This is a genomic window from Candidatus Solincola tengchongensis (assembly GCF_015711935.1).
GTDB lineage: Bacteria > Actinomycetota > Geothermincolia > Geothermincolales > RBG-13-55-18 > Solincola_A > Solincola_A tengchongensis.
In genome coordinates this window covers 1-57,671 of the sequence record NZ_JACVJJ010000056.1, presented here as the reverse complement: position 1 = coordinate 57,671, position 57,671 = coordinate 1, and the positions used below count along the sequence as shown (strand labels likewise).

At 64.0% G+C, this 57,671-nt stretch carries 54 protein-coding genes and 1 other RNA gene (1 of these 55 running past the window's edge); 1 reads left to right on the top strand and 54 read right to left on the bottom strand.

Annotation, left to right across the window (positions count from 1 at the left end; all coding sequences use genetic code 11):
- The 48 genes from H7007_RS05075 to H7007_RS04845 all read right to left on the bottom strand — a co-directional run.
- Window positions 1-164, bottom strand: the 5' end (the start) of a protein-coding gene (locus tag H7007_RS05075; RefSeq protein WP_287153593.1) for a type IV pilus inner membrane component PilO. Its footprint begins 436 nt before the window's first position; 164 of the gene's 600 nt are visible here — the first part of the coding sequence; its start codon is at window positions 162-164; its stop codon lies off the left edge, out of view.
- Window positions 165-168: 4 nt separating this feature from the next.
- On the bottom strand, window positions 169-1,002 hold the full coding sequence (locus tag H7007_RS05070; protein WP_287153591.1) for a PilN domain-containing protein: 834 nt from the start codon (window positions 1,000-1,002) through the stop codon (window positions 169-171).
- Entirely contained in the window at window positions 999-2,063 is a 1,065-nt protein-coding gene (gene pilM / locus H7007_RS05065) for a type IV pilus assembly protein PilM (protein WP_287153589.1), read from the bottom strand. The genes H7007_RS05070 and pilM overlap by 4 nt, the downstream gene beginning before the upstream one ends.
- Window positions 2,064-2,078: 15 nt before the next feature.
- Window positions 2,079-2,276 carry a helix-turn-helix domain-containing protein gene (locus tag H7007_RS05060; protein WP_287153588.1) on the bottom strand — a complete coding sequence of 66 codons (198 nt, stop codon included), beginning with the start codon at window positions 2,274-2,276 and terminating at the stop codon, window positions 2,079-2,081.
- 272 nt (window positions 2,277-2,548) lie between these two features.
- Window positions 2,549-3,772, bottom strand: a complete 1,224-nt coding sequence (locus H7007_RS05055; RefSeq protein ID WP_287153586.1) for a type II secretion system F family protein — start codon at window positions 3,770-3,772, stop codon at window positions 2,549-2,551.
- Window positions 3,773-3,922: 150 nt separating this feature from the next.
- A complete protein-coding gene (locus H7007_RS05050) occupies window positions 3,923-4,654 on the bottom strand; it encodes a tetratricopeptide repeat protein (protein ID WP_287153584.1) in 732 nt (243 codons plus the stop codon).
- A gap of 308 nt (window positions 4,655-4,962) precedes the next feature.
- Window positions 4,963-5,754: an ABC transporter permease gene (locus H7007_RS05045; protein WP_287153582.1), complete on the bottom strand. Its 792-nt coding sequence runs from the start codon at window positions 5,752-5,754 to the stop codon at window positions 4,963-4,965.
- A gap of 1 nt (window position 5,755) precedes the next feature.
- Complete coding sequence (locus H7007_RS05040) at window positions 5,756-6,679, bottom strand: ABC transporter ATP-binding protein (protein ID WP_287153580.1); 924 nt, start codon at window positions 6,677-6,679, stop codon at window positions 5,756-5,758.
- A 6-nt stretch (window positions 6,680-6,685) separates the two neighbouring features.
- Window positions 6,686-7,750 carry a type IV pilus twitching motility protein PilT gene (locus H7007_RS05035; RefSeq protein WP_287153579.1) on the bottom strand — a complete coding sequence of 355 codons (1,065 nt, stop codon included), beginning with the start codon at window positions 7,748-7,750 and terminating at the stop codon, window positions 6,686-6,688.
- A gap of 39 nt (window positions 7,751-7,789) precedes the next feature.
- A complete protein-coding gene (gene pilB, locus H7007_RS05030) occupies window positions 7,790-9,460 on the bottom strand; it encodes a type IV-A pilus assembly ATPase PilB (RefSeq protein ID WP_287153578.1) in 1,671 nt (556 codons plus the stop codon).
- Window positions 9,461-10,336, bottom strand: coding sequence for a shikimate dehydrogenase (aroE, locus tag H7007_RS05025; RefSeq protein ID WP_287153577.1), 876 nt, complete (start codon window positions 10,334-10,336; stop codon window positions 9,461-9,463).
- 166 nt (window positions 10,337-10,502) lie between these two features.
- Window positions 10,503-11,036, bottom strand: coding sequence for a GTP-binding protein (locus tag H7007_RS05020; protein WP_287153575.1), 534 nt, complete (start codon window positions 11,034-11,036; stop codon window positions 10,503-10,505).
- Between the two features lie 15 nt (window positions 11,037-11,051).
- Window positions 11,052-14,564, bottom strand: coding sequence for a DUF4388 domain-containing protein (locus H7007_RS05015; RefSeq protein WP_287153573.1), 3,513 nt, complete (start codon window positions 14,562-14,564; stop codon window positions 11,052-11,054).
- 306 nt (window positions 14,565-14,870) lie between these two features.
- Entirely contained in the window at window positions 14,871-15,269 is a 399-nt protein-coding gene (locus H7007_RS05010) for a roadblock/LC7 domain-containing protein (protein WP_287153572.1), read from the bottom strand.
- 54 nt (window positions 15,270-15,323) lie between these two features.
- Window positions 15,324-15,698: a roadblock/LC7 domain-containing protein gene (locus H7007_RS05005; protein WP_287153570.1), complete on the bottom strand. Its 375-nt coding sequence runs from the start codon at window positions 15,696-15,698 to the stop codon at window positions 15,324-15,326.
- A 54-nt stretch (window positions 15,699-15,752) separates the two neighbouring features.
- On the bottom strand, window positions 15,753-16,106 hold the full coding sequence (locus tag H7007_RS05000) for a roadblock/LC7 domain-containing protein (RefSeq protein ID WP_287153568.1): 354 nt from the start codon (window positions 16,104-16,106) through the stop codon (window positions 15,753-15,755).
- Window positions 16,107-16,542: 436 nt separating this feature from the next.
- Window positions 16,543-16,809: a 4Fe-4S binding protein gene (locus H7007_RS04995; protein WP_287153566.1), complete on the bottom strand. Its 267-nt coding sequence runs from the start codon at window positions 16,807-16,809 to the stop codon at window positions 16,543-16,545.
- A gap of 18 nt (window positions 16,810-16,827) precedes the next feature.
- A complete protein-coding gene (locus tag H7007_RS04990; RefSeq protein ID WP_287153564.1) occupies window positions 16,828-18,138 on the bottom strand; it encodes a nickel-dependent hydrogenase large subunit in 1,311 nt (436 codons plus the stop codon).
- A gap of 51 nt (window positions 18,139-18,189) precedes the next feature.
- On the bottom strand, window positions 18,190-19,086 hold the full coding sequence (locus H7007_RS04985; protein WP_287153562.1) for an NADH-quinone oxidoreductase subunit B family protein: 897 nt from the start codon (window positions 19,084-19,086) through the stop codon (window positions 18,190-18,192).
- Window positions 19,087-19,089: 3 nt separating this feature from the next.
- The gene (locus H7007_RS04980; RefSeq protein WP_287153560.1) at window positions 19,090-19,578 is read right to left on the bottom strand and encodes a hypothetical protein; all 489 of its coding nucleotides are present in this window, start codon (window positions 19,576-19,578) and stop codon (window positions 19,090-19,092) included.
- Between the two features lie 210 nt (window positions 19,579-19,788).
- Entirely contained in the window at window positions 19,789-20,967 is a 1,179-nt protein-coding gene (gene mltG / locus H7007_RS04975; RefSeq protein ID WP_287153558.1) for an endolytic transglycosylase MltG, read from the bottom strand.
- A complete protein-coding gene (gene ruvX / locus H7007_RS04970; RefSeq protein ID WP_287153556.1) occupies window positions 20,960-21,388 on the bottom strand; it encodes a Holliday junction resolvase RuvX in 429 nt (142 codons plus the stop codon). Before ruvX ends, mltG begins: the two co-directional genes overlap by 8 nt.
- On the bottom strand, window positions 21,381-24,029 hold the full coding sequence (alaS, locus tag H7007_RS04965; protein WP_287153554.1) for an alanine--tRNA ligase: 2,649 nt from the start codon (window positions 24,027-24,029) through the stop codon (window positions 21,381-21,383). The genes ruvX and alaS overlap by 8 nt, the downstream gene beginning before the upstream one ends.
- 338 nt (window positions 24,030-24,367) lie before the next feature.
- Window positions 24,368-24,733, bottom strand: a complete 366-nt coding sequence (locus H7007_RS04960) for a DUF948 domain-containing protein (protein WP_287153552.1) — start codon at window positions 24,731-24,733, stop codon at window positions 24,368-24,370.
- Window positions 24,734-24,744: 11 nt separating this feature from the next.
- Entirely contained in the window at window positions 24,745-25,131 is a 387-nt protein-coding gene (nifU, locus tag H7007_RS04955) for a Fe-S cluster assembly scaffold protein NifU (RefSeq protein ID WP_287153551.1), read from the bottom strand.
- A 288-nt stretch (window positions 25,132-25,419) separates the two neighbouring features.
- Window positions 25,420-26,784 (bottom strand): replication-associated recombination protein A, encoded by a 1,365-nt coding sequence (locus H7007_RS04950; protein ID WP_287153549.1) that lies wholly within the window; start codon window positions 26,782-26,784, stop codon window positions 25,420-25,422.
- A gap of 137 nt (window positions 26,785-26,921) precedes the next feature.
- Window positions 26,922-27,100: non-coding RNA, 6S RNA (gene ssrS, locus H7007_RS13795), on the bottom strand.
- Between the two features lie 285 nt (window positions 27,101-27,385).
- A complete protein-coding gene (gene ispH / locus H7007_RS04945) occupies window positions 27,386-28,300 on the bottom strand; it encodes a 4-hydroxy-3-methylbut-2-enyl diphosphate reductase (RefSeq protein WP_287153547.1) in 915 nt (304 codons plus the stop codon).
- A gap of 15 nt (window positions 28,301-28,315) precedes the next feature.
- Window positions 28,316-30,085, bottom strand: coding sequence for an aspartate--tRNA ligase (gene aspS / locus H7007_RS04940; RefSeq protein WP_287153545.1), 1,770 nt, complete (start codon window positions 30,083-30,085; stop codon window positions 28,316-28,318).
- A gap of 121 nt (window positions 30,086-30,206) precedes the next feature.
- Window positions 30,207-31,532, bottom strand: coding sequence for a histidine--tRNA ligase (hisS, locus tag H7007_RS04935; protein ID WP_287153543.1), 1,326 nt, complete (start codon window positions 31,530-31,532; stop codon window positions 30,207-30,209).
- A 262-nt stretch (window positions 31,533-31,794) separates the two neighbouring features.
- Complete coding sequence (locus tag H7007_RS04930; protein ID WP_287153541.1) at window positions 31,795-32,427, bottom strand: MBL fold metallo-hydrolase; 633 nt, start codon at window positions 32,425-32,427, stop codon at window positions 31,795-31,797.
- 413 nt (window positions 32,428-32,840) lie between these two features.
- Window positions 32,841-33,305 carry a D-aminoacyl-tRNA deacylase gene (gene dtd, locus H7007_RS04925; RefSeq protein WP_287153540.1) on the bottom strand — a complete coding sequence of 155 codons (465 nt, stop codon included), beginning with the start codon at window positions 33,303-33,305 and terminating at the stop codon, window positions 32,841-32,843.
- Between the two features lie 99 nt (window positions 33,306-33,404).
- Window positions 33,405-35,564 carry a RelA/SpoT family protein gene (locus H7007_RS04920; protein ID WP_287153538.1) on the bottom strand — a complete coding sequence of 720 codons (2,160 nt, stop codon included), beginning with the start codon at window positions 35,562-35,564 and terminating at the stop codon, window positions 33,405-33,407.
- 505 nt (window positions 35,565-36,069) lie between these two features.
- On the bottom strand, window positions 36,070-37,260 hold the full coding sequence (gene secF, locus H7007_RS04915) for a protein translocase subunit SecF (RefSeq protein WP_287153537.1): 1,191 nt from the start codon (window positions 37,258-37,260) through the stop codon (window positions 36,070-36,072).
- Window positions 37,260-38,648 carry a protein translocase subunit SecD gene (gene secD, locus H7007_RS04910; RefSeq protein ID WP_287153535.1) on the bottom strand — a complete coding sequence of 463 codons (1,389 nt, stop codon included), beginning with the start codon at window positions 38,646-38,648 and terminating at the stop codon, window positions 37,260-37,262. The genes secF and secD overlap by 1 nt, the downstream gene beginning before the upstream one ends.
- A 267-nt stretch (window positions 38,649-38,915) precedes the next feature.
- Window positions 38,916-39,305, bottom strand: a complete 390-nt coding sequence (gene yajC / locus H7007_RS04905) for a preprotein translocase subunit YajC (protein ID WP_287153533.1) — start codon at window positions 39,303-39,305, stop codon at window positions 38,916-38,918.
- A 41-nt stretch (window positions 39,306-39,346) separates the two neighbouring features.
- Entirely contained in the window at window positions 39,347-40,459 is a 1,113-nt protein-coding gene (gene tgt / locus H7007_RS04900) for a tRNA guanosine(34) transglycosylase Tgt (RefSeq protein WP_287153532.1), read from the bottom strand.
- A 71-nt stretch (window positions 40,460-40,530) separates the two neighbouring features.
- On the bottom strand, window positions 40,531-41,625 hold the full coding sequence (queA, locus tag H7007_RS04895) for a tRNA preQ1(34) S-adenosylmethionine ribosyltransferase-isomerase QueA (RefSeq protein ID WP_287153531.1): 1,095 nt from the start codon (window positions 41,623-41,625) through the stop codon (window positions 40,531-40,533).
- A 151-nt stretch (window positions 41,626-41,776) separates the two neighbouring features.
- A complete protein-coding gene (locus H7007_RS04890) occupies window positions 41,777-42,391 on the bottom strand; it encodes an epoxyqueuosine reductase QueH (RefSeq protein ID WP_287153530.1) in 615 nt (204 codons plus the stop codon).
- A 299-nt stretch (window positions 42,392-42,690) separates the two neighbouring features.
- Window positions 42,691-43,740 carry a Holliday junction branch migration DNA helicase RuvB gene (gene ruvB, locus H7007_RS04885; RefSeq protein WP_287153529.1) on the bottom strand — a complete coding sequence of 350 codons (1,050 nt, stop codon included), beginning with the start codon at window positions 43,738-43,740 and terminating at the stop codon, window positions 42,691-42,693.
- A 384-nt stretch (window positions 43,741-44,124) separates the two neighbouring features.
- Entirely contained in the window at window positions 44,125-44,724 is a 600-nt protein-coding gene (ruvA, locus tag H7007_RS04880; protein WP_287153527.1) for a Holliday junction branch migration protein RuvA, read from the bottom strand.
- A gap of 647 nt (window positions 44,725-45,371) precedes the next feature.
- A complete protein-coding gene (gene ruvC, locus H7007_RS04875; protein ID WP_287153525.1) occupies window positions 45,372-45,902 on the bottom strand; it encodes a crossover junction endodeoxyribonuclease RuvC in 531 nt (176 codons plus the stop codon).
- A gap of 12 nt (window positions 45,903-45,914) precedes the next feature.
- Entirely contained in the window at window positions 45,915-46,670 is a 756-nt protein-coding gene (locus H7007_RS04870) for a YebC/PmpR family DNA-binding transcriptional regulator (RefSeq protein WP_287153523.1), read from the bottom strand.
- A 23-nt stretch (window positions 46,671-46,693) separates the two neighbouring features.
- Complete coding sequence (gene pdxT, locus H7007_RS04865) at window positions 46,694-47,293, bottom strand: pyridoxal 5'-phosphate synthase glutaminase subunit PdxT (RefSeq protein WP_287153521.1); 600 nt, start codon at window positions 47,291-47,293, stop codon at window positions 46,694-46,696.
- A gap of 246 nt (window positions 47,294-47,539) precedes the next feature.
- Complete coding sequence (pdxS, locus tag H7007_RS04860) at window positions 47,540-48,424, bottom strand: pyridoxal 5'-phosphate synthase lyase subunit PdxS (RefSeq protein WP_287153519.1); 885 nt, start codon at window positions 48,422-48,424, stop codon at window positions 47,540-47,542.
- A 527-nt stretch (window positions 48,425-48,951) separates the two neighbouring features.
- Window positions 48,952-49,212 carry a DUF6448 family protein gene (locus H7007_RS04855; RefSeq protein WP_287153517.1) on the bottom strand — a complete coding sequence of 87 codons (261 nt, stop codon included), beginning with the start codon at window positions 49,210-49,212 and terminating at the stop codon, window positions 48,952-48,954.
- An 11-nt stretch (window positions 49,213-49,223) separates the two neighbouring features.
- Window positions 49,224-49,481: a DUF6448 family protein gene (locus H7007_RS04850; protein ID WP_287153516.1), complete on the bottom strand. Its 258-nt coding sequence runs from the start codon at window positions 49,479-49,481 to the stop codon at window positions 49,224-49,226.
- Between the two features lie 108 nt (window positions 49,482-49,589).
- Window positions 49,590-50,309, bottom strand: a complete 720-nt coding sequence (locus H7007_RS04845) for a hypothetical protein (RefSeq protein ID WP_287153514.1) — start codon at window positions 50,307-50,309, stop codon at window positions 49,590-49,592.
- Window positions 50,310-50,941: 632 nt separating this feature from the next.
- Here H7007_RS04845 and H7007_RS04840 point away from each other — a divergent pair.
- Window positions 50,942-51,517: a hypothetical protein gene (locus tag H7007_RS04840; RefSeq protein ID WP_287153512.1), complete on the top strand. Its 576-nt coding sequence runs from the start codon at window positions 50,942-50,944 to the stop codon at window positions 51,515-51,517.
- Between the two features lie 9 nt (window positions 51,518-51,526).
- Here the strand turns inward: H7007_RS04840 and H7007_RS04835 are convergent, their stop codons facing one another.
- From H7007_RS04835 to H7007_RS04810, 6 genes are all read right to left on the bottom strand, one after another.
- Window positions 51,527-52,504 (bottom strand): M48 family metalloprotease, encoded by a 978-nt coding sequence (locus H7007_RS04835; protein WP_287153511.1) that lies wholly within the window; start codon window positions 52,502-52,504, stop codon window positions 51,527-51,529.
- Between the two features lie 97 nt (window positions 52,505-52,601).
- Entirely contained in the window at window positions 52,602-53,165 is a 564-nt protein-coding gene (locus tag H7007_RS04830; protein ID WP_287153509.1) for a LemA family protein, read from the bottom strand.
- Between the two features lie 719 nt (window positions 53,166-53,884).
- Window positions 53,885-54,520 carry a LysE family transporter gene (locus tag H7007_RS04825; protein ID WP_287153508.1) on the bottom strand — a complete coding sequence of 212 codons (636 nt, stop codon included), beginning with the start codon at window positions 54,518-54,520 and terminating at the stop codon, window positions 53,885-53,887.
- A gap of 10 nt (window positions 54,521-54,530) precedes the next feature.
- Complete coding sequence (locus H7007_RS04820; RefSeq protein WP_287153506.1) at window positions 54,531-55,493, bottom strand: inositol monophosphatase family protein; 963 nt, start codon at window positions 55,491-55,493, stop codon at window positions 54,531-54,533.
- Window positions 55,494-55,815: 322 nt separating this feature from the next.
- Complete coding sequence (locus H7007_RS04815; RefSeq protein ID WP_287153505.1) at window positions 55,816-57,060, bottom strand: glycosyltransferase family 4 protein; 1,245 nt, start codon at window positions 57,058-57,060, stop codon at window positions 55,816-55,818.
- Window positions 57,061-57,361: 301 nt separating this feature from the next.
- Window positions 57,362-57,496 carry a hypothetical protein gene (locus H7007_RS04810; RefSeq protein ID WP_287153503.1) on the bottom strand — a complete coding sequence of 45 codons (135 nt, stop codon included), beginning with the start codon at window positions 57,494-57,496 and terminating at the stop codon, window positions 57,362-57,364.
- Window positions 57,497-57,671: the final 175 nt, after the last annotated feature.

Here is a 57,671-nt window from a genome sequence, read left to right as displayed (position 1 = left end):
TGCTCTGTCTGGATCCCGGTCTCTACCTCGGCTATGCGGTCCTCCACCTCCCCCACCTTGTTCTTCTGAGGAAAGACGATGAGGAAGAGGCCCAGGATGAGTACGATGATGCAGATGATGGCCACCGCCAGCAACCACAATCCCGCGCCTATTCTAATCCTCATACCCTCAGCCTCCCGTGGTCGCGGAGGTGGCCTCCGCCTGCCATATGGCTTTCTCCGGGTTCCACTGACCGGTGATGGTGAACTGGATGGCCCAGTCGCTGAAGGTCTCCTCCTGCACCTGGGTCACCCCCTGCGCGTCTGTGGTGGTCACCATCCGGGTCTCGGAGATGGTGGTCTGTGTGGATTCGGTTATCCACAGATTCGACCATTCCTCCATGTTCTGCAGCCTTACGAAGAACTCCGCCACCTTGGGGTGGCCGCGGAAATAGTAATAATAAGGATAGGCATCCAGAAATCCCTTGGCCTTGAAGTCGCTCGCCCGGGGCAACCAGGTCTGGATGCACAGCCATGCTGGGGTGGCGTAACCCCTGATCTGGATCGGGGTGCCACCGGCGGCCTGCTGCCCCACGGGTGCCCCGCCGGCCATGGCCTCCAGGGGCTGAGCGTCGATGGTCAGGCTGGTGAGCCAGATGGTGGGTGCCCTGGGGTTGGATGCCGTGGCCAGTCCCTCGGGCACGTACATGGCCAGGTCATTCAGCATCTGGGCCCAAGCCACCCTCCCGGCATTGGCCTGCTGATAGAGGGCCTGCAGGGCTTTCAGTTCCCTCTGCTGGGCCTCAAACCTCTCCATTGGCTTGGTCTGCTTTTTCAATTCCTCGAGCTCCGCCTGCTTCTGCTTCAGGGTCTCCTCCTTCCCCGACTTCTGTGCATGGAAGAGGAAATAGAGGCCGGCGATTATCACCACCGTGACCAGGCCCATGAGCACTATCCAGGGCGCCAAGCGAGGTTTGGCTACCTTCTCCTTTATCTCCGGCGGCAGGAGGTTGACCCTGGTCATCCCTCAACCACCTCCCGCAGCGCCAGGCCCACGCACACGGCCACCGTGGGCTCGATCTCCGCCAGTTCCTCCGGAGTATAAGGCAGCCTCCCTAACTGTACGTTCTGGAGGGGCTTTCCGACCTCCACCGGTATGCGGAGGCCGCGGTTCATCTCCTGGACCAGGTTCACGGTGAGGGAACCACTCCCGGAGAGGATGACTTTGCGGAAGGCCCTCTCCTGGGTCTGGGCGATATAATAATCGATGGAACGTCGTATCTCGCCCACGAAACCGAAGATGTCCTGCTGCAGGACCTCCTGGGCCTCGGGGTTGGTAACCTTCCCCCGGCGCACCGCCTCCGCTTCCTCCCACTGCATGTCCAGGCGGTTGACCATGTTCCTGACGAAATCGTCCCCACCACGGAGAAGGAAACGTGCGAAGCGGGGGACGTTCTCCTTGAGGATGGTGATGTTGGTTATGCCCGCCCCCACGTTTATCAGACATACGGCCTCCGCCTCCTCGTAGGCGGCCTGCAGTTCTGCCAGGGGAATCAGGGAACGGGGCAGGGCGAAGGCCTTGAGGTCGATGGCTGAGGGCGTAAGGCCTGCTTCCCGGAGCACCTCGATGAAGGTGTTGATCATATCCTTGTGGGCCGCCACCAGGAGCACGGTGAGCATCCGCTCTTCCTCAGCGGTCATGAACTCCTCGATGATGTCATAATCCAGGATGGCGTCCTCGATGGGTATGGGTATGAACTCCTGCACCTGGAAGCGCAAAGCGCTGTCCAGTTCCTCCTTCTCCATATAGGGCAGCTCTATGGGCCGCACTATGACCTTCTGGTTGGCAATCCCGAGGATGACCGATTTTTCCTTGATGCCGGTTATGGACCAGAGTTCCTTGAGCGCTTCGGCCAGCGTGACCCCGTCCTCCACCTCGCCGTCCCGGACCACCCCTTCAGGTATGGGAACCGTTCCTAGGTTGGTAAGAACCGGCGCTTCCTTCCCAGCGGTCACCTCGGCCACCTTCACGGAATTGGAGCTGATGTCCAGGCCGACATAGACCTTGCTCTTCCTGGGGCTCATGTCAACCCCCCGATCCTATCCCTTCTCCACCCTCTGGGTGCCCCTGGAGAGGTACTCGTTGACGTCACTTTCCTTTATACGATAATTCTTGCCCACGCGTATGGCGGGTATCTGGCCGCTCTTCACCAGACGGTACACGGTCATGTTGGAAACCCTGAGGATGTTGGCCACCTCGTTGACCGTCAAGAGCTTGTTGCCGCTTTCCCCAGCCACTTATCCTCCAAACTATACACTTCCACGCGACCGGTACACAATCCTTTCCCCTCAACCGGGAAAGCCCGCAGCTGCATTGTTCAACAATAAGCGGCATTACATTAATTCGCCCACAACCGCAACAAACTTTAGCACTTTTTTATAATTTTCACATTTGACTAAAATCTTATGATTTTTTGTTTTTAATTGTCAATAGTTAAAGAATTCAACACACACAACAAGAGCATTCAGCCGCCCAAACGATTTACCCCCAAGCTCTTCCCTTTTACGGATCAGCCCTTGGAGAACTGGGATATGAGGGAGAATATGGGCATGTACAGAGACACCACGATGGTTCCCACCACCACGCCCAGAAAGACTATCAACATGGGCTCCAGTAGGGAGGTGAGTGCCTCGACGGTCGCCGCCACCTCGGAGTCGTAGAAATCCGACACCTTGTTGAGCATGGTATCCAGGGCGCCGGTCTCCTCCCCAATAGCCAGCATCTGCGTGACCATGGGGGGGAAGAGCGGGCTCTGACCCAGGGGCCTGGCGATGGATTCTCCTTCCTTAACCCCCGTACGGACGTTGTCCACGGCTTCGGCCACCAGTACGTTGCCCACCGTATTAGAGGTGATCTCCAACGCCTGCAGTATAGGTACGCCACTGGCCACCAGAGTTCCCAAGGTGCGCGAGAAACGCGAAAGTGCCATCTTATGGAAAAGCGGGCCGAAGACCGGCAGGCGCAACTTCAGAGAGTCAAGCTTTTTGCGCCCAGCGGGCGTCCTCAGCCAGCGACGCAGGAAGACGACGCCCACGATGACCAGTACCAGCAGTATCGCGCCCTTCCAACTGGCCAGGAAATGGCTTATGCCCACGATGATCCTGGTGAGGAAAGGCAATTGAGCCCCCATGTCCCGGAACATCTTCTCAAAGATTGGGACCACGAAGATGAGCATGACGAAGAGGAGGAGGATGGATATGGCGAACATGGCCGCCGGGTAGGTCATGGCCGATTTTATCCGCCGGCGGATTTCGTCCTCCCCCTCCAAGGTGGTTGCGATACGCAGCAGCACATCGTCCAGCACACCGCCGATCTCCCCGGCCTTCACCATGCTCGTGTACAGGTCCTTGAAGATGTGGGGGTGCTTGGAGAGGGCGTCGGAGAGGGATCGCCCCATCTCCACCTCGTGCTGCACGTCGGTGATGACCTCGGTGAGCACCGGGCTCTCGGTTTGCTCCGAAAGGATACTGAGACACTTGACCAGCGGGAGGCCGGCGTTGATCATGGTGGCGAACTGCCTGGTGAAGACGGTTATGTCCTTCGACTTGACCTTGGGTTTGAATAGACGGATCTCCCGCTTGGTGATGGGAATTCTTTCCTCTTCAACACCTATGACGAAGTATCCCATTTCCCTGAGGCGTTGGGATACCGCAGCCTCATTATCTGCCTCTAGCTTGCCGGTGATTATCTTGCCCTGGCGATCTCTGACCCGGTAAGAATAGGTGTGCGCCACAACCCCTCTCCTTTTCCGCGCCCCTCTTACTCCATATTAAAACATATAGAATTTATAAACAATATTGTCAATAGATTACAATCCTTAACAATTTACAACTCTTACAACAATCGTTTTTCTAATCTTATATCGTATTTATGGCAACAAACCTTAATTCCCTTTAGCCTCATCCCCTCCCTCGGTTGTCCTCTTTCCTCGGGGCAAGGCTTCGCCGCAATCATCATTGATTAATTTGACGAGTAGGCTCTGGCCAACTGAATCCCTTTGCGTGACCAATCTCAGCCGGTTGTAAAGGACTGCTTCGAGATATACGCGGAGAGCCTCGCCTGACCTTCCGGAGGCTCCGTAGATCACCGCTAGATCCTTGATAAGTGTATAGTGTGGCACTATGCGTGGTTTTAATTCCACTGCCATCTCGAACGCCTCTGCGGCTTCGTCGATCCTCCCTTCCCGCAGATGGATATCCGCCAGGCTCGTGTAGAGATCGGCGGAATCGGGGTTGGCCTCTATTCCTCGTTCGTTGAGCTCCAGTGCCTCTCGCGTCCTGCCCGCCTCGTATATCAGCCCGCAGACCACATAGTAGGCATCCACATAATGCGGGTCGAGATAAATGGCCAAGAGATAGTAGGGTACCAGTTCCGGATCGCTGCCGTACTCGTGGTAAAGCCTATCCGTCTTGATGAAGAAGGTGTAGGCGAGATATTGCCGGATGCCTCCCATGAAGCGGGCCAGGCTGGCCGCGGAGGGGAAGTTTCCCGCCCTCTCCGCGGAACCGGCGGGAGTGCGGTCCAGGCTTATCTGGAAGAAGGCGGCCAGGCACAGAAGGATGACCGCCGGGACCAAGACCTGTTTCCAAACGCCGTTCTTTGGTGCGCCTTTCATCTTCCGTTTCCCTGCAACCAGAGCACGGCGGGGCTTCCGTGTTCGCCGCCCTTCGGGGAAGCGAATCCATAGACGGATACCGGGGTCTGTGCCCTCTTACCTCGCTTCACCGCAGGACACCCCCCTCCACCTCGCGCTCCCGCCGAGTCCCCATCCCATTCCTCGAGGCACCGCCGGGTGTCTGGGAATCCCTCCTCCACGGCGGCACCGCTGGCCGGACCCGCCGGTGGGGCTCGGCCCTCCGTTTCTCGCGCCCCTTTCCGATGCCGGTGTTCCTCCTATGGCCCCGCCCGACAGCGATGCGTAGCTCACAGGTCCTTCCTTTCCAGAATGAAGGCGCCCAGGACCAGGAAGATGACCACGAAGGTCGCTGCCAGGCCCAGCAGGAGGAGGAACTCCACGGCACCCACGCGGAAGACCCTCTCTCCGTGGGCCACGGTCTCGTTTATGTTCAACCTCTCCAGATTGGGCAGAAGGTAATAGGCCAGTCCCGCCATGCCCCTCAGCACCGCAGGATGTCCGGAATCGGTCATGGTGCGGTAGAGAAAATCGCCCTTCACATGACATACGACGTAGAAGAGGCCGGTGATCAATATGCAGACCACGGGGCTCAGGTGAACGGAAGCCAGCATGGCTACCGCGGCCAGCACCGCCGCCTCGAGGAAGATGGCAAACACCGCCTTGACCAGCCCCGGGCTGAACACGCCGAACTTCACGCCCACCAGTGCCAGGATCACCAGATAGGCGACGATGAGACTTACGGCCAGGACGGCCAATATCCCCAGATATTTTCCGATAAAATAGCCCTTTCTGCTCACCGGGCGCGACAACGTGTTGTAGATTGTCCTCTTTCTCATCTCCCCCGAAAGGATGTTGGAGCCCATGACCGTCGCCAGGATGAAAGCCATGATGCTCACCAATCCCAGGGACGCTTCCCTGGCCAGGTCCAACTGGACCCCGACCTCCGCAGAGGGGAGCATTGGGACCAGGAAGATGAGGATGACGGTGAAGGCTAGGACGGCGTAAAAGACCTTGCGATGTACGGCGTCCTGCACCACCCCCCAGGCCACGGTGAGGAGGTCGGTGAACTTCTTGCTCATCTCACCCGCCTCCTTCCCGGCCCACCCGCTCCAGGAAGAACTCTTCCAGGCTCATGCGCCTTGGCCCCACCCTCTCCACCGCAAGCCCGGCATCCAGGAGCGCGCGGAGGACGGCCTCCAGCGACTGCCGGGGCACCACAACGCCGCCGCGATCCCCGGTCCAGGCCGCCGCAGGAGGAAGTCGCGGTTCCGTGCCTTCCCGGGGAGGGGAAGGGAGGGAGACCAGGAACTCGTCGCGGGAACGCAGGAGTTCCTCCAGGGCCCCGGATGCCACGTTGCGACCCTCGGAGATGATGGCCACCCGATCGCAGATCTCCTCGATTTCCGATAACTGGTGCGAGCTCAAGAGCACGGTGACCCCCGAGCGGCGGAGGCTTTCCAGGAGGTTTCGCACCTCTATCTTTCCCAGGGGATCAAGGCCCGTGGAGGGCTCATCCAGGATGAGGAGCTCCGGCTCGCTCAACAGGGCCTGGGCCAGCCCGACGCGCTGCAGCATCCCCTTGGAGAACTTCTCCACGGGAAGGTCCGCCGCCTCTTCCAGGCCCACAAGGCTGAGGAGGTGAGCGGTGCGGGCCGCTATGCTCTCCCTGGACATGCCCGAGAGCCTCCCGTAAAAGTGGAGAAGCTTCCGCGGGGTCATGTAAAGCTCGTAGTAAGGCTGTTCGGGGAGAAAGCCCACCCGCGCCCGCGCCCTGGGGTCCGAGACCTCGAGGCCAAGGAGGCGGATCCGACCTGAATCCGGCCTCACCAGCCCCATCACCGCTTTAAGGGTGGTGGTCTTCCCTGCCCCGTTGGGCCCCAGCAACCCCACCACGCTGCCCCGGGGGACCTCCAGGTCGAGGCCCCTTAGAGCCACAAGAGGAGGCCGGCCCCACTGAGATGGATAGCTCTTGTGCAGATCCTCTATGCTGAGGACCGTCTCCATTGCCGTCTACCCTATAAGCCTCTCCATCTCATCGCGGTTGTTGCAGCGGGACATGGCCACCTCGTAGGAGATTATGCCCCGCTTGTAGAGGGCGGCGATGGACTGGTCCATGGTCTGCATCTTGTACTGGCCGCCGGCCTGCATGGCGGAGTATATCTGGTGCACCTTGGCCTCCCGGATGAGGTTGCGGATGGCCGAGGTGGCCACCATGACCTCCACGGCGGGGACCCTGGACTGGCCGTCTTTTGTGGGCAGCAGCTGCTGGGTGACGATGGCCTGGATGGTGGAGGCCAGCTGCATGCGCACCTGCTGTTGCTGATAGGTAGGGAAGACGTCGATGATGCGGTCGATGGTCTGCGGCGCGTCCTGGGTGTGCAGGGTGGCGAAGACCAGGTGTCCCGTCTCCGCGGCGGTGAGGGCCGTGGAGATGGTCTCCAGGTCCCTCATCTCGCCCACCAGGATGACGTCCGGGTCCTGTCGCAGCACGTACTTGAGGGCGTTGGAGAAGGAATGCGTGTCCCCTCCCACCTCCCTCTGATTGACGATGCACTTCTTGTGCACGTGGAGGAACTCGATGGGGTCCTCCACGGTGATGATGTGCAAGTTGCGGTTCTCGTTGATGACGTTGATCATGGACGCCAGGGTGGTGGACTTCCCCTGCCCCGTGGGCCCGGTGACCAGGACGAAGCCGCGGGGCAGCATGCAGAAGTCGTAGAGCACCGGGGGCAGGTTCAGCTCCTCGATGGTCTTGATGCGGTAGGGGATGATGCGGAAGGCGGCCCCGATGCTGTTCCTCTGGAAATAGGCGTTGACCCTGAAACGGGCGCTCCCCGGCACGGAGTAGGAGAGGTCGAACTCCAGGTTGCTCTCCAGCTGCTCCCGTTGCCGGGCGGTGAGGATGCTGTAGACCATGTCCCGGGTGTCATTGGAGGTCAGCCTGGGATATTCTTCCAGGCGGACCAGGACCCCGTTGATGCGCATCACCGGCGGCGCCCCCACCGTGATGTGCAGGTCGGAGGCGCCTCTCACCAGGACTTCCTCCAGCAGCTCGTTGATGTCCAGCTTTGCCACTATCCTCTCCTCCTCTCGGACGGTTTTTGCGGCGAACGCCTACATGATGACCCTCAACACCTCTTCCAGTGAGGTTATACCCTGCCTGACCTTTATGAAACCCTCCTCACGCAGTGTGCGCATGCCCTCCGACCTGGCCATCTCGGCGATCTCCACGTGAGGGGCGTTTCGGGCCACCAGGTGCTCGATGTTCTCCGTAACCTCCAGGACCTCGAAGATGCCCACCCGCCCCCGGAAGCCGGTGTTGTTGCAGGCTGGGCATCCACGGGGGCGGAAGAGGACGTGTTCTTCCTCGTCCCCCCAGCGGAAACCGATCTTCTCCAGGTATTCCTCGTCCGGCTCGTAGGGCTCCTTGCAGCGCTCGCAGAGGCGCCGGGCCAGCCTCTGGGAACTCACGCAGTCCACCGCGGAGGCGATGAGGAAGGGCTCGATGCCCATCTCCAGGAGACGGGTCAGGGCGCTGGGGGCGTCGTTGGTGTGCAGGGTGGAGAGCACCAGGTGTCCGGTGAGGGCGGACTCGATGGCTATCTGCGCCGATTCCGGGTCGCGGATCTCGCCGATCATCACGATGTCCGGGTCGCACCGGAGGATGGACCTCAGCGCGGCGGCGAAGGTAAGCCCCGCCTTGTAATGCACCTGCACCTGGTTGATGAGAGGCAGCCGGTACTCGACCGGGTCCTCCACGGTGATGATGTTCTTCTTGATGGTGTTGAGCACGTTGAGGGTGGCGTATAGGGTGGTGGTCTTCCCGCTTCCGGTGGGACCCGTGACCAGTATGGTCCCGTAGGGCTTGTTGAAGCTCCTGGAATATCTTTCCAAGTTTTCCTCGCTGAACCCCAGCTCTTCCAGGCTCATGAGGGAGGCGCTCTTGTCCAGGATGCGCAGCACTATCTTCTCCCCGTGGATGGTGGGCAGGGAGGCCACGCGAAGGTCCACCGGTTTGCCCATCACCTCCACCGAGGTACGGCCGTCCTGGGGAAGCCTCTTCTCGGCGATGTTCATGTCCGCCATGACCTTTATCCTGGCCACCACCCCGGGATGGATCTGCTTGGGGTTGCGCCTTATCTCGTGAAGTACGCCGTCGATGCGGAAACGTATGCGCACGTCGCTCTCCATGGGCTCGATGTGCACGTCGCTGGCCCGGTCGGCCACCGCCTCGGAGATGAGCAGGTTAACGTATTTCACGATGGGGGCGTCCTCGGCGTCCGCCGTCTCCCCCGCTTCCTCCACCACCTTCTCCACGAACTCCTCCGTCCCGAGGTCCAGATCGGCCTCCGAACGGCAGTAGCGGTTGATGGCCGACACGATGTCCTCCTTGGTGGCCACCACCGGCTCCACGTCCATCCCGGTCATGATGCGCACGTCATCGAGGGCGAAGACGTTTGTGGGGTCGGCCATGGCCACCAGCAACTTGTCCCCCTCGAACCCGATGGGGATCAGGGTATAGCGGCGAGCCAGCTCGGCGTCCACCAGCGAGCAGGCGGAGATGTCCACGTCGTAGTTGGCGAGGTCCACGTAGCGCAGTCCTATCTGCCTGGCCAGGATGGAGGTCAGCGCGCCCTCGCTGACCATCTTCATGTCCACCAGGACCCGGCCCAGGGGCTCACCGGTCTCGCGCTGCCTCTCCAGGGCCTGCTGCAACTGTTCCTCGGTGATGACCCGGTTCTTGACCAGTATCTGTCCTAGTCTCTCCTTCTTGGGCTTCTCCATCTACCGCTCCGCCTCCATGCCGCCACGTCTCCTCACCGCCTCACGGTAGGCCTGGCGCATGGCCTCCAAGGGGGCGGCTATGCCCGTCCACAGGGTGAAGGATGCCGCCGCCTGATGGACGAGCATCTCTCCCCCATCCACCACCCTGGCCCCCCTCTCCGCGGCACGACGAAGAAAGGGTGAGACGCCGCCGTATTTCAGGTCTATGGCCCATTTCCCACCGCTCAGGTCCGCGTAATCGAGGGGCAGCTCCTCCCCCTCCTCCCCGGAGAGGGGGGTGCAGTTCACCACCAGGTGGCATTCCCGCAATACCCTGGCGCCCTCCTTATCCAGCTTCTCAACCCTAATTTCGGTAGAGGCATCCACGCCCTTTAACCTCTCCCTGAGTTCGTGTGCCCTGGATTCCGTGCGGTTGAGCACGTATATAATGCGGGCGCCCTCCCGCATCACGGCGAGCGCCACCGACCTCGCCGCGCCGCCCGCCCCGATGAGGGCCACCGCCCTCCCGCCCACCTCCGCCCCCACCTCCCTGAGCAGGCCGAGGAAACCCACCGGGTCGGTGTTGTGGCCCACCAGGCGCCCTTCCTCCACTACCAGGGTGTTCACCGCTCCCAGCACCTCGGCATCGCCGCGTAGCTCGTCCGAGAGCCTGGCCGCCTCCAGCTTGTGGGGTAGGGTCACGTTGGCGCCCCGGAAATCCAGGGCCGGCAATCCCCGTAAGGCGGCGGTAACCTTTCCCGGGGCGACGCGAAGGGGCACGTAAACCCAGTTCATCCCCAGGGCACGGAAAGCGGCGTTGTGCATCGCGGGGGACAGCGTGTAATGAATGCCGTGTCCGATTATCCCCACCAGCTGCGTATTACCATCTATTTCCATAGATCGCCTTTCCTTTTCCTCGCCGTCCCCGGAACATGAAAGCCGGAGCGCCGGAATGGTGAACATTACCGGCTTCGGATGTTGCTTCGCATTCCCGCTTTCCTATTTTATCGGCTCCAACGGAGGGCGAAAACGGGGCGAACCGGGAAGGGTGGAACTCCGTCGCTCACTTGTCCAGGGTCTTGAGGATGTCGTAGAGGAGACCCAGGAGCACCTTCTTCACGTCTTCCTTCTCCAGGGCGTTACAGGGGATGACCTGGACATCGCCGTCGATGTTCAGCTCCTTGCGTATCCTCTCTATGGTGGCCTGCTGGTCCCCGTCAGGCATGCGGGTGGCCCCCACGACGAAGGGAGCGTCGGAAAGGGTGGAAAAGAACTCCAGGATGCGCCTGCCCTCCGGGAAGGTCTCCGGACGGCTGGCGTCCAACATGAGGATGTACCCCAGCATGCCCTCGGAGAGGATCTGCCACATGAAGTCGAACCTCTCCTGGCCTGGAGTGCCGAAGAGATAGAGCACTATGTCCTTGGAGATGGTGATACGGCCGAAGTCCATGGCCACAGTGGTCTCCGCCTTGACCCTCCGCGTGGAATCGGAGATGGCCCTTTCAGTGGAGACGATGGCAATCTCGCTTATGCTCTTGATGAAGGTGGTCTTACCGGCGCTGAATGGTCCGGTGACCACGATCTTGAAGGAACGCAACTCCTACTCCACCCCTTACAATCTCTTGATGCCATCGATGATGCGCATGATCAGGCTCTTGGTCACCGCCTTATCCCGCCTCACCTTGGGGACCGGCTTCCCCTTTTCTATTTCCTCCACCTTACCCTCTTCTCCTTTCGGCTTTATGGGTATCTTGATCTTCTTTGTCGGCTGGGGTATGGCGGCCCCGGTGAGCTCCGCCAGCTCCCTCTCCAGAGAATAACTGTCGATGTCCAGCTCGCCGTATTCGACCTCCTCCTTCTCCAGGGAGGGTGCCGCCTCGTGAACGGCGGGCGTGCTCCCCGCTCCGGCCACTGTCTCCATCGGCCTTTTCGTTTCCGGGGTTGAAGGCGGAACGCCAATGCCCGGCATGCCCTCCGCCTGCGCCGCGGCGGGCTCCTCTCTTGCCAACCTCCCCGGCTCCACCGTGGGGGGCGCCTCTTCCGGGGCGAGCTCCGCCTCCGTGGGGAGTGCCTCGGCCACGGCCTCCACGGCCGGCTCGGGCCCCGGTGCGGTCACGGGCCTCTCCAGCTCGGTGACCGGGAGGAATTCCTCCTCCGCCCTCACCTCCTCCGCGGTAGGGGCCTCGGCCGCCGGGGGAGCCTCCACCAGCCTCTCCAGGAGGTCCAGTGGACGGGGAGCCTCCACGGAGGGGGGCGCCTCTTCCGGGGCGAGCTCCGCCTCCGTGGGGAGTGCCTCGGCCACGGCCTCCACGGCCGGCTCGGGCCCCGGTGCGGTCACGGGCCTCTCCAGCTCGGTGACCGGGAGGAATTCCTCCTCCGCCCTCACCTCCTCCGCGGTAGGGGCCTCGGCTGCCGGGGGAGCCTCCTCGCCCCCCTCCTCCAGCTCCCTGACCAGCTCCTCTATCTCCGTGCCCACTTCCTGCACGGGAGCCTCGGCGCTCAGTATCTCCTCCTCGAGGGCGGCCAGCTCCTTTTCCAGGTCCCCAAGCTCCAGTCCCGCCTCTTGCGGCTCACCCTCCAATATCTCTTTCTCCAGCTCCTCGATCTCGGAAAGGATGTCCTCTCCCACTGCCTGTACCCCGAGGTCGAGGGCCTTTAGGGAATCATCGACATCGAAGAATGTCCCGGAAGCGGCCTTCTCCAGAACCTCCTCCGGAGCGGCTTCCGCGGTCTCCGGCTTCCCCGCGGCCACCGCCTCTTCGGCGGTGAGGTCCTCGAGCATGACCCGCTCCAGGATATCCGCCGACCCGCCCTCCACCGCCTTCTCCCGGACCTCCGCCTCCAGGCCCTGCAGAGGGATGCCGCTCGCCGTCCCCGCGGCCACCGCCTCTTCGGCGGTGAGGTCCTCGAGCATGACCCGCTCCAGGATATCCGCCGACCCGCCCTCCACCGCCTTCTCCCGGACCTCCGCCTCCAGGCCCTGCAGAGGGATGCCGCTCGCCGTCCCCGCGGCCACCGCCTCTTCGGCGGTGAGGTCCTCGAGCATGACCCGCTCCAGGATATCCGCCCCCGCGGAAGGGACTTCGCCCCCTGCGGAACCGTAGCCTGTCCTCCTCTCCAGTTCCTCGAGGGGTATCTTTACCGTGGAGGCGCTCTTCTCCTCTTGAGCGCCGCCCAGGCCGGCCAGGATCTCATCCAAGCTCCTCTCCGTGATCCCGCGCAGGACGGCTTCATCCCCCGGCGCGAAAGCCGCAGCGGGAATCTTTTTCTCCTCCATACCCGCCTTCCCGGCTTCCCTCTCCACCTCCTCGGCGGGCCTCACTCCTTCTCGATATGCGCCGTCCAGTACGCCTGAGGGATAGGGGGCAGGATATCCGGCCCCTTCGAGGGTGCGGGGTTTTTCCGCCGCCTCCCTCGCCGTTTTCCGGAGATGGCTCTTCCATTCCTCGGGGATCTCCTCGGGCTCCAGTTCCGGCAGCTCTTCCTCCCCGGCCAGGCGGGCTATCTTGCCATACTTCTTCTCCAGATAAGCCCTCTTGGCCGCGCGCGCCTCGGCGCTCTCCCGGGTTATGCGTTCGAGGGGAAGGGAGGGCCTCTCCTGTGGCGGGGAGGGTTTCTCTTCCGGCCCCTCCAGTTCCACCCCCTCCGGGAGGAGGGCGCTGATCTTGCGCTTCAACTCCTCCAGTTCCGCTTCCTTTTTCTCGATCTGCAGCGCTTTCTCCGCCTCTTCGCTCTCCTCCAGGGCGGCTCTCTTCATCTGCTGGATGACCTGCTCCTCCCTCCTCTTCTCCTCCTCCAAGATGCGCAAGGAACTCTCCTGAAGGGCGCTCTCCCGGACCTCGGGCTCCGTGACCGCCTCTGCGGTGACGGCGGCCTCCTCCTCGATGAGTATCTCCCCCTCGGTATCCCCTCCGATCTCTATCTCCAGAGGTTCCGTTTCCAACGCCTCCGGAACGCCTTCCGGAATCGCCGCCGTTTCCGGTTTCACGCCCGCTTCCTCCGGCTGCTCCGTCACCACCGACTCCACTGATGCGGACACCGGAATCTCGCCCGTTTCCTCGGGAGCGGCCGCTTGCGGCTTGACGGCCCTCTCCAACGGGGGTTCCTCCGCCGCCAAGCGGTCCATGACCGCGCCCACCGCCTCCTCGACGCCGGCCAGGGGCGGAACCTCGGGGGCCTCCATCGCCTCCTCCACCGCCGGGGCGGAAATCGAGTCGACCGTACCGGCCTCGGCCGCCTCCGCCCTATCCTCTGCCACCCCGGGAAGGGCTTCCTCGATGGAGGGAATCTCTTCCAGCTCGGCAATTTCCTCCAGAAGCGGTGCTTCCAGGACCTTTTCCTCGCCTTCCGCAGCCTCCAGCTCGTGGGCCAACATCTCCAGCCGGCTCTCGGCTTCCTTTTCCTCTCGATCGGGAGTGACCTTCTCCAGGAGGCCGGAGCTGATCAGCCCGTACAGGATCTTGCAGGTGTGCAGGGTGCTCATGCCGGTCTGCTCCACTATCTGGCGCACCGTCTTCTCGCCGTCCACGTGGGTGAGGACCATCCACTCCTCCGGGGTGAGGCTTATCTGGGCGGCTTCCCTCCCCTGCATGGAGGTCATCTTGAAGACCACGTCGAGGTTGGGGATCTTCTTCTCGATGCGGTTCCACTCGTCCAGGCGCCTGGAGCCCTCCATGATGAGCTCCTCGGTGCTGATGGAGAGCCCTATGTCCTCCTCGGGGAAGACAACGCCGGGCTGGAACTCGAACTCGCCGTCCGTCCAGCGGAGCATCTCGAAGACGGCGTCCTGAATCTGCTCCTCCACGAAGACTTCCAGCTGCTCCTTGGTGATGTAACCCAACCTTATCAGGAGCTGGCCCAGGCGCTGCCCCTTGGCGGAGGTCTTCTGCAGCTCCAGGGCCTCCTCCAGCTGGGTGCGGGTGATTATCCCCGCACCCAGGAGCTTCATGCCCAGGGACTGCCTCTTCCAGTTGGTGGTGGCGAAGAAGACCTCCCCGTTTCGGAAGCATATATATCCCCTGGCCTGCCCCCTTATCAGGTTCAAGGTGCCGTTCTTCTTTCCGAAGTTCAGGAGCTGAAACAGGTCGGGAAGACTGAAATCCTTTAGGCTTCCCTTAAGAGCCATGACCCATCTCCTCTCGCCGGGACAATCCCTTTTTGCGGCGACACCTTCTCAGGGCTCTCCGCGCCAAACCCCGGCTTCCGATCTTCCCTCCATCTATATTTATTCGTATTCAGGAGCCCTTTTGATAACTCCCCAACAACCCGGCACCCTTCCCGCCCCGGCCGGGGCTTGGGGTTACTCGGTATCCCTGCGGCATCGATCCCGCTCCGGGAGGGAGGCTCCCTCTATGATTTCAATATATAACCGATGCCCTTTTTCTGCTCGCTCCCCTCGGCCTCCATCCCTCCGAGAGTGCATCGCGCCACACTATTCGTATTCGATGCGGAACTCGGACTTAATGATCTCGGCGATCTTCTTCGCCGCCCCCTTCACGTCGTAAAGCACCAGGCCCAGCTTGCTCCCCTTGCGCACAAGGGCGGTCAACACCGCGTCCTCCCCGGCGGCCATCAGGAAAACGTATCCCTCCTTGCCCTCCACGAAGACCTGGGCCAGCTCGCCCCGCCCCAGCTCCTCGGAGGTCCTCTCCCCAAGGCTGAGCAGGGCCGCGGACATGGCTCCCAGGCGGTCTTCCTCCAGGGTGTTGGGAAGCACCGAAGCCATGACCAGGCCGTCCATGCTCACCACCGCGGCCGCGTCCACTTCCGCGGACTTGGATACCAGCTCACTAAGCGCGCTTCGCAGCCTCGCTTCCCTCGATTCCGCCAAGTAACCGACCTCCCACGAGTACGATCTCCGGCTGACGATTCAGGGGTCCGGGCTTCACTGGAAAAGGGCGGAGAGCTCCTCCGCCGTTCGCTTGGCCTCCATGAAGACCACTCCCAGTTTGGCTTCCGGTCTGACCAGCAGGGACAGGAGGGCATCCGGACCGCAATGGAGCAGCAAGAGGTATCCCTGGTCCCCCTTCACGTAGACCTGCTCCAGCGCCCCGCGCTTCAGGTCGCGGGCGGCCCTCTCTCCCATGCTGAGGACGGAAGCGGAAAGGGCGCCGATCATCTCCTCATCCGCTTCGTCCGACATGTCCGAGGCCAAGGCCATGGCATCGGCGCTTATGAGCACCGCCGCCTCTATCTCCGGCAGGTTGGACCTTAACTGCCGGAGTATGGAGTTCATCTTCTCGATGCGGTCCGATACCAAGTCAACCTCCCGAAACGGTCAAATCCGCATCCGAGCCTCCATTCCCCGCACGGGTCATAGAGAGCTTTCGATGACGGGAAGGAACTTGCGGATGTCGTATCTTGCCTTCCCAAGATTGGCCCCCGCGGGCAGGATGGATACCAGTATGGCATCGCTCCCCACCGCACTCATGAGTATGGCGCCCTTCTCGAACTCGAACATGGCCTGGGCCATGGGGCCCTGGGCGAGCTCCAGCCCTATCACTTCCGCTGCGCCCAGCGAGCTGGGAGCGATGGCGCCCACGGCCTCCAGGTGAGAGGCGTCCTCGCCCGCCGTTTCGATGATGAAGCCGTCCCTTCCCACCACCAGCGCGGCCCGAACCGTTCCGGTGGCCACCAACTCTTCCAGAACCTTCCTCAGATCGGGCAAACCACACCACCTCCTGCCCCGGGAATAACCGTCCTGAGCCCTTGACGACCTTGTAACGGTTTCCTTTCCACGGACACGAGAGTCAGGACCGCATCGCGAGGCGCCCGTGTCCGTTAATACTGTTGCTCAATTATAATAAAGTTAAGTTCTTACTCCAATGGTTAAGTATCGACATTTCCTCCTATTTCTTAACGAGGGCCTCCTCAATTCCGTATTTTATCCCCGTCCTCGCCTCGGGGGTAACTTCGCTCCTTCCCGTTCCGGCGCGGTTGCCTGAAATATCCTCTCCACGCCCCGCCTCCCTCCCGCACCCGCGCGTTCCCGCCCCTGTGCCCCCTTTGGGGGCTTTTCCAGCCCCTGCCGCCCGGTCCGGAAAAAGCTCAGACCGAGAGGACCACCGGGGGCCGTCTTCCCCGGGGCCATACACGCCACGCCTTCAGTAGATGGCCTCCTCCTTGTTCCTGGCCCTCGGCTCCACGAACCCCTCCCACCGCCTCCCGTCGACGGTCAAGGCCAAGGATCGGCAGTTTTCCACGCAAGTAAGGCAGCCCAGGCAGCTCTGGGGGTTGACTACCCGCGGCACCTTTTCCCCTCTCTCAAAGACCGGGTACTGGGTCCCCTCGGTCTGGGGGCACAGCTCCACGCATTCCCAGCAGCCTATGCACCGGCCTTCGTCCACCTCTATCCTTCGTGCCTCCGCCATGCCCGCCTCCTCCCGCCGTCAGTGCACCCCACAGGGGACACAGGGGGCGTAGGCCCTCACCACCATCTGCAGGACATCCGCCGTCTTCTCCACGCCTTCCCGCACGGTGGCGGCATAGGCCTCCGCCAGCGACCTCTCCAGGCTCCGCAGATTGAATTGCAGGGGGGAGATTATGGAAAGGTCTCTCACCAGCCCGTCCTCCCCGAGCTCCAGTCCGTAGACCAGAGCGCCTTCCGGAGCCTCGAGGTATGCCCTGGCCTTCCCCGCCCCAACGCTCAAGCCGCCGCCCAGCGGGCCTTCGGCCGGCCCGCTCAGGAGAGCGAGCATCTTCTCCCAGGCATGGATCATCTCCAGCATCCGCAAGGCGTGGGCCACCATGGGATAGCGGACCGGGAAGCCCCAGGTCTCTTTCACCTCGACCAACTCATCGTCCGCCCGGGGAGTGCCGTAGCTCCCGTTCACGTTCAGGCGCGCCAGCGGACCGACCCGGAGCTCCCCGGCTCCCTCCAGAGAGGCGTATACCACGTGCCCATGCGCGGAGGGCTCCTCCCGCAACCTGCTCCCCAGGTCCACCACAGGCCGGGGCTCACCTCCCTCCTCCCCGGTAACGAAGAGCGCCGGCTCGCCCTCGCCTATCTCCACCCCGCGGGGATGGCGCATGGCCAGATAGGAACCGTCGATGCTCCCCGCCGTCCTCACCCTCTCCTCGCTTCTCCTCAGGAGCAGCTTCACCAGCCTGGCCGTCTCCAGGAGGAGGGCCTCTCCCGACCTCAGCCTCTCCGCCAGGCTCTCCCTGGATTCAGGCCTCAGGTCTCGGATCGCTCCCCCGGGCCGGAAATTGAAACCGTGTACCTGCCTTCCCCCGACCTCGCGGAGCACGGCGGTACCCAGGGACTTCAGGCTCAGTAGCCTCCTCACCACCTCCTCGTCCACCCGGTAGATGCTCACCAGGTTGCGTAACCCGGGATCCGAAGCCGGGAACAGCAGGTCGGGCAGGCTGTGCAAGGCGAGCGAGACCGCATGGCGCTCGAAGAGCTGCGCCCACAGGGCCAGCTCGCGCAGGGTACGCGCGGCGGGAGGCACCTGCACCCCAAGGGCCTCCTCTGCGGCCATGCAGGCTGCCGCCTGGTGGAAGAGGGAATCCGGCCCACATATACGGGAGACCATGGGCACCAGGTTGTCCACGTGTGCCCCCCGGGCCATCAACTCGAACCCCCGGTATCCGAAGGCGGAAAACCGGGCCCGCGGCGTCGCCCCCTCTTCGGACTCGACCCGCAGGGCCGCATTCCCGTATATCCTGGTCAGAGGCCTTATCACCAGTTCGGCCATGCCCTCACCCGCGATTCTTCAACCCGGCCGGGTCCGTCCCGCCCCCCATCATCATTGCTCCCCCAAACGATGTATGTAAGGTGAAGTGCCTCCCGAGCGGCGTCTTCGCAACAGCGGTTCCGCGAGGCAGAAGAGGTAATAGGTACGGGGAGGGTCGGCAACCTCGGCCCTGATCTCCCCCTCCTTCTTCCCCGTGGCTCTGGACAGCCTTCTCACCGTCTCTGCTTCCATGTCCACGCCCGCCCGCTCCAGAACCCTTCCGGCGGGCCCCCGGCACCCCCGGCAGGGCACGCCCATCTCCGTGGGGCAGAGCGCCCCACAACCGTCCCGGGTGAGGGGCCCGAGGCACACAAACCCGGACTCCAGAAGGCATTTCCCGGGCTCGCCCGCGCCGTCGGTAAGGCGCCGCGGACCGGGTTGAGGGAGGGGCGGTGAGGTCACCCCACATTCCGCGCATACCGTGGAGCCTTCCCTGGAGAGCCGGTCTCCGGCCACCGCCGCCCGGAGAAACCTCTCCATCAGAGCGACGGGCGGGGGACACCCGGGAAGATAGGCGTCCACCCGGATGAAGGAATCCAGCGGGAGGAGCCTCTTGACGCCCTGGGGCCCTCCCTCGAAGGCCGTGTCGCCGAAACGCGACCTGAGGAGCCGGGATTCCGGGTAAAGATCCGCCAGTCCCTGCACCCCCCCGAAACTTGCGCAGGTCCCGAGGGCCACGACGCGGTCCGCCTTCTCCCTCACCTCCCTGGCCCGGAGAAAATGCTCCGTGTTCCTGACTGTGCCCTCCACCAGTGCCAGGTCGGCGTGGTCCCACTCTCGCCGGTCCATGAGGAAGGGGGCGTAGACCACCTTGTTCTCGCCGATGAGCTCGTAGAGATACTCCTCGAGGCTGAGGAAGACCATCTGGCATCCCAGGCAGGAGCTCAGCGAAAGCAGGGCGATTTCCATCTCTCACTCCAGGGTCGTCCTGAGCACCACCAGGCAGGCGCCAGGCCCGGCGTGCTCGGTCAGGAGGTCCACCCGGCGGCCGAATATCTCCTGCAGCATCCCGGCGGCGTAACCGTGCACCGCCTGGCAGGTCACGCCGCCGAGGGGAACACCAGCGGCCAGACAGGAACGGCGCAGCGGGCATTCCTCGAAGAGGAGCCTCACCAGCATCTCCTCCGCCTCGAAGACCCAGTAGTCCTCATCTTCCTGGTTTTTCCAGAGAGAGACCTTCCAGACATCCTCTCGGCCGGGGAAGACCCACTTGAGGGCGCGCTCCAGATCCTCCGTGCGGTCATGGGCCGAGGATTCCTTCCTGCCCAGGTCTTTTCCGGCGAAATACATGAGCTGGGCCGTGGACCTCCCGGTCACCTCCCCTCCTGCCTGATCCAGGACGGCGAGGATCTCGCTCAGGGCCCTCCATCTTCCGGTCAAGGCCTCCAGTTCCTCTTCCATGCCCAACCGTCCCCGTTACCCGTCCCCTTAAACTCCGGCCACCGAGGCGGCCGGCTCCCTCGCAGGCCCCTGTTCCGTTTTCCGCCTCAACCTTCCCGCCGTTTCCTTGCCTTTCTTCAATTATTAAACATGAAAGGCTCCCGGTGCGCCACCGCACGCCTGGCGGAAATTGCCATAGGATACCCTCTCGCGGGGAGCTCTGCGGGCGGCCTACCTCCGCTGCACCTCTTCCTTGACCCTCAGGAACTCCTGGTAATCGGAGGTGAAGAAATGCCCACCGTTCCCCGTGGCCACATAGTAGAGGTAATCCGTGTCCGCCGGCTCCAGTGCCGCCCTGATGCTTGCCAGGCCCGGGCTGCAGATGGGTGCCGGCGGCAGGCCCTTGTGGAGATAGGTGTTGTAGGGTGAGGGAGTCTTGAGGTCCTCGTAGGTGAGCACCGCCTTCCACTCCGGAAGCGCGTACTGCACGCTGGCGTCGATCTGCAGCGGCATCCCCAGGCGCAGGCGGTTGTAGATCACCGACGCCACAAGCGGCCTCTCCGAATCCAGCGCCGCCTCCCTTTCGATGAGAGAGGCGATGATGATCACCTGATAGGGGCTCACGCCCAGCTCCTCGGCCCGTGACCAGTCCAGCCCCGCCGTTTCCACCTGGAACTGCCGGAGCAGGACCTCGACCAGTTCCCTGGCGGTGATGTCCGCGGAAAGGTCGTAGGTCTTGGGAAAGAGAAGGCCTTCCAGATTGTTCCTCTGCTCCTCGGGCAGGATGGGCACCTCATAATCGCCCGCCGCGGCGGCCTCCAGGAACTCCCCGGGATCCATGCCCGTCGCCCGCGCCGCCACCTCGGCCGTCTGCGCCACGGTGAGCCCTTCGGGTATGGTCAGCCTGACCTGGTTGTTGGGGCCCGCCTCGAGCAGGGAGAACACCTCTCCGTAGCGCATCCCGGGGTAGAACAGGTAATGCCCGGCCCGGAACCGGCCCTGCCTCCCCTGAGCCCAGGCCAACAACCGGAAGAGGGTGGCCGAGGTGACCACGCCTTTCTCATGCAGCTTCCTCCCGATGGAGGAAGCGCTCTCGCCCTCCTCTATGACCACGCGTACCGGCATATCCTTCCGGGTGGGACAGAAGTAATGCCGGTAGAGGAGTATGCCGGCCACCAGGAACAGGAACGCCAGCGCAGCAACGACCGCGTATTTCCGGCGGCGCCGTGCCTCTCGCAGGGCGCGCGCCCGCGACCTTACCGCCGGAAGACCGGCTTCGCCCTCCGCCGCCCGGCGCCTTGCCGAAGGTGGCCGCGCCTCCTCTCCGCCTGCCGGCAGGGGTTTATCCGAGGAGAGGATCCCGTCCTCCTCAAGGGCACCGCCCGCGGGCCTCTCCTGTTGATCATCCATTCGTCTCCGCCTCTCCCTTCCCTCTTACGGCATCCAGATAGGACTGCAGGATGACTGCCGCCGCTTGGGCGTCAACCTTCTTTCCTCTTTTCAGGCGCCCCGCCTCCCGCAGCCTTCTCTCCGCCTCCACGGTGGAAAGCCTCTCGTCCCAGACGACCACCCGCACCCCCTCCAATGAGGCGAGCGCCTGGGCGTAGTCCCGCACCATCCGCGCCTCGCTTCCTTCGTGGCCGCGGAGGGTGCGGGGGTACCCGAGGACCACCGTGCCCACCCCTTCCCGGGCCCTCTCCTCGACATAGGCGCATATCTCCTCAGGGGACATCCCGGGAAGGGTCTCGAGAGGAAAGGCATATATTCCCAGCGGGTCGGAAAGGGCCACCCCTATGCGACGCCTACCTATATCCAGCCCCAGGCTACGCATGGGTCCCTTCCAGCTTCCGCCTTATCTCCTCGCCCACCGCACGCAGGGCCTCCTCCGCCCTGTCCGCCCTGGAACCTCCCCCTACGGCCATGTCCGGGCGCCCCCCTCCTCCGCCTCCCAGCAGGGAAGCGCCCCTCCTCACCAGGTCCACGGCGTTCAAGCCCGCCTCCACCAGGTCCCTGGAGAGGTTCACCACCAGCCCCACCTTGTCCTCCTTCACCGAGGCTATGGCCACCGCCGCCGCGCCGCGGCGGGACAGGGTTCGTTCCGCCAGCTCCCTGAGGCCCTGGGCATCCAGCCCGGGGACCTCCGCCCAGAGGTATCGCCTGCCGTCGACCTCCTCCTCGCGCCAGGCGCCGCTTCCCTCCGCCAGGGAGGAGACCTCCTCCCTCTCCCTCCTCCGGAGCTCGTTCTCCAACTCCCGCAACCGCTCCCGCAGCCGTTCCACCCTCTCCGGAAGCCTCTCCACCTCAACACGAAGGGAAGAGGCCATCCCCTCCAGGATGTCCTGCCTGTGCCGGAAGAATCGGTAGGCGGCGGTTCCGGTGAGCGCCTCGATGCGCCGCATATTGGCCCCGATGCCTCCCTCGCTCACCACCACCAGGAAGCCGATCTCTCCCGTCCTGGCCACATGGGTGCCCCCGCACAGCTCCCGGCTGATCTCATCCACCTCCACCACCCGCACGTAATCACCGTATTTCTCCCCGAAGAGGGCCACGGCATCGATGCTCACCGCATAGTCGTAAGTGGTCACGTAGGCGCGAACCGGGTAGTCCTCGATGATGATGCGGTTGGCCATCTCCTCAACCCTCAACAGCTCCTCGCGGGTTAGCGGAGCGTAGTGAGTGAAGTCGAAACGCAGCCGGTGGGGTTCGACCAGGGAACCGGCCTGTTTGGCGTGCTCCCCCAGGACCTCACGCAGCGCGTAGTGGAGGATGTGGGTGGCGGTATGGTTGCGACGGATGGCCAGCCGCCTCTCCCTGTCCACCTCCGCCTCCACCGCCTGATCCACGGAGAAGGAACCACGTCTTATCCTCACCCGGTGGGAGGTCAGTCCCTGGGCCGGGTGGTAGGTGTCCACCACCTCCGCCTCCCCGGACTCGGAGCGGATGACGCCCCGGTCTCCCACCTGGCCACCCTTCTCGCCGTAGAAGGGGGTGCGGTCCAGGAAGAACTCCACCTCCTCCCCCTCCACGGCACCGGCAACGGCGCGGCCCTCCTTGACCACCGCCACCAGGCGGGCCCGGTCGGACATGGTCTCGTAACCGGTGAACAGGGTCTCCCCGTAGTTGTCCAGAACCTCGCCGTAGATCTCCTGGACCTGGTCTGCGTATCCCTCCTCCACCCTGGCCGCCCGGGCCCTCTCGCGCTGTTCCTCCATAAGGGCGGCGAAACCCTCCTCGTCAAGGGACAGCCCCTCCTCTCTGGACAGCTCCCGGGTGAGCTCCAGAGGAAAGCCCAGGGTGTCGTGCAGGTGGAAGGCCACCTCTCCGGGGATGGTGTCTCCGCCTCTCTCCCGCAGCTCCTCCACCGCCTGCCGGAAATAGGCCAGCCCGCTGCGCAGGGTCTGGGTGAACCTCTCCTCCTCGCTGCGCACGATGGAGGCGATGAAGGCGCGGTTCTTGACCAGCTCCGGATAGGCCTCCCCCATGGTCTCCACCACCACGTCCACCAGGTCAGGCAGGAAGAGGCGGCCGATTCCCAGGAGCCTGCCGTGGCGCACGGCCCGCCGTATGAGCCGGCGCAGTATGTATCCCCGATCCTCGTTGGAGGGGAGCACGCCGTCTCCCACCATGAAGGTGAAGGCCCGCGAGTGGTCGGCCACGATCTTCAGGGATACGTCGCTCTCCTCCGCCGCACCGTACCTCACGCCGGAAAGGGCGGACACCGCCTGGAGCACGGCGGCCAGGGTGTCGGTCTCGAAGTTGTTGGGCACCCCCTGGAGGACGGACGCCAGCCTCTCCAGGCCAAGCCCGGTGTCGATGTTCTTGGATGGAAGGGGGTGAAGCTCCCCTTTTTCGTCCCTCTCGAACTGCATGAAGACCAGGTTCCACAGCTCGAGGTAGCGGTCGCAGTCGCATCCCACACCGCAGTCCGGCCTCCCGCACCCGAACCCTTCGCCCTGGTCGTAGATGATCTCCGAGCACGGGCCGCAGGGCCCCGTGGTGCCCATGTCCCAGAAGTTGTCCTCCTCACCTAGGCGTACCAGGCGCTCCTCGGGGATCCCCACCACATCCCGCCATATCTCGTAGGCCTCGTCGTCGTCGCGGAAGACGGAGCAGTACATCCGTCCGGGGTCGAGTCCCATCTCCCCTACCAGGAATTCCCAGGCCCAGGGTATGGCCTCGCGCTTGTAGTAATCCCCGAAGCTGAAGTTGCCGAGCATCTCGAAAAAAGTGAGGTGGCGGGCGGTGTGCCCCACCTTCTCGATATCCGTGGTGCGGACGCACTTCTGACAGGTGGTGGCCCGGGTGAACTCCGGTCTCTCCAGACCCAGGAAATAGGGCTTGAACTGCACCATGCCCGCGTTGGTGAGCAGGAGGGTAGGATCGTCGGGGATGAGGGACGAGCTCTTCACCACCCGGTGGCCCCTCTCCCGGAAATATTCCAGGAACCTCTTCCTTATTTCCCCGCTCTTCAAGTTCTCCTCCCTCTCGTCTCGCCTGACACGTCCGCTCGATGAACAACGCCTGCCGGGCGGGCCGCCACGGGATGATGGGCCGTCTCCCCGTTCCCCTCCGGGTGCCGGCGCCCACCCGAAGCCGGGTCCGCATCATGATGGCTTATTTTATCCGATAGAGGAAAAGCCCTGAAGCCCGGCGGTATCCGTCCCTACGGTTCCTTGCCCGGGAACAGGCGTCGAAGATAATCGCTTCACCCCCCGGACCCGTCTCCGGGGGCGGGGAAAGGAACGGTCGGAACCGCGGACCCCGGTAGCTTTCCGGATCCGATGCCCGAGGTTTTTCCTCCCGCCTCCCCTTAATCCTTCCCCTCGTCCTCCCGCCGGGCGCGCTCGCCCAGGGCCCTGCGGGCGCCGATCCCCAGGCTCAAGAACCGGACCAGGGGTGAGGTCACCAGCTGCTGGAGGGCAGCGGTCATGGAGTCCAGCCTCGAGGCCAGGCCTCCCACCGCCTCCAGGACTCCGTCCACGTATTCCATCTCTCGGTTGACGTGGTCCATGGTCGTCTGCAGTTTGCCCAGGAGAGGCAGGGTCTCCCGCCGGATATCGTCCAGAATACGATTGGTCACCGCCATGGTGTGGTAGAGCTTCCAGGCCACCGCGGCCAGGGAGAGCATGAAGAGAGCGAAGGACGCGGCACATATGAGGGCGGCCAACCCACCCAAGGAAAACCTCCTCAGACCTCACCGCCCCGGGCTTCCCGGCGGGAAAGGTAATCACGGATGGCGGCCTTTATGCCGTCCGCGGCCAGGTTGGAGCAGTGCATCTTCTCCGGCGGAAGGCCTCCCAGGGCCTCCGCCACCTGTTCGTCGGTTATGCGCAGGGCCTCCTCGATGGTCTTCCCCTTGACCATCTCCGTGCCCATGCTCCCGGAGGCAACCGCCGCCCCGCATCCGAAGGTCTTGTACTTGACGTCCACCAGGCGGCCGTCCTCCACCTTGATGTATACCTCCATCATGTCCCCGCAAACCTCGCTTCCAACTTTTCCCATCCCGTCATAATCGGGTATGGAGCCCACGTTGCGGGGGTTCTGGAAGTGCTCGATGACCTTCTCGCTGTACATATCCGCGCTCCTGCTCGGTATCCGGGCTTTTCGAGGATAGCACCCGCTCCTTCGAGGTGTCAACGAGACGGAGGAGCTGCCCTTTCCCCGTCTATCCCGCTTTTTCGCGCCCGTAAAGTGGCTGTCGAAAGCCATTCCATCCCGCCGCCCGTTCCTCGAGGCGAGGCGCGGTCTCCGCCGGCAGCGGGCGCTCCTCTCGCTCCGTGCATCCGCGCGACCTCCGGCGGCCATCCCGCCGGACCCTCCCGCTCCCGATGTACGGAACTCCTTTCACGACCGCGGGTGACCTCAGTCGCCCGGGGAAGCAGGCGCATCCCCGCTCCTCCGTTGACCTCCTTCCCTCCTCCTTCTCCACCCCTCCACCAGGCGGGCCTCATCCCCGTGAGTCCCGGGCAGATAATACTTCCTGTCCTCCATTCCCTCCGGCAGATAAGGCTGCTCCACGTAACCACCGGGGAAGTCGTGGGGGTAGAGGTAACCCTTTCCGTGCCCCAAAGCGGAGGCTGCGGGGTAGTGGGAATCCCGGAGGTGCGGAGGCACCGGCGGGGTCATGCCCTCGCCGATCTCACGGTCGGCGGCGGATATGGCCCTCAGCGCCGAGTTGCTCTTGGGGGCCAGGGCCAGGTAGAGGGCGGCATGGGCCAGGTTGAGGCGGCATTCCGGCAGGCCCACGAACTCCACCGCCTGGGCGGCGGCGACGGCTACCTGCAGGGCCTCGCTGTCCGCCAGGCCCACGTCCTCAGAGGCGAAGATGACCATACGCCGGGCTATGAAGCGCGGGTCCTCTCCCGCCTGGAGCATGCGGGCCAGCCAGTAGACGGCGGCATGGGGATCGGAACCGCGCATGGACTTGATGAAGGCGGAGATGGTGTCGTAGTGGGCATCACCCCACTTGTCGTACAGAAGGGCCTTGCGCTGCGCCGCCTCCTCCGCCGCCCGCAGGTCCACGTGCCTCCGGCCCTCCCTCTCCCGGGAGAGCAGGGCCGCCGCCTCCAGGGTGTTCAGGGCCACCCTGGCGTCTCCACCGGAGATGCGCAGTATATGCCTGAGGGCTTCCTCCTCCACCACCAGGTCCAGGGCGCCGAGCCCCCTCTCCTTATCCTGCAGAGCTCTTTCCAGGATTTTCCTTATCTCGCCCTCGTTGAGAGGCCGCAGGCGAAAGACCTTGCTCCTGGAGACAAGCGCCGAGTTGACCTCGAAATAGGGGTTCTCCGTGGTGGCCCCGATGAGGATGATGGTGCCGTCCTCCACGGCTGGGAGCAGGGCGTCCTGCTGGGCTTTGTTGAAGCGGTGGATCTCGTCGATGAATATGATGGTCCGCTGCCCGTGCATGGCCCTCCGATCCTCGGCCTCCCGGATGAGCCTGCGCACCTCGGCCACCCCGCTCTCCACCGCCGATATCTGCTGGAAATAGGCCCGGGTCATGCGGGCGATGATCGCCGCCAGGGTGGTCTTCCCGGAACCAGGCGGGCCCCAGAAGATGGCCGTCTGCAGCTGGTCCTCCTCCAGGGCGCGTCGAAGATAGGTCCCTTCCCCCACCACCTCCTCCTGGCCCACGAACTCCTCCAGGGTACGCGGCCGCATGCGGAGGGCCAGCGGAGCCTCGGTCTCCCTTAGTTTCTCCCTCGCCGCCTCGAAGAGGTCCATGTCCATCTCCCGCCAAAAATGGGGTCCACCTCGATTATCGTTTCAACTGCCAGTGGATGCAAAAAACGCACCCCTCCCGCCTCAGAGAGGATTTCTCGCTGTTCGAACCCGTCCCTTTCGCCGGGGGGAGGAAAAGAATCGGACTCCACCCTGCCGTCCGCGCCGCTATCTTGAACCTGCACCCACGCAGGTGGGCACCTACCGCGGGCCTCCGTAGTCCCCCACCCGGGTTGGGGGCATTACGTCCGCCGGCGGAAAGCGGTTCCCTTTATCGAAGTGTTGGCTCAACGATAATCCACGGCGCACAACGCACAAGGTCGAGCCCGACAACCGCTGCTTTCATTTTAGCACAAGATCCTGGAGAAGGTTTGGCCTCCCCTTCCCTGTTTGACCGGGATGACGGGGTGGACTCTCATCTTTTCCAACCTCAAAATAGCCCGCTGAAAGGATAGGGCATCACGGTCCGCGTTTTCTTCCCTTTACGCCCTCCCCGGCAATACCTTCGGCTTTCGGCAGGAGGTCGGCCGTCCGGACCGAGACAGGGCTCCTGGAAGGAAAAGGGTCCCGGCTATTGTGAAGCGAGGCGCGCGGGGTCGACACCGCACCCCTAAAGCCCGGCCAGAAGGCACCGGACCTCTTCCAGCCTCTTCCGGGGAGTGGAGGCTCCCCCCACCACCGCCACCCGGGAAACCTCCTTGAACTCGGATAGGTCCAGTTCTTCCGCTGTCTCCACCTTCACGGCGCGGGCGCCGGCCGTCTCGCATATCTTGCGCAGGAACTCGGTGTTGGAGCTGTTCCTCCCCCCCACCACCACCACCAGGTCATGGGCCAGCGCCAACTGGAGGGCCTCCGCCTGGCGGGCCAGGGTGTTGCGGCACAGCGTGTTTATGAGCTTCATCTCACTCACCTCCCGGATCATCTCCGGGACCTCGGTTATCAGGCCCTCCACCAGGCTCCGGAAGGTGAGCAGGTCCACGGTGGTCTGGGCGATGAGCCCCACCTTCCTCACCATGCGGGTCTGCCCCTCCCACCATTCCTTGAGTTCCCGTATCTCCTTGATCACCACGGCATCCCGGTTCACGTGCCCCAGGATGGCCTCCACCTCCGGATGTTCGCGGTTCCCGACGATGAAGAGGTGGTACCCCTCGCCAACCAGGCGCATGGCCGCCTTCTGGGCTTTCTTCACCGTGGGGCAGGTGGCGTCCACAGGCTCGGCGCCCAGGTCCATCAGCCTTCGCGTCAGGAGGGGGGGTATGCCGTGGGACCTGATGATGACCCGCGAACCGGCCAAACCGGCCTCCTCCCACTCCGCCGGGTCCTCGGGAAGGACTCGCAGGCCTTTTCTCTCCAGCTCTTCCACCACCTGGGGGTTGTGGATAATGGGTCCAACGGAAAAGGCCGGTTTCCCGGGATCCCGCAGGACCTCCTCCGCCATGCGGATGGCCCTTCTCACCCCGGGGCAGAAACCCGCGTACCTGGCCATGGTTATCTCCATGTCCCCTCCCTCTTCGACGCAGTCCAACGCACCACGCGCTTCTCAAATCGGACGCAGCCGCAGCTCCCTTAACTGCTCGGGATAGACGACGTCCGGGGCCCCGGTGAGGGGGTCGGAACCGGACTGGGTCTTGGGGAAGGCGATGACCTCCCGTATGGATTCCCTGCCGGCCATGATCATCACCAGCCGGTCCAGGCCGAAGGCGATCCCCCCGTGGGGAGGGGGGCCGTAGCGGAAGGCCTCCAAGAGGAAGCCGAACTTCTCCGCCGCCTCTTCCTCCGAGAGCCCCAGTATGCCGAAGACCCTTCTCTGCAGCTCCGGGTCGTGTATGCGGATGCTCCCACCGCCCAGCTCCACCCCGTTGAGCACCAGGTCGTAGGAATCCGAGGTCGCCTCCAGGGGCCTTTCCTCCAGGTATTCCAGGCACCCGGCGGAGGGAGCGGTGAAGGGATGGTGGTTGCTCTTGTAACGCCTCTCCTCCTCGTCCCACTCGAAGAGAGGGAAATCGGTCACCCAGGTGAAGGAGAACCTCTCGTCGGGCCGGGGAGCGTAGCGTTGCGCGCAGTAGGAGCGCAGGCCGGAGAGGACGGCGTTGAGCTCCTCCCCGCCGGCGGCCAGGAGCAGCACCTCGCCCTCCTCGAGTCCCGCGGCGCGCACCACGCCCTCCGTCTCCGGCAGGGACAGGAACTTGGCGGCGGGGGATTTAAGCCCCTCCCCGTCGCGCACCATCCACACCAGGCCTCCGGCCCCCAGGCGCCGGGCCTCGTCCACCAGCCCGTCCAGCTCGCGCCGGGCCGGGGACCTCATCCCGGCCACCTTGAATCCCCTCACCCTTCCCCCCTTCTCGAGCGCGGAGCGGAAGACCCTGAAATCCGTTTCCCGGAAGAGGCGGGAGTAGTCCTGCATCTCCATGCCCCACCTCCGGTCAGGGCGGTCGGTCCCGTAACGCTCCATGGCCTCTCTCCAGGTGAGCCTGGGGAAGGGGACGGGAAGTTCCACCCCCAGCACGGAGCGGAAGAGGTGGGCGAACATCTCGTCCATGAGGGACATCACGTCCTCCGGTTCCACGAAGGACATCTCTAAGTCTATCTGGGTGAACTCCGGCTGCCGGTCGGCGCGCAGGTCCTCGTCCCGGAAACAGCGCGCGATCTGGAAATAGCGGTCGAAGCCGGCCACCATGAGAAGCTGCTTGAAGAGCTGCGGGGATTGGGGAAGAGCATAGAACTTACCCGGCTGCAGGCGGGAGGGGACCACGAAATCCCGTGCTCCCTCCGGCGTGCTCTTGGTGAGTATGGGGGTCTCGATCTCCAGGAAATTCCTGGAAATAAGGAAATTGCGTACCTCCTGGGTCACCCTGCTGCGGAGCAACAGAGCCTCCTGCATGTCGGGGCGGCGCAGGTCCAGATAGCGGTAACGCAGGCGGAGGGTCTCCTCCACCCCGCTTCCCGGCTCGATCTCGAAAGGAGGGGTGAGCGAGGAGTTGATGACCGTCACCTTCTCGGCCATGACTTCCACCTCTCCCGTGGGCAACCGGGGGTTCACCGAGTCCTCGGGTCGGGCGCGGACCACCCCCCTGCAGGAAAGGACGTATTCGCTGCGCACCTGACGGGCGGCGGCATGCGCCTCGGGGCTCACCTCCGGGTTGCAGACCACCTGCACCAGCCCGCTTATGTCCCGGAGGTCAAGGAAGATGACCCCCCCATGATCCCTCCTTGTCTGCACCCAGCCGTTGAGGACCACCTCCCGCCCCACGTCGGAGGTCCGTAACGTGCCGCAGTAATGTGTCCTTTTCTCCCAGCCTCCGTCCTTCATCGTCCTCCCAGTCCTTCCTCGTAGCAGGTTGGTGATCCTTTCCTCCGGGAGGGAAAGAGGCGCCCACTCCACGGGTTATCCGTGCCGGCGCACCGTCGTCCCCCACTTGAGCCTTCGCGCCTCACGCGTCGCACGCATCGCCACCCCGCCGTTCCGGCCCCACTCTCTCCCTCAACTCGCGCAACCAGTCCTCCCCTGCGGCCACCAACCTCTCTTGCGTCCCTCCTTCCAGGTCCCTGAGGGTGAGGAAGCCTCCGCGCAGCTCGTCCTCTCCCAGGATCAGGCAGTATCGATAGCCCTGTCGGTCGGCCTCCTTCATCTGCGCCCTCAGGCTTCTCTCCATGTGGTCCAGGTCGCAGCGCAGCCCCTCGGCTCGGACCCTCGAGGCCATGAGAAAGGCCCGCCTCCGCGCCTCCTCCCCTATGGCCACCAGGTAAACCCCCCACCTGCCATCCCCGGACAGGCGAGGTTCGGCGTTCATCACCCTCTCCACGCCGATGGAGAAGCCCACCGCCGGGACGGGACCGCCCCCCATCTCCTCCACCAGGTGGTCGTACCTCCCTCCGGCGGCCAGGGCGTTCTGCCCGCCCAGCTCCGGATCCTGGAACTCGAAGACCGTGCGGGTGTAGTAATCCAGGCCCCGCACCAGCCTCTCCTCGCGCACAAACTCGACCTCGGCGGCGCCGAGGAGGTCTTCCACGGCGCGGTGATGCGCGCGGCAGGACTCGCACAGGTAGTCACCCAGGCCGGGAGCCCCGGCGATGACCGCGGCGCAGGACCTCTCCTTGCAGTCCAGCACCCGGAGGGTGTTCTCCTTCATCCGGCGTCGGCAATCGGGGCACAGCTCGTCGGCCCTTCCCTCGAGGTAGGCGCGCAGAGCCTCTATATAGGCTGGGCGGCAGGAATCGTCGCCCACGCTGTTCACCGCCAGGCGCGTGGCGATTCCCAGCGAACCCAGGAACTCGCGACACAGGAGGATGACCTCGGCATCGGCGCTGGGGTATGGGGAGCCGATGAGCTCCACCCCCACCTGATGGAACTGCCGGTATCGGCCCGCCTGAGGCCGTTCATGACGGAACATGGGTCCGCAGTAATAAAGCTTCACCGGAAGCCCCATCTTGTCCATGCGATGCTGCGCGAAGGCCCTGGCCACTCCGGCTGTGGCCTCCGGGCGCAGGGTAAGGCTCCGCCCCCCTTTGTCCAGGAAGGTAAACATCTCCTTGCGCACGATGTCCGTGCCCTCCCCGATGCCCCGGGCGAAGACCTCCGTGTACTCCATTACCGGGAGGATGATCTCCCGGTACCCGTAGGCACGGAAGAGCCGGTGGGCCAGTTCCAGCACCCGGCGCCACCGCTCGCTCTCCGGCGGCAGGATGTCCCGGGTTCCCTTGGGGGCCTGAAAACCCGCCCTGCTCCTATCTCCCCGCGTTCCCTCTTCTCCGGACATGTCGCCCTTCTTCCTCTCCGGACATGTCGCCTCTCTTCCTCTCTACGACCCTCGAACCGTGGCTCCTGCCGGTACTCATACCTCTACCGCTGCGGCCTCTTCGCCGTCGGGCCCCTGCTCTCTCAGTCTCGGCCCTCATCCCCCCGCCCCCTCCGGAAAACCGGAGGCCACATACCACTCTCTTCCCGGAGCGCCGCTCGAAATCCTTCCCAAACGGGCTCCGCTCCCCGGACCTCTCTTCGTCCGGGCTCCGCGGTACCGATCAGCCCAGCCCCATGAGGAAGGGGTTGTGGGCCTTCTCCTCCCCCAGAGTGGTGGACGGTCCATGCCCCGGCATGATTTGCGTGTCGTCGGGAAGTCCCCACACTTTATCCCTCACCGAGCGCAGAAGGGCCTGCAAGGAGCCCCCCTTGAGGTCCGTGCGCCCGATGGATCCCTGGAAGATGAGGTCTCCGCAGAAAAGGTATCCCGGCAGGTAAAAGCTCACCCCGCCCCGGGTATGGCCCGGGGTGTGCAGGACCTTCAGGGCCAGATCGCCCACATCTATGACGTCGCCGTCCCTCACATAGCGCACCTGGCGCGGACGAGTCGCCATCAACCCTCCCACCAGCCCCACCAGTTTGGTGCGGGGGCTGGCCAAAGCACCGGCATCCTCCTCGTGGATGTATACGGGAGCTCCCACGGCATCGCTCAGGGGACCGGCTCCCGCAACGTGGTCCACGTGACCGTGGGTGCAGAGGATGGCCACGCACTCCAGCTCGTCCTCGTGCAGGCGGGAGACGATGGACTTCACCTCCCCCGCCGGGTCTATGACCGCGGCTGGGGAACGTCTGTCGGCTGCCAGGATATAACAGTTGGTGGCCAGCATCCCAATGGTCAGGGTCTTGAGGTACATGAATCCTCCGCTTTCCCGCCTTCCTCAGGATCCCCCCGGGGAGGCCCCCAACGGGGGTGTCCGTAAAAGGGGCTCCCCGCATCACTCCCGCGTGATGTTCCCGGGCACGCACCCCCGTACCCGGAGGGGGCTGCTTCCCGGCCCATACATGATATCCCATGTTATCCCAAATATCTCAACCCTTGGCCGGGAGCTGACCATGGAGAGATGGGAATCCCTTATCCCTGGACCCTCCGTGAGGATCCCTGGTTGGTACTTCTCTAAGCACCAAGGGCGTAAGGCCTCGACGAGGCCTTTTATCCCTGGGCGGGATCCCCTGTCCAGGCCTGCAGGTCTCGATTCCAGGCGCTCTCACAGATAAGCATTGGGCCATAAACAACGGGCCGGAAAGCGCTACGGGTATCCCGGCAAGGTCAAAGGGCCACGGACTGGTCCCTTCGCGGGGACTCGACGAGGAGGGTCACCGGCCCGTCGTTGACCAGCTCCACCTCCATATGGGCCCCGAATACGCCCCTGGCCGGGGGGAAGCCGGCCATGGCGAAGGCCTCACAAGCCTCCTCGTAGAGCCTTTCGGCGACCTCGGGCGGGGCGGCCTCCACGTAACTCGGCCTCCTTCCCTTACGCGCGTCGCCGTAGAGGGTGAACTGGGAGACCACCATCAACTGGCCCCCTTTCTCGGCCAGGGAGAGGTTGAGTTTCCCCCGGTGGTCGTCGAAAATACGCAGGTTCACCGTCTTGCGCACGATGTAATCGATGTCCTCGCGAGAATCACGGCCGGAGATGCCTAAGAGCACCAGGAGCCCCGGTCCAATGGAGGAGACCTCCCGGCCGTCCACGCGTACGGAACAGCGGGAAACCCTCTGGATAAGCGCTCTCATCGCAGGATCTTCACCCTCCTCCATTCCCGATCTCGCAGGCAAGGTTTCCACCGCTCAACGGAACGCCCTTCATCCGCGGATCGCGCCCCGGAAAATCCGTCAGACCCCGGGGATCACACGGTAGGCGCTGAACACCGAGTCCACCTTCCGGATGTTGCGCAGTATGTCCTCGAGATGGCTTATGTTGGCCAGCTCGAAGACGAACCTGCTCACGGCCACGTTCTCCCGGTTTATGTTCATGGTGGCGGTTATGATGTTCACGTGGAACTCCCCCAGGACGGTGGTGATGTCCCGCAGCAGCCTCGGGCGGTCCATGGCCTCCACTCGAATCTCCACCTGGAAACTCGTGGGCTGCCTGGTGTCCCAGCTCACCTCTATCCTGCGATACCCGGTTTCCAGCATATGGGAAGCGTTGGGGCAATCGGCGCGGTGCACGGAGACCCCACGGCCCCGGGTGACGAATCCCACGATGGGATCGTAGGGCACCGGGTTACAGCAGTGGGCGATACGCACCAGGACGTTGTCCACACCCTCCACCCTCACCCCCTTTGTATAGGCCGGCGGCTTGCGGCGTCGGCGGGGCGGCGGTGGCGGCGCCTCCTCGCCCAAGCCCAGCCTGTTCTGCAGGTGGTTCACCACCTGCTGGGCCGAGGTCTTCCCGGCGCCGATGCTGGCATAGAGGTCCTCGGCGGAGGTGAAACCGTATTCCTGCGCGGCGATCTCCTCCAGCAGGTGGGAACCCAGGACCTTCTGGACCGGGAGGCGGGCCTTGCGCATAGCTTTCACCAGTGCCTCCTTCCCCTCCTGGGTGTCCTCCAGGCGCCGCTCCTTGGAGAACCACTGCCGGATCTTGGTCCTGGCCCGTGCCGTTTTGACGATGTTCAGCCAGTCCTTGGAGGGCCCCGGAGAGGTGTTGGAGGTGATGATGCTCACGATGTCCCCGTTGCGCAGGTTGTATTCCAGGGGCACCAGGCGGTCGTTGACCTTGGCCCCCACACAGCGATGGCCCACCTCGGTATGGATGGCGTAGGCGAAATCGATTGGGGTGGAGCCCCGTGGGAGGTCGATGACGTCCCCCTTGGGGGTGAAGACGAAGACCTCGTCCTGGAAGAGGTCTATCTTCAGGTTTTCCAGAAATTCCCTGGGATCGGAGAGCTCCCTCTGCCACTCCACGATGCGCTTTATCCAGGCCAGCCTCTCCCGCACTCTCTCGTGGGAGCGACCGGCTTCCTTGTAGCGCCAGTGGGCGGCAATCCCGTATTCCGCCGTGCGGTGCATGTCGTGCGTGCGGATCTGTATCTCCAGGGGCCTTCCCTTCGGCCCCATGACCGTGGTGTGCAAGCTCTGGTAGATCCCGAAGCGGGGCTGGGCGATGTAATCCTTGATGCGGCCCGGAACCGGCTGCCACAAAGAGTGCACCATCCCCAGGACGGTATAGCATTCCTCCTTGGTGTTCACCAGGATGCGAACGGCAAAGAGGTCGTATATCTCGTCGAACTGCTTGCCCCGCTCCTTCATCTTGGTATAAATGCTGTAGTAATGCTTCACCCGCCCCTCTATCTCCACCTTGATGTGCGACTGGTGGAGGTGGGCCAGAAGCTCGTTCTTGACCTCCTCGATGTACCGCTCCCTCTCCGGCCGGCGCTGGTCCACCATCTGGACGATCTCCTGGAAGCGCAGGGGATAGAGGGTGGCGAAAGCCAGGTCCTCCAGCTGCCACTTGAGTTGGGAGATGCCCAGGCGGTGGGCCAGGGGCGCGTAGATCTCCAGCGTCTCGCGGGCCTTCTCCTTCTGCTTCTCCTCCGAGAGGTGGCCGATGGTCCGCATGTTGTCCAGGCGGTCGGCCAGCTTGATGATCACCACACGGATATCCCGCGCCATGGCCACGAACATCTTGCGGAAGTTCTCCGCCTGCATCTCCTCGCGGTTGCGGAAGGCGAGGCGGTCCAACTTGGTCACGCCGTCTATGATCTCGGCGATCTCCGACCCGAACCTCTGCCGCACGTCGTCCAGGGTGATCTCCGTGTCCTCCACCACGTCGTGCAGGAGGGCGGCGGCCAGGGTGACCTCGTCCATCTGCAGGTCGGCCAGGATGTGGGCTACCCCGAGGGGATGGAGTATGAACTCCTCGCCGCTTTTCCTCACCTGATGCGCATGATGATGGCGGGCGAACTCGTAGGCCTCCCGGATGAGCCGGGTGTCGCCCTTGCCGTTGTAGGACCTCACCTTGTGGACCAGCGAATCGATGGACGGCGACAAGCCCTTCCTCCCGTTCCCTTTCCGCTCTGCCGTTCCCCGGTGGAAACGGCCCTCGATTTGATAGTGCCACATTGTGAAGGGTTAAGGGAAGGCGATGGCGCCACAAGCTGAAGGGCAGAGGGAAGGCATGGCACGCCGGCTCGAAAAGCGAAATCCCGGAGCGGCCCGTTGCCGTGCCTCGTACGAGGCCCCGGTGTCCTTCGGAAACGGCGCTCCATCCCCGCGGCAACGACGGAGGGGGTGAGGATAAGTTGCCACCACGCGTGTTTTCCGCTGCTCCCACGGTCCGCCTTTGGCTCGAGCACGAAAATAGCCACGTGACGAGCGGGCGGCAAGGGTGAGGGGGCATCGCTCACCCGCGTGCGGCGGGAGGGGGAATACCCGGGCGCGGGAGGTATCCGCGTACCGCGTTGCGCCTCTCGCTTTGGCAAGAGGCGCAACGCGGACGGAGCGCGGTCCCGGGGAGAGGTACGCGCCGTCAAGGGCGGGGCCGGTCGGTAGGGGTTTATCTCTTCTTCTTTTTCTTCTTCTTGCCCCCGGACGGGCCCCTGGTAGTGGGTTTCTTGCGCGGAGTGCCGCCCCCGCCCTTTACCGTTGCCGGTTTACGCGCCCTCTCGCTCTCCCTCGTCCCGGAGGTCTCGCTGGCGGCTGCGATCTCCGCCTCATCTGCGGCGGGGGCCGCTCCGCCAGCCGACCGGGCTGCGGGCATGGTGATGAGGATGGCCTCCCTTGCCCCCTTGAGGTCCACCCTCTCCCGCACCGCGGCGTAGCGCGGTTCCCTCTCCTTCCATATGGCCAGCAAGGGGCTGGCGATGAAGATGGAGGAGTATCCTCCCAGCAGGACCCCCAGAAAGAGGGCGAAGGCGAAATCCTTGAGTGTCTCCCCTCCAAAGACAAGGATGGTGATGATGGGCAGCAGGGTAGTCAGGGTGGTGCCGATGGAGCGCATGAGGGTCTGGTTGACGCTCTCGTTGACGATCCCGGCGAAGGTCATCCTCCCGCTGCGCGCCAACAGGTTGGTGTTCTCCTCCACCCTATCGAAGACCACGATGGTGTCGTAGAGCGAATATCCCAGGATGGTGAGGAAGGCGATCACCGTGACCGGTGTCACCTGCCTCCGGGTAAGGGCGTAGATGCCCACGGTGATGAGGGTGTCATGGATCAGGGCGACGATCGCCGTCACCGCCATCTTGAACTCCAGGCGCAAGGTGATGTAGACGAGGATTACGGCCAGGAAGACCGCCAGGGCGATGACCGCCTTCTGGCTCACCTCGCGGCCCCACTCCGAGCCTACTTGTTCCTCCTGGAGTATCTCGGAGATCCCGTAGGCCCGGTCCAGCTCTTGATTGAGGCGATCGATGGTCTGCTTCCGGACCTGAGAATCCTCGATGTAGGGCATGCGCAGGATGAGCACCCGGTTGTCTTCCGCGGCCTGCAGGATGGACTTCTCCAGCCCGGCGACACCGGCCTCCGCCAGCATGCCGCGGACCTCACCCAGGTCGACGGGGTTGTCCAGCCGCAGCTTCACCAGGTAACCGCCCCTGAACTCGATCCCCAGATTAAGCCCCATGACCGCCAGGGCAACCACCGAGATGACGATGAGCGCCACCGAGAATCCGAACCAGTACAGGTTGGGGGGAGAGAAGGCCTTCCCTCCGACCAGGTTGTACTTGATCTCCCTTCCCCGTATATACATCAGCCCTCACTCCCCAGGACTTCCCTTCCCACTCCAACCAGGCGGGGCCGGTTGTAGGCATCAAGCCTGGATAGCAGGAGCACGGCGTGGCGGGTGAAGAAGTAGGATATGAACACGTCCAGCAGGGTGGCCAGCCCCAGGGTGAAGGCGAAGCCCTTCACCGGGCCCATGGCCAGTATCCAGAGGATGAAAGCGGTGATGAAGGTAGCGGCATCCGCGGCGATGATGGTGCGGAAGGCGGAGCGGTAGGCGCGGTCAACCGAGGAGCGCACCGTTTTCCCCTCCCGCACCTCCTCCTTGAGCCTCTCGAAGAAGACCACGCTGGAATCGGCGGATATGCCGATGGATACGACCACGCCGGCGATGCCCGCCAGAGTGAGTGACCAGTGCACGTAGCGGCCCAGGAGGGAGATTATCCCGAACATGAGCAGCCCGAAGATGACCAGGGAGAAACAGGTAACCACCCCCAGCAGCCGGTACACCGAGAGCATGAAGACGGCCACCAGTATCAGGCCTACTATCCCGGCGATGAGCCCCTGCCGCAGGGAGTCCCGGCCCAGGGAGGCGCTGACGTTCTCCACCAGCGGGTTGGGGTCGAACTCCACGGGGAGGGCCCCCATCTTGAGGACCATGGCCAGGTCGCGGGCCTCCTCGCGGCTGAAGTCCCCGGTTATCTCCCCGCGGCCCTCGGTTATCTCCGACTGCACGGTGGGAAAGGACTCGAGGTGATAGTCGAGGACGATGGCCAGCTGCTTTCCCAGCATCTCTTTGGTGAGGGCGGCGAATTGCGGTGACGCCTCCGAGGTGAGCTGGAAGTCGATCTTATAGCCTCCCTTTTCCCGGTCCACGGCGGCATCTGCGTTATCGATGATGTCCCCGGTGAGACGGGTGGGACCCAGGCGGACCTTGAGCACCTCCCCGTTCTTGCCCTCCTTCTCCAGGACGATCTCCTGGTCCTTTAGGGCCTGGTAGGCCTCGAGGTCCTCCGGGTTGACGGCGGTGACCTCCGTGGTGTCGTAGTTCTCGCTCCCCGGGTAGATGATCTCCAGGACCTCCCGGAACTGCAACTGAGCGGTGCTTCCTATGATCTTGAGCACCCGGTCGGGGTCCTGTTCACCGGGGATCTGCACCAGGACCCTGTTGTTCCCCTGCGGTGCCACCACCGGCTCCGTGAGTCCCAGGGCGTTCACCCGGCGCCGCACGATCTCGGCGGCCTTCTCCATCTTGGCCGCGTCCGCTTCCCCCAGCGCCTGAAGGGTCACGCTGATGCCTCCCTGGAGGTCCAGCCCCAGCCTCGGCCCGTACCCGCCCACCAGGACGGGCACGTACATAGCCGCGAGGACCAGGACCACGACTGCCAGCATCCACAGGGACCTTCCGGTCTTCACCGCTTACCTCCCGATATGGTCAGAAAAGCCTTTTCCTTCGCGGTCGAAAACGCGCCTCCCGCCTCCTTGGGCTCCGGGGAACGGTTTCGCGCAGCGACTGCGGCAGGCGCTCTTCCCAGCGACGTTTACGCCTCCGGCTCTCCGACGGATCCGGGGCCGGAATATGCGAACCTCACCTCGAGTGTACTCAATCCCGATCGCCGGCTTCTCTCGCGAAATCCTCGAAGGTCGCCGGTTCCCCAGGCGTGGACCACGCTCCGGGGCACGTTATTCCTCGCCCTCCGTCCCCTTGTCCTCCGGTTCTTCCTTCGCGGGGGACCCCTCGTCCGTCTCCTCTCCGGCCTCCTCTCCGTGTGGGGTGAAGACCTTGACGATGGCGCTCTTGGCCACCCGGATATCCACGTCCTCGGCCACCTCTAAAAGGACGGTATCCTCCTCCACCTCGCTGATGGTCCCGTAGATGCCCGCCGAGGTCATCACCTCATCGCCCACCCGCAGGCTCTTCATGAGCTCCATCTGCTGCCTCATGCGCTTCTGCTGGGGCCGGATGAGCATGAAGTAGAAGAGCACGATCAGGCCGGCGATGAAGAGGAGGGAGATCCAGCCTGTGGAGCCTTCCTGCGCCGCCAGGGTTATGGACGCGTTCAAGGAGTTCATCTTCACCTTCCTTCCCAGAAATTACCATATAGATACCGGGTTCACGACGGGTGGCGCGAGCTCCATCCCCTCCATTCCCGGATTAACTCCAACATTCTACCAGCCTCTATCGCTCGCCTGCAATCGAGGAGCAGGCGGTGCATGAAGGTGAGGTTGTGCCAGGTGAGCATGCGGTGGGCCAGCATCTCGTTGACGCGGTGGAGGTGGCGCAGGTAGGCGCGGGTGAAGTTCCGGCATGCCGGACAGGGGCAGCCCTCCTCCAGGGTTCGGAGGTCCTCCGCATATCGGGCGTGGCGCAGGTTGAGCTTGCCCTCCCGGGTGAAGGCCACCCCCGTGCGGGCCATGCGTGTGGGGAGCACGCAGTCGAAGAGGTCCATACCCAGAGCCACCGACTCCAGGATCCCCTCCGGGTCCCCGATGCCCAAAAGGTGACGGGGCCGGTCCTCGGGGAGGATGGCCGACTGCACCTCAAGGCAGCGGAGCATATCCTCCCTGGGCTCTCCCACCGAGAGCCCGCCGATCCCGTAACCCGGGAAGTCCAGCCCGGCGGTCAACTCCGCGCTCCGTGCCCTGAGGTCCGGATAGGCGCCTCCCTGCACTATCCCGAAGAGGGCCTGCCCTTCGCGGGCGCGAGCCCGCAGGGACCTCTCCGCCCAGCGGAGGGTGGTCTCCACGGACTTCTCCACCTCCTCCCGGGTCGCCGGATAGGCCACGCAGTGGTCCAGGATCATGGCCACGTCGGAACCCAGGTCCTCCTGCACCCGGACCGCCGCCTCCGGGGTGAGGAAATGTTCGCTCCCGTCGTACACGGAGCGGAAACGCACCCCGTCCTCCTCCACCCGGAAGGTGGGGGAGAGGGAGAAGACCTGGAAACCGCCGCTGTCGGTGAGGATGGGCCCCTCCCATCCCATGAAGGCGTGCAGGCCTCCCGCCTCCCTGATCACCTCCACCCCGGGCCGGAGATAGAGGTGGTATGTGTTGGCCAGGATCATGCGGTAGCCGATACCCGCTACCTCCCAGGGGGCCATGGATTTCACCGCCCCCCTGGTCCCCACGGGCAGGAAGGTGGGGGTGAGCACCTCCCCGTGGGGAGTCGCCAGCTTCCCCACGCGGGCCATGGTCTGGGGGTCCCGGCACAGTACCTCGAAGCGCAAGGGAACGCTTCCTCCTTTCCTCGTCCTCCGCCGGGCGGCCGGCTCCGATCCCGGCCGGATGTGCCCGGCGATCAGCCGGGTGCGGCCGAACCGCCGCAAGATTCCCGGACTTGTCCCGGCGGACGCCAGCCGTGGGGATAGTGAAAATAACACACATCGCCGAAACTCAGAAACCTGTATCTCCTCTCCACCGCCCGACGATAGGCCTCAAGAACCAGCTCCCGGCCGGCGAAGGCGCTGACCATGACCAGGAGGCTGGAACGGGGCAGATGGAAGTTGGTGAGCAGGCAGTCCACCACCCGGAAACGGTATCCCGGATAGATATAAAGCTCCGTCTGCCCGCGGAAGGGCCTCATCCCTCCGGGGGAGGCGGCGCTCTCCAGGGCCCGGGCCACCGTGGTGCCCACGGCGACGACCTTTCTGCCCTCCTTCCGGGCGGCGTTTATCTCCCTGCAGGCCTCCTCTCCCACCTCCACGTACTCGCTGTGCATGCGGTGTTCCTCCACCTCCGCGCAGGTCAGGGGGCGGAAGGTGTCCAGGCTGACGTCCAGGCGGCAAAATGCCAGCCGTACTCCCCTGCTGCGGAGGGATTCCAGGACGGCGGGGGTGAAGTGCAGCCCCGCCGTGGGCGCGGCGGCGGAGCCGACCCGGCGGGCGTACACCGTCTGGTACCTCTCGGGGTCCTCCAGCCGCTCCCTTATGTAAGGCGGAAGGGGCACCTCTCCCAGCCTCTCCACCGCCTCCTCCACTCCGCAGGGGAGAACGGTCTCCAGCCGCAACAGCACCAGGCCTTCTCCTACCCTCTCCACCACCTCCGCGACCAGCTCGCCGGAGCCGAAGGATATGCGAGTCCTCTCGCGCAAACGCCGGAACGGCCGGGCCAGTGCCTCCCAGGTGCCGTCCTCCCTGGTACGCAGGAGAAGGACCTCCACCCTTCCCCCGCTTCCCTCCTTTAACCCCCGCAGGCGCGCCCGCCGCACCCGGCTCTCGTTGAAGACCACGCAATCCCCTTCCTCCACCAGGGTGGAGAACTCGCGGAAGAGCCGGTGCTCGATGGACCCCGACTCGCAGTCCACCACCAGCATCCTCGAGGCCCCGCGGTCCTCCAGAGGCCTCTGGGCGATGAGCTCCTCCGGCAGCCGGTAGTCGAAGAGGTCAACGCGCATATCGATTTTCTCGCCCCCTCCCCACCAGCATCACTGTATATTCAAGGCGTCGGGGATGGAGCGGGCCACAACGCGGCCCGCCCCCGCCAAGCCTCCCCGGAAAAGCGGGGCGGGCCTTCATGAAACACGAGGCCGGTGGGCTTTTCTCCCCTCACGCCCCGGGGCAGGGGCCTCCGCTCATACCTCCACCACCCTCCCTTCCCTCCCGCCTTCCCTTCAGCCTTTCCCGCAGGGAACGATCGTAACGTTCGCGTTCGCTCAGGAGGCAGCCGCAGTAAGGCTGCGTGTACATGCCCCTTTCCCGAGCCTCGGTGAGCACCTCACGGTAGACCTCCCTCCCGTCCCAGACCACGAACTCCAGTCCCCGGCTGCGGGATATGGAGGTGCCCAGGAACTCCAGGAGGGTGTGGTCCTGGTGAGGGCTGGCGAAGAGGGTGGTGGAAAGGGCCTCCATCCCCTCCTCCAGGGCAAAATCCGCCGCCCTCCTCAGGCGCAGACGGTAACAGATCTCGCACCGGCTCTCCTCCCTGTAGGCCACCGCCCTCATCCACTCCTCCGGTTCGTAGGCCAGGACCGTGTATTCGGAGCCCGTCTCCGCCATAAGCGCCTCGAAAGCCTCCAGCCGGTTGCGATACTCGCGGTAAGGATGGATGTTGGGGTTGTAGAAGAGATAGTGTATCTCGCGGCCTCCGGCATCCAGGAGTCGCTGGGCCGCCAGGGCGCAGGGACCGCAACAGGCATCAAGGAGCAGCCTTCTCCCGCTCATGTCTTCCACACCCCCGTCGACCCCCGGGCACGTTCCCCCTGGCCGGGGCAAACCCCGCACCGACACAGGAGGTCGTGGAGCCTCCTCCCTGTGATGCTCCCCAAGCCATCTCTCCTCGAACCCCTTTCTCCACGGACCGGGATCCCCCTCTCACCGCGAGTCCCTCGAAGCGGATAGCGGATGGCCGTGACGGGAACGGGCTCCAAGGCTCACGCCGTCCCGCATTTTCCGACAAAAGCTTACCTTAAGGAGGACGCGCATGTCAGGAGTGGCGCCTCCGGCCCTCAGGAACGCGGCCGTCAGAACAGGGTCTCACCGCGGCGGGATTCCAAGCCCAGGTGACGGTAGGCGTGCTCGGTGGCCACCCGCCCCCGGGGCGTTCGTTGCATGAAGCCTATCTGCATGAGGTAAGGTTCGTAGACCTCCTCCAGGGTATCGATCTCCTCGCCCACGGAGACGGCCAGGGTGTTCACCCCAACCGGTCCGCCGTTGAACTTCTCGATGATGGTGGTGAGGATGAGCTTGTCCACCTTGTCCAACCCCATCTCGTCCACCTCGAAGAGGGCCAGGGCGCGACGGCTCACCTCGTAGGTGATGCTCCCCTCCGCCCTGACCTGGGCGTAATCCCGCACCCGGCGCAGAAGTCGGTTGGCGATGCGCGGGGTGCCCCGCGAGCGGCGGGCCAGCTCGTAGGCCCCCTCCTCGTCGATGTCCACATCCAGGATGCGAGCCGAGCGCAGGACGATGGCCTTCAGCTCCTCCACCCCGTAATAGTCCAACCGACATTGCACCCCGAAGCGGTCGCGCAGGGGGGAGGTCAGAAGGCCGGCCCGTGTGGTGGCCCCCACCAGTGTGAAGGGGGGGAGGTCCAACCGGATGGAGCGCGCCGCCGGGCCCCTGCCGATGACGATGTCCAGCTGGAAGTCCTCCATGGCCGGGTAGAGGACCTCCTCCACGGCGCGGTTGAGGCGGTGTATCTCGTCGATGAAGAGAACGTCTCCGGGTTCCAGGTTGGTGAGGATGGAGGCCAGGTCCCCCGCCCTCTCCAGTGCCGGGCCGGAGGTCTGGCGGAAGGAGACTCCCATCTCGTTGGCGATTATCCCCGCCAGAGTTGTCTTGCCCAGACCCGGGGGGCCGGAGAGGAGCACGTGGTCCAGGGGTTCTTTCCTCTCCCTGGCGGCGCGGATGAAGATCTCCAGGTGTTCGCGTATGCGGTCCTGGCCCACGAACTCGCTTATCCAGCGCGGCCGCAGGGTGAGGTCCAGCTCCCGTTCATCCTCCCGGGGTTCCGGGTCCAGAAGGCGCTCCTCACCCGGAACGGCGCCCCTGTCGTCTTCCCTTTTCGCCATCTCCATCACATCCGTATGGGGTCCGCTCCCGCCTCGCCTCTCCCTAATTTAAAGCCCTCCGACGACAGGCACGCCGGGAAGGCGAGGCGCCCTCTTCCCGCGCGCCGTTTTCCGCCGCCTGCAACCCCATCGGCCTCTTGTCCCGCCCTTTCCGCCTCCCAAAGACCGCCGCCGAGATGCACGGACCGGTCTCGAGCTGATCTGGAAGAAGATTCCATCCTCGAACTCCTCGAGGGTAGGGGACACCATCGCCGTTGCACGGAAAGCCCCAGGCACGAAAGACACTGGAGCGGGGATTCCGAGCTTGCCGGCGGTTTCCGGGACAATCTCGGCCCTTCTCCTCCCCTCACCGCCTCACTTCCTTCGAGGATGGTAAATTATTCCTCAAGCTTCCTGACCTCCCAGGCGGCGGAGCGCGTACTTTATCATGTCCTCCAGCCGCGGGTCCTCGGAACGGTATCCCTCCAGGGCACGACCGGCCTCCGCGGCGGTGTACCCCAGCCCCTTGAGGGCCTCGCGGGCCTCCCGAAGGAGGTCCGATCCTTCCGCACCGCTCCCCACCCCGGACAGGTCACCGGCCAGTGGGGCCAGCCTGTCCTTTAGCTCCAGAATGATGCGCTGCCCGCTCTTCTTCCCCACCCCGGGCACGGCGGTGAGCGCCTCCAGGTCGCCGATGGCCACCAGCCGGACCAGGGTGTCGGGGTCATAGGCGGAGAGTAAGGACATGGCCGCCCTGGGGCCTATGCCCGTCACTCCCAGGAGGTAGAGGAAGAGCTGCCTTTCCCGGCGGTCGCGGAAGCCGAAGAGCTGCAGAACGTCCTCCTTGACGTAGAGGTGCCCGTAAAGGCGGACCCTTTTCCCCGCTGGGGGAAGGCTCTTCAGGGTGTTGGCGGAGACGAACAGGGTCAGGCCAACCCCGCCCACTCCGATGACCGCATGGTCCTCTCCCTTCTCCACCAGGGTGCCTTCGACGAAATCTATCATCCCACACACCGCTTTCCGACGGCCGCCCGTCACTCCACCCGTTCCCGCCCTCCGGGGGCACGGGTCCGCCGGCACGGCCTGTTTCCGTCCCCGGGCAAGGCGCCTCCCGGCGGCCTTTCTCTCTCGCCTCGCATCCCTAAACTCCTTAAACTATATCTTTATTTCTACGGCCAAACCCCTCCGGCCTGCTTTCGCGAATCCGCTTTTCATGCTCCACCAGGCCTATGCCCTTCGCCGGCCCATGCCAGGATCCCCCTACAACGCCTTCACCGCGCGCACTCCGGGGTACCGTCCCTACAGCCTGCCCGCACCTTCACGCCATCCACTCCCCACCCGCCTCGTCCCATGTCCCTCGCGTCTCGTCTCCATGCCCCTCTCAAGAGGCGCTTTATCCCTGCGCCCTTCGCGGTGCCGTTTCTCCGACCTGCCTGCGCCGTTCCGTCACTAACCCCTTTAGCCTGCTCACCTTGTGGCACGGTGTCCCGCCATCTCCTTTTCGCCCCCCCGACATCCCGGAGGTCATCCCCCACGGTTTCCTGCCCGTGGGGAAAACGGTCAGTTAAAGCGTCGTTTTGATTTAGATACGGCGGTGGACCTATCCGTCCATCCCGCGGAGGATGCACCGTCGTCCGGGGCGGCTCGTAAGCTCAGCCCTCCCCGCGCCGCTCCTCTCTCCTACTCGGGGATCGTCCGCCCAAGCGCCGCTCCAGTTTCTCCCGGTGGGCGTGGCAGATGGCCAGGGCAAGGGCGTCGCTGGCGTGCGAGGAGCCCACCCCCTCCTCCAGGCCCAGCAGAGCCCTGACCATGTACTCGACCTGGCGCTTGTCCGCTCTCCCCTGCCCCACCAGGGCCTGTTTGACCTGGAGAGGGGTATACTCCTCCACCGGCACCCCGCAGTGTGCCGCAGCCAGGATGATCCCGCCGCGAGCTTCCCCCACCACCATGGCGCTGCGGGCGTTGGTGTTGAAGAATAGCTCCTCCACCACCACCAGGTCCGGCCGGTACTCGGTGATGAGCTCCTTGACCCGGCGGTATATCTCTTCCAGGCGTGCGGAAAGGTCGTCTCGGGACGAGGTGGTGACGGCCCCGAAGCCCAGGGCCCGGAGGCGGGTGCCCCGCTTCTCGATGACCCCGTACCCGGTGGAGGTCAGGCCGGGGTCGATGCCCATGATGATCATGAGATACCGGCCCTATTCCTCGGCTATCTCCGCCAGGATGTCGTCCGGGATGTCGAAGTTGGCGTAGACCTCCTGCACGTCCTCGTATTCCTCCAGGGCGTCCACCAGCTTGAGGACCTTCTTGGCCGCCTCCTTGTCCAGCTTCACCGTGGTCTTGGGGAGCATGGTCACCTGGGCGGAGGCTATCTCCACCCCCGCCTTCTCCAGCGCCTCCACCACTCCCCGGAAGGACTCGGGGTCGGTGATGATCTCGTAGTGGTCGTCCTCGGTGTTCATGTCCTCGGCCCCCGCCTCCAGGGCCGTCTCCAGCAGGGCGTCCTCGTCCACGCCGCTGTCCTTGTTCACGATGATGTTTCCCTTCTTCTCGAACATCCAGGCCACGCAGCCGGTGGTGCCCAGGCTCCCCCCCGTGCGGCTGAAGATGCGCCTGATGTCCGAGGCCGCGCGGTTGCGGTTGTCGGTCATCACGTCCACCATGATGGCTACCCCATTGGCGCCGTATCCCTCATAGGTTATCTTCTCGAACTCCTCCGCGGCGCCCTCCCCGGTCCCACGCTTTATGGCCCGCTCTATGTTCTCCTTGGGCATGGAATAGCTCTTGGCCTTCTCTATGGCGTTGGCCAGGGCTATGTTGGTCTCCGGGTTGCCCCCTCCCTCCCGGGCGGCTACGATGATGGCCCGTGAGAGCTTGCTGAAGAGTTGTCCCCGCTTGGCGTCCTCCGCGGCCTTCTTATGCTTGATGGTAGACCACTTGGAATGTCCCGACATCTCCTCCTCCTATCCCGGCATCCTCAACCCGCTACCCTCTCCTCCACCAGCCGGAGGAAATAGCGGTGTATCCTGTCGTCCCCCGTCAGTTCGGGGTGGAAGGCGGAGACCAGCATGCGGTCCTGGACGGCCAGCACCGCCCGCCCGTCGAACTCGCCCAGCACCCTCACCCCGGGACCCACGGACTCGATCCATGGGGCGCGGATGAACACCGCCCGGAAGGGCCTCTCCGCCTCATCGATGTCCCGGAGCGGTATATCGGCCTCGAAGCTGTCCACCTGCCTTCCGTAGGCATTGCGCCGCACGGTGATGTCCATTAGCCCCAGAAGCGGCTGGTCGCCCTCCACCAGCCGCCGCGCCATCATGATCATTCCCGCGCAGGTCCCGTAGATGGGCATGCCCTCGCCGACCAGGGCCCTTATCTCCTCCAGGAAGCCGTAGGTGGTCATCAGCCTCCCCATGGTGGTGCTCTCGCCGCCGGGGATGATCAATCCCTGGCACAGGTGGAGCTCGGGGGGATATTTCACCGGGATCCCTCGAGCTCCACATCTCTCGATCATCTGAAGGTGCTCGCGCACCGCGCCCTGGAGGGCAAGCACGCCCAGAGTCGGTTTCTTCGTCAACCTATCGCCACTCCTTTTGTTCCTTCACCGTAAACCAACTCTCGCCGCCGGGGAGGCGGCCCCTCACCGCCACCCCTAGGACCTCTTTCCCAAGCTGGGAAAAGGCCTTCCCGGGATCGACCCTTCGAGCGGCATTCTCCATCCCGGCCCGTTTTCCCTCTACACGCCCGCGACATAGACTCCTCAAGGGAGGGCTCTCCCGGTCGGTGAGGGAGACCCGTGGCTCTCTCCCCTCGGGACAGACGCTCACCAACCGCGGAACTGGATGAGGTTCTCCCGCCCGATCTCGGAGATCTCCTTGCCCACCATGGCCTTGCCCAGGCCCCGCGACACCTCGGCCAGTATCTTGGGGTCGTTGTAATGGGTGGTGGCGAGGACGATGGCCCTGGCGCGAGCCGCCGGGTCCTCGGATTTGAAGATCCCCGAACCCACGAAGACTCCGTCCGCTCCGAGCTGCATCATGAGGGCGGCATCCGCGGGTGTGGCTATCCCCCCGGCGGAGAAGTTGACCACCGGCAGTCGCCCGTTCTCCGCCACCCAGCACACCAGGTCGTAGGGAGCCCCCATCTCCTTGGCCACGGACATGAGCTCCTCCTTGGGGGTGACGGTAAGGCGCCTTATCTCCTCGTTGATGGTGCGCATGTGCCGCACGGCCTCCACCACGTTGCCTGTGCCCGCCTCCCCCTTGGTGCGGATCATAGCCGCTCCCTCTCCGATGCGCCGCAGGGCTTCGCCCAGGTTGATGGCCCCGCAGACGAAGGGGACGGTGAACCGCCACTTGTCGATGTGGTGCTTCTCGTCCGCCGGGGTGAGCACCTCGCTCTCGTCGATGTAGTCCACGCCGAGGGCCTCCAGTATCTGCGCCTCCACGAAATGGCCGATGCGCACCTTGGCCATCACCGGGATGGTCACCGCTTCCATGATGGCCTCGATGACGCTGGGGTCGGCCATGCGGGCCACGCCCCCGGCGGCGCGTATGTCCGCGGGGACCCTCTCCAAGGCCATCACCGCCACAGCACCCGCTTCTTCGGCGATCTTGGCCTGCTCCGGGGTAGTGACGTCCATGATCACACCGCCCTTGAGCATCTCCGCCAGGCCGGTCTTCACGCGTAAGGTTCCCTTTTCCACCATCTCTCAGGTCCCTCCAGACCAGGTTTATCCCCAGAGCCCCCTCCGGGTACTTACTCCTCGTGCGTCCACGATTTAAATATAAACCATGCGCGAGTCCATCCGAAAGGCGGCCGCCTTTTCCTTGCCTGAGGGACAACTGCCCATGCGATGAAACGAACAGACATGTACGGACATCCGGTGGAAAGACTTGACGGAGGGGGAACAACACCCGTCCCCTCTCCAGGGCCGTGGATCATCGGAGGCGGCTTGGCCCAAGGCCACGCTTCCGGCCAGCGACACGCTCGCGGGCCAAGGCATCGGCGGATATCGCGGGGAAGTTAAAAGATGTCCCTCCCTCGAAGCGCTAATCGGTGCGGGAGAGGCAAGCCCAAATGCCGCATGTACGCTCATGAACCGCGTGAAGGCCAGGGTCCGGCCAAAACGGTGCAAACACAGCAATCTTTTTTATCCCCCGCATTGCCGAGGTCTCGCACTGTACACGTGCCCGCTTTAAGAATCCTGACTTCTTTTCAACGCTTGCAAGGCATCTAGCTGCCCTCGCCCCCTTCTTCCGATCCCGTGATGAAGGAAAAGAGATGTGCGGCGTAGAGCTCAAACCCCAGCATCGCCCGCACATAAGCCCTCGCCGCCGGCACATCGTCCTCTTCATGGCCTCTTGCGTCCATAAGGGTTTGGAACCTCTTCCGCAATTCCTCCTCGACCGAGGAGAGGATTAAGATTATGAGCTCTATTGGGTCTCCTCTCTCCACCGCCCTTTCGGCAAGTGGTATGACCGGACCCCGGTCCAATCCAGCTGGCTTCAGGCCCGTGTTTGAGGCCCCTTCGCCTTTTCAGTGAAGACGCACTGCAGTGTCGAAAACCACAGGTCCGCCAGTTCCGCCGCTTCACCTCCCACCTTCCTTATCCTGCATGCCCCCTCAAAGGCCTGCCCGAGCTCCTCTTCCTCCTCCCCTACCCATGGAAGCATGAGGTTTACCCTCTCCTCCTCAAGAGCCCTGCGGGCGGCGGTCACCACGGGGCCGTCCATGGTATCACAGTGGGGGGCTATCAACGCCACCTCCTTTAAACCATGTCGATGTACTTACAGAAGAGATGGATCATAATGCTCCACACCATGTGCCGGGAACTCTTGGCCTCCTCGCGAAAATCGGAACGACGCTTGGAATCAGTATTTTAGGATGTCCACCATGATCCGCATGGGGTGGGTCTGGTAGCGCAGGCGATGGGGCCGCGAGGATATCCCCGGATGGGCGGGATTATAGGTGCACTTCACCAGGAAGGCCACGTTCTCCGTGTCCGCGGTAGGCACCCTTTCCATGGTCTGGACGATGGGATTCCCCAGGCTGACCGGCACGCCCTCGGCGGCAAAGGTGGGCACCTTCATGTCCCCGATGAGGATGTCGTTCGGGTGGATATAGATGTTCCAGTACTCCTCGTTGCCCGGCACACCCCCGTAAAAGGTGCTCACGTTGGGGATCTTGTCGGGTTCCTTACCGTCCTTTCTCCGGTACTCGAAAACGATGCGAAAGAAGTCGCCGTGGTCCTGCCAGTATATGTCCGTCAACTGGAGATTGGTCATGACCCCACCCGAACCTATGGACTGGTTCTGCAGCTTGAACTCCGTGGCTCCTCCGGATTCAGGGAGCACGCTCGACTCCTCCTCCTCCACGGGGATCTCCGGTTTCGCCTCCTCACCGCCCTCCGTCGGCTTTTCCTCCACGGCCTCTTCCTCCGTGGCCGCTTCCTTCTCCTTTCCTCCGCAGCCCAGTAGGGGAAGGGCGGCGCTCCACAGGAGCAGGAGTGAGCACAGGAGGCACACCCATGCCGTGATCGGCCATTCCTTCCGCTCACCCGCCGGCGCGATTCCACGTCGCTTCCTTCTCATGTCCGACCTCCTTCGTCATCTCCCTGGCCCCCGGATCTCTGCGGTAGCCCTTTTTTAAACTTCTCTATACCTCCCCCGGCTCCAACTCGTTGTCTCCGATGGACCAACGTCCGCGCATGGCTGCGGTGGTTACTCGAAAACCGTTAAGCTCTCCCGGCAACGCCATTAAGACACCAAAGAAGTGCCCCCTGCGAGTTTGACGGTCTTTTTACCCCTACCTACAGGTCATTCGGAGAATATCTCCTCGCTATACCGAGGAGGACCTCGCCACCGCATGTCCATACGTTCTTTTATAAGGCCCGAATCAGCCGCAAAATATCGCTGGCGTCCTTCCGTCCACCCCCCTTCTTCCGCAAGGTCGGAAACCACCTGTTTTCCTGAAAGCCGATCTTCACCCCATCATCCCCGCCAACGAAAAGCTTATCCCGGTTGGAGGCCGATTAAACCTTCACGCCGCGGCAACCGGCTCCTTTGCAGTGGACAAAATCGTGTAAAATATTCACCGTCAGGTTGGACGACATTTGCGGGCGGCCGGGCCGGAGTACCATCCATACGCGTGTATGCTTTGCCCGGACTGCGATTCCGGCCAAACGGCACCGGACCAACAGCGGACGCGCACCGGGAGGTCAAGGATGCTCATATTCCTCGGCGTGACCCTTTTCCTGATCCTGTACGGTACCTATAGGATGGTGAGGGATGGAAACCTCTCCTTCTTCCGCCGCCTGGGAGGGATGCTGCACTACACTCTCTTCAGGGGGAACAGGACCGTGTCCGCTCTTCTCTGGACCACGGTGGGATGCAGCGTCTTCCTCTCCAACCTGCTGGGAGCCAGGGATATAAACCTTACCCCCTTCAACCCCCTCTCCCATTTCCTCTTCGGCTACCTCTCCCGCGAGCTCCTGACCCTCTCCAACGAGTACTACCCCTATCTGGACAGGTTGGCCAGAAGACTTCCCGAAAGGGTGGGCAAATACGTGAATCCCACAACGGCGTCTTTCGTCCTGTGCATGGGAAACGGGATCCAGGAGGAGATACAGAAGCTGATTCCCGGGCTGAAATCACTGGTATGGACCAACCTCAAAGACCAGATCACTGACGCCTTCATGGATACGGGAGGGATCCTCTTCTCCGCCTGGCGAGCCCGCTCCCGCGCCACGGCCTCGGAAACGGGAACCGCCCGTGAGGACGAGGCGCGGGATACCACCTGAGGTGAAGGGTCAGGCCCGGGATTCCATCTGGGCCTGGGTGTACATGCCCTCCATCCCGGCCATGGCACGCAGGCGCCGGATGCGTTCCTCCACCGGCGGGTGTGTATCCCAGATGCTGGAGCGGCGGTGGATGCGCTCCCCTCCTTCCTTGCGGAAGGGCTGGACGATGAACAGGTGCGCCGTCGCCTTGCTGGCCCGCGGGAAGGGTTTGGCCTCCCGGGTCAGCTTCTCAAGGGCGCTGGCCAGTCCCTCCGGATAGCGGGTGAGCATGGCCCCGTTGGCGTCGGCCAGGAACTCGCGGCGGCGGGAGATGGCCAGTTGCAGGAGCTGGGCAATGATGGGCGAGAGGATGAGGAATATGAGCCCCAGGACCATTAGGGCCAGGTAGATCACCCCGGCTCCCTCACCCTCGCCGCCCCCCTGGCGCCTCCTTCCGCCTCCCCCGAAGAGGAACATGCGGAAGAGCACCTCGGAGAAGATGACCACCAACCCCACCAGAACCACCACCATGCTCATAAGGCGGATGTCGTAGTTCTTGATGTGGGACATCTCGTGGGCTATGACCCCCTCCAGCTCCAGGCGGTTGCACCTCTCAAGGAGGCCCGTGGTCACGGCGATGGCCGCGTGCTCCGGGTCTCTTCCGGTGGCAAAGGCGTTCATGGCCGGGGTCTCTATTACGTAGGTGCGGGGCATGGGAAGCCCGGCGGCGATGGCCAGTCCCTCCACGGTGTTCACGTAATAAGGGAACTCCTCCTTGGTAACCGGCCTGGCCCCCGCGGCGGCCAGGGCTATCTTGTCGCTGTGGTAATAACTGGTAAATGCCATGATGGTCGCCACCACGGTGGCGATGATCAGCCCCACCAGCGCCCGTTCCGGCCCCCATATATAGCCCACGAAGAAACCCAACAGGAGGATGAAGGCTATGAAGAGGGACACCAGGAAAGCGGATTTCCACTTGTTCTTGCTTATCTGGTCGTAAAAGGTCATCCTCCATCACCTCGGACCTGCTCGAGACCTATAAGGCCCCTTTCCGAACACCGCCCTCCCCACCCCGGGTTGGCGGCCAACGCGCCGCGGTCTCGCCTCAGAACTGCACCTTTGGGGCTTCCCGCTCCGCGGCGATATCTATCTCGAAATATTCCCGGGGCGTGAAGGTACCCGAGAACATCCCGGCCACGATGTTGCCTGGGAACCTCTGGCGCGCCGTGTCGTAGGCCATCACGCTGTCGTTGTAGAACTGTCGCGCGAAGGCGATCTTGGACTCCGTCCCCGCCAGTTCCTCCTGGAGCATGAGGAAGTTCTGGTTGGCCTTGAGGTCGGGATAGTTCTCCGCCACGGCGAAGAGGGTCTTCAGGGCCTGGGTGATGGCGTTCTCCGCCTGAGCTTGCTCGCCCACGGTGCGGGCGTTGATGCCCATGGCCCGGGCCTGGGTGACCTTCTCGAAGACCTCCTTCTCGTGGGCCGCGTACCCCTTCACCGTCTCCACCAGGTTGGGTATCAGGTCGTACCTCCTCTTCAGCTGCACGTCGATCTGGTGCCAGGCGTTATCCACCCGGTTGCGCTCGCGCACCAGCTTGTTGTAGTAGTACACGAACCACATTATGAACAGAAATACCAGGACGGCGATGACCACTAGGAAAGCCACCATGAGAGACCTCCTTTGTTCCCACTTCACATCAATGGCCGGGCCCCAAGCCTCCCGGCCCCGAAGCGCCCATAAAACCTCTTCTCGTCAGTCGCCATTATAATATCCTATCCCTCACCGACAGGCCCGACGACGACCACACTCAACTTCTCGGTAGAACCATAGCCATCCTTTACCGCCGGACATCCGGGCCCGCATTTCTCGGCATACCTTCCACTGTGACGCCCGGAAACCCGTCTCAGTTCCGGCATCCGGAGTTTCCGCCTTTCGATACCGCGCACACGCCATCCACACTGACGTATTATCTGGCTTGGGGGCCATCCGGGGGCATCCCCGTCCTCCCTCCTTAGCCGCCCGAAAGGAGGCCTCTTCTTACCCGTACCGGCTCATTTGATCCGCCAGGGGATGGACGGGAAGCATAGCTATAGCTTCCATGCTTCCATGCGCCCATCCGATCCCTCCAATCCGTAAAAAGCGAATCGGGGAGAGGATGAGCGACACCACACCAGCGTGCGTGCACTTAACCCTATATAAGACTCCACGGAGGATGAGGGGCCTGCGCGCAGAGGCATACTTCCCACCGCACCGGGCCTTCACGGGCCGAGGCGGACGGGGCCCGAGATCTTCCGACCTCTTGCCGTAGGCGCCTTTTTCTCCGCACCGCTCATATGACCGGGGCGAGGCTCTTTTCGGGAGCAAACGTCGAGGCCGGCGAAACGTCGTCAGAGCAGGTGAGCCAGCCCGTCCCCGGCGAAGCGGGCCCCCAGCACGATGAGGAAGGCACCGCACGCCAGGATCACGTAGTTGTAAACGCGGTCGGAGATGAACCTCTTTCCCGTGACCACCAGGAAGGCCACCAGGAAATACCAGAGGACGTCGGCCATGATGTGGCCGCTGTAGAAGGAAAGGACCCCCGCGGGCCCCCTCTCCATGGAGCGCAGGAGCCAGCTGAGCCCGAAGGTGGCCCACCACAGCGACCAGTAGGGATTGGAGAGGCTGGTGGTAAGCCCGGCAGCAAAGGGGCCCAGGCGCGCGCTCCCCCGGTCACTGAGATCGAGGCTGAGCTTTCCGTCCCGCACCTCGATGGCCATCCCCAGCCCCATCCAGAAGAGGAAAGCTCCCCCGGCCACCCCCACCACCCCGAAGAAGACGCCGTTCCCGATCACCCTGTCCAGGCCCAGCACCAGGAGCACGACCAGAGTGCCCTCCAGCACGGCGTGACCCGCCACCAGGAGGGGCCCGGCCATGAAGCCCCTCCGGTAGGATTCGGTGATGGTCACCGTGAGCAGCGGCCCGGGCATCAGGGCTCCGGAGAGGCCCACCCCCAGGGATATGAAAAAGATGGAGAGTAGGCTCACGGCGGCCACCTCACCATCCGTAGTGAGCCCGCATGCGCTCCATCCCCCGCTCTATACATCGCAGTATCGCCGCGTGCAGGTCGGGGGAGACGGCAGCCACACAAGAGAGCTGTCCCGCTCTTCCCGAGAGCAGCAGAGGATAACCGTCCAGGGGATTACCGAAGGCGTCGGTTATCACCAGGCCCGCCTCGCGGGCGACGAGGTTGGCCGCCGCCAGGTCATAGGATGAGTTGTTGAGGGGATGGCCGTGGCCCACGCGGAGGAACATCTCCTCGAGCTCCGGGACCTCGCGCAGCATGCGGTCTCCCACATCCACGTAGGCGTCGAGCTGCCCGGTGAGCAGCCGGGTGATGCAGAAGGTGGCACTTCCCAGGTCGAACAGTCCCCCGTCCACGCTGGAGACGTCGATGAGCTCCTCCAGGACGAGCACGGTGGGAAGAGCGGGCCTTCCGCGGAAACCCAGGGTCCAGAAGAGGGTGGAGAGGTCATGGTGGGGGTGTATGACTATCTCCCGCCTCTCCCCCTCCAGGTACATGGCGGCCCCGCCTCCCCTCCAGGCTTCGAAGCGGGCCTCGTTCTTTATCTCCCTTATCAGACCGTAGACCACGTCCCCCAGGGTCGCCGACTCCCTCCCTCCTGGACGGAAGGGCGCGGCGGCCACGGAGACGCAGCAGGCCTCCAGGCCGGCGGCTGCCGGGCGGGTGCCGTCGATGGGGTCCACAACCAGTACCCATTCCGCCCTCTCCTCCCCAACCAGCCCCCGGTCCTCGGAGAAGAAGGCCACCTCGGGGTATTCCCGCAGCCTGTCCTCCAGCAGTCGTTCAGCGTCCTCGTCTATGCTGAAGGTGGAATCGCCGCTGGCCCCCCTGCCCTCCATGCTGCGCGAGGCCTTCATCCCCAACCGCGGGCGCACCAACCCCCGGATCTCCTCCGCCATCTCCCTGCTGATAGCCTCGACCTCGTCCAGCCTCATCTCCTGCCTCTCTTCGTTCCGACCTTCCTCGGGCTCTTATCCCAGTATTTCCCCGAAATCCCTCTTTCCGCTCCGCATCTCCGAAGGCCATGCCTCTAGGGCCACCGCCTGGCCTGCCCGCCCAGCCGTCGGCCTCTACAGGAAGCATGGTAACTCGTCCACACTGGTCGCGCTCCGGACTCGCGCTTCCCTCTCATACGGGTAATCCCCGCGCTGAGATCCTCACTGCGGGCTTCCTCGAACCCCTCCGCTGGTCATGTCGCTTGGAAGGCATAGGGATTCATCCCATCCCAGCCCCGTCCGCCAACCGCCCTCTCGGGGTTCATGCGCACCGGGAGGGCTTGACCCTGAGGGCCTCTCCGTAGGCCTCCTCGACACTTGTTACCAACTTTTCCCAGGAATATTCTTCCGCCCTCCTTCTGCCCGCTTCCGCCAGGCGACTCCTCAAACCCTCGTCCGTGACCAGGGCGGCGATGGACGAGGCCAGGGCCTCGGCATCTCCGGGCGGCACCAGCAGGCCCTCTACTCCCTCCCTGACCACGTAACGGTACCCCGGGATGTCCGAGGCCACCACGGGGACCCCGCAGGCCATAGCCTCCAGGAGGATTATGCCGAAACTCTCCTGTCCCAGGGAGGGGACGACCATGATCCGCGCCGTCCGGTAGGCGGCGGGGAGAAGCTCGTCGGGCAGCCGTCCCAGCCAGGTCACTCCCTCCACCTTCCGTCCGCCACCCTCCGCCCCCACTACCAGGAGGCGCACCTGGGGATGGTTCCGCCTCACCCGGGGGAGGGCCTCGAGGAGGACCTGCAACCCCTTCCGCGGCTCCTCCCGGCCCACGAAGAGGAGGTAGAAGGCATCGCCGTCCAGCTGGGGGAGCTTCGGTTCGGGCAGGCAGCCCTCCATCCCTCCGGCGAACCCTTCCTCCCCTCCCTTGCCCCCATCTCTCGAGGCGGTGCTCCCCCCTTCTCCTGCGGCGGCTCCGGGAAACCCTCTCCCGGTTAGGTGTGCTTTCTCCGTTAACTGGAAAAGGTTGACACCTCGGGGGTTGAAGCGGCGGGTGTCCACCCCGTTGGGTAGAATCCTGTATTCCCCGGGAAAATAACGGGAGACCAGCTCCACTGCCGCCCGGCTCACCGCGGTCCGCAGGTGGAGGCGCTCCGCCAGGGGCTTGAGGACGGGGCGGGCCAGGAAGTAACCCAGGCTCCCGCCCTCCCGGGCGGCATGGAAGGTCCCCACGTTGGCCGCCCGGGAATAGAGAAGGGCCAGCATGGACACGCTGGGGATGAGGGGCTCGTGAAGGTGGAGGAGGTCGAAATCCGCGGAGGCCAGGAACCTCCTCACCCGGGCCGCCACTCCCGGCCCGAAACAGATGTTTGCCACCGAGCGGTTGGCGGGAACGGGAAAGGAGCGGCCGGCGGAATAGAATCCCTCTTTTGCCCGGCCCCCGGGGGCCAGGACGGTCACCCGGTGCCCTCGTTCCCTGAGGCACGCGGCCAGCTGTCCCACGTGGCGGTTGACCCCTCCCGGAACATCCCATGAGTACGGGGAAACCAGGCAGATGTTCATGTTCTCCTCTAACTTCTCCCAACCTCGCCCGTTATTCCGGCCGCCCTTTTTCCCTCTCCCGCCGGTCGGTCCTATCCCGGCGACCCAGTGTCAGGGGCAGATTCATGTCTCAAAGGGCCGACCGCACCGGCCCGACGGCCACCAACCGTCGACCAACTCCCGCCTCCCCGCCCGGCCCCAGGGTTCTCCTCTTCCCTCCGCCCGGCCCCTTCTCCATTCCTCCCGAAGATGGGCTGGAACATGTGCCACTGGGTGGGGTCGCGGCGGATGAAATCCTCGAAAACCCGTCTACCCCAGGAGCTCAATCGCCGTTCTCCTCCCTTTTCCCCACTCCGTTCGAGGGTTCCCGCTTTCCGAAGATGGGCTGGAACATGTGCCACTGGGTGGGGTCGCGGCGGATGAAATCCTCGAAAACCCGTCTACCCCAGGAGCTCAATCGCCGTTCTCCTCCCTTTTCCCCACTCCGTTCGAGGGTTCCCGCTTTCCGAAGATGGGCTGGAACATGTGCCACTGGGTGGGGTCGCGGCGGATGAAATCCTCGAAAACCCGTCTACCCCAGGAGCTCAATCGCCGTTCTCCTCCCTTTTCCCCACTCCGTTCGAGGGTTCCCG

Excerpts from the sequence above, each read along its gene's own strand:
- H7007_RS05070 (WP_287153591.1), bottom strand. The coding sequence starts at position 1,002 with ATGACCAGGGTCAACCTCCTGCCGCCGGAGATAAAGGAGAAGGTAGCC.
- pilM (WP_287153589.1), bottom strand. The coding sequence starts at position 2,063 with ATGAGCCCCAGGAAGAGCAAGGTCTATGTCGGCCTGGACATCAGCTCC.
- H7007_RS05050 (WP_287153584.1), bottom strand. The coding sequence starts at position 4,654 with ATGAAAGGCGCACCAAAGAACGGCGTTTGGAAACAGGTCTTGGTCCCG.
- H7007_RS05045 (WP_287153582.1), bottom strand. The coding sequence starts at position 5,754 with ATGAGCAAGAAGTTCACCGACCTCCTCACCGTGGCCTGGGGGGTGGTG.
- H7007_RS05040 (WP_287153580.1), bottom strand. The coding sequence starts at position 6,679 with ATGGAGACGGTCCTCAGCATAGAGGATCTGCACAAGAGCTATCCATCT.
- pilB (WP_287153578.1), bottom strand. The coding sequence starts at position 9,460 with ATGGAGAAGCCCAAGAAGGAGAGACTAGGACAGATACTGGTCAAGAAC.
- aroE (WP_287153577.1), bottom strand. The coding sequence starts at position 10,336 with ATGGAAATAGATGGTAATACGCAGCTGGTGGGGATAATCGGACACGGC.
- H7007_RS05015 (WP_287153573.1), bottom strand. The coding sequence starts at position 14,564 with ATGGCTCTTAAGGGAAGCCTAAAGGATTTCAGTCTTCCCGACCTGTTT.
- H7007_RS04995 (WP_287153566.1), bottom strand. The coding sequence starts at position 16,809 with ATGGCGGAGGCACGAAGGATAGAGGTGGACGAAGGCCGGTGCATAGGC.
- H7007_RS04990 (WP_287153564.1), bottom strand. The coding sequence starts at position 18,138 with ATGGCCGAACTGGTGATAAGGCCTCTGACCAGGATATACGGGAATGCG.
- H7007_RS04985 (WP_287153562.1), bottom strand. The coding sequence starts at position 19,086 with ATGGAAATCGCCCTGCTTTCGCTGAGCTCCTGCCTGGGATGCCAGATG.
- H7007_RS04980 (WP_287153560.1), bottom strand. The coding sequence starts at position 19,578 with ATGGAAGAGGAACTGGAGGCCTTGACCGGAAGATGGAGGGCCCTGAGC.
- mltG (WP_287153558.1), bottom strand. The coding sequence starts at position 20,967 with ATGGATGATCAACAGGAGAGGCCCGCGGGCGGTGCCCTTGAGGAGGAC.
- ruvX (WP_287153556.1), bottom strand. The coding sequence starts at position 21,388 with ATGCGTAGCCTGGGGCTGGATATAGGTAGGCGTCGCATAGGGGTGGCC.
- nifU (WP_287153551.1), bottom strand. The coding sequence starts at position 25,131 with ATGTACAGCGAGAAGGTCATCGAGCACTTCCAGAACCCCCGCAACGTG.
- H7007_RS04950 (WP_287153549.1), bottom strand. The coding sequence starts at position 26,784 with ATGGACATGGACCTCTTCGAGGCGGCGAGGGAGAAACTAAGGGAGACC.
- aspS (WP_287153545.1), bottom strand. The coding sequence starts at position 30,085 with ATGAAGGACGGAGGCTGGGAGAAAAGGACACATTACTGCGGCACGTTA.
- hisS (WP_287153543.1), bottom strand. The coding sequence starts at position 31,532 with ATGTCCGGAGAAGAGGGAACGCGGGGAGATAGGAGCAGGGCGGGTTTT.
- H7007_RS04930 (WP_287153541.1), bottom strand. The coding sequence starts at position 32,427 with ATGTACCTCAAGACCCTGACCATTGGGATGCTGGCCACCAACTGTTAT.
- dtd (WP_287153540.1), bottom strand. The coding sequence starts at position 33,305 with ATGAGAGCGCTTATCCAGAGGGTTTCCCGCTGTTCCGTACGCGTGGAC.
- secF (WP_287153537.1), bottom strand. The coding sequence starts at position 37,260 with ATGTATATACGGGGAAGGGAGATCAAGTACAACCTGGTCGGAGGGAAG.
- yajC (WP_287153533.1), bottom strand. The coding sequence starts at position 39,305 with ATGAACTCCTTGAACGCGTCCATAACCCTGGCGGCGCAGGAAGGCTCC.
- queA (WP_287153531.1), bottom strand. The coding sequence starts at position 41,625 with ATGCGCGTTGACCTCTTCGACTACCGGCTGCCGGAGGAGCTCATCGCC.
- H7007_RS04890 (WP_287153530.1), bottom strand. The coding sequence starts at position 42,391 with ATGAGCGGGAGAAGGCTGCTCCTTGATGCCTGTTGCGGTCCCTGCGCC.
- ruvB (WP_287153529.1), bottom strand. The coding sequence starts at position 43,740 with ATGGCGAAAAGGGAAGACGACAGGGGCGCCGTTCCGGGTGAGGAGCGC.
- ruvA (WP_287153527.1), bottom strand. The coding sequence starts at position 44,724 with ATGATAGATTTCGTCGAAGGCACCCTGGTGGAGAAGGGAGAGGACCAT.
- ruvC (WP_287153525.1), bottom strand. The coding sequence starts at position 45,902 with ATGATCATCATGGGCATCGACCCCGGCCTGACCTCCACCGGGTACGGG.
- H7007_RS04870 (WP_287153523.1), bottom strand. The coding sequence starts at position 46,670 with ATGTCGGGACATTCCAAGTGGTCTACCATCAAGCATAAGAAGGCCGCG.
- pdxS (WP_287153519.1), bottom strand. The coding sequence starts at position 48,424 with ATGGTGGAAAAGGGAACCTTACGCGTGAAGACCGGCCTGGCGGAGATG.
- H7007_RS04845 (WP_287153514.1), bottom strand. The coding sequence starts at position 50,309 with ATGAGAAGGAAGCGACGTGGAATCGCGCCGGCGGGTGAGCGGAAGGAA.
- H7007_RS04840 (WP_287153512.1), top strand. The coding sequence starts at position 50,942 with ATGCTCATATTCCTCGGCGTGACCCTTTTCCTGATCCTGTACGGTACC.
- H7007_RS04835 (WP_287153511.1), bottom strand. The coding sequence starts at position 52,504 with ATGACCTTTTACGACCAGATAAGCAAGAACAAGTGGAAATCCGCTTTC.
- H7007_RS04830 (WP_287153509.1), bottom strand. The coding sequence starts at position 53,165 with ATGGTGGCTTTCCTAGTGGTCATCGCCGTCCTGGTATTTCTGTTCATA.
- H7007_RS04820 (WP_287153506.1), bottom strand. The coding sequence starts at position 55,493 with ATGAGGCTGGACGAGGTCGAGGCTATCAGCAGGGAGATGGCGGAGGAG.
- H7007_RS04815 (WP_287153505.1), bottom strand. The coding sequence starts at position 57,060 with ATGAACATCTGCCTGGTTTCCCCGTACTCATGGGATGTTCCGGGAGGG.